The organism is Candidatus Methanomethylophilaceae archaeon, from assembly GCA_017524805.1.
Taxonomy (GTDB): domain Archaea; phylum Thermoplasmatota; class Thermoplasmata; order Methanomassiliicoccales; family Methanomethylophilaceae; genus Methanoprimaticola.
Map to the genome: position 1 here is coordinate 1 of JAFXUX010000004.1, position 56,818 is coordinate 56,818.

General features: G+C 57.0%; 56 protein-coding genes and 2 pseudogenes (1 of these 58 cut by a window edge). 10 read left to right on the forward strand and 48 right to left on the reverse strand.

All coding sequences use genetic code 11. The features are described from left to right. From IKP20_00425 to IKP20_00450, 6 genes are all read right to left on the reverse strand, one after another. On the reverse strand, nucleotides 1–807 hold an 807-nt coding region (locus tag IKP20_00425; GenBank protein ID MBR4503444.1), incomplete at its 3' end, for a hypothetical protein. A 265-nt stretch (nucleotides 808–1,072) separates the two neighbouring features. Next, the gene (locus IKP20_00430) at nucleotides 1,073–1,204 is read right to left on the reverse strand and encodes an HAD hydrolase-like protein (protein MBR4503445.1); all 132 of its coding nucleotides are present in this window, start codon (nucleotides 1,202–1,204) and stop codon (nucleotides 1,073–1,075) included. Beyond that, a complete protein-coding gene (locus IKP20_00435; protein MBR4503446.1) occupies nucleotides 1,205–1,840 on the reverse strand; it encodes an HAD-IIA family hydrolase in 636 nt (211 codons plus the stop codon). Continuing rightward, the gene (locus tag IKP20_00440) at nucleotides 1,837–2,367 is read right to left on the reverse strand and encodes a uracil-DNA glycosylase (protein MBR4503447.1); all 531 of its coding nucleotides are present in this window, start codon (nucleotides 2,365–2,367) and stop codon (nucleotides 1,837–1,839) included. Before IKP20_00440 ends, IKP20_00435 begins: the two co-directional genes overlap by 4 nt. Continuing rightward, nucleotides 2,364–2,897, reverse strand: coding sequence for an orotate phosphoribosyltransferase (locus tag IKP20_00445; protein MBR4503448.1), 534 nt, complete (start codon nucleotides 2,895–2,897; stop codon nucleotides 2,364–2,366). Before IKP20_00445 ends, IKP20_00440 begins: the two co-directional genes overlap by 4 nt. A gap of 5 nt (nucleotides 2,898–2,902) precedes the next feature. After that, nucleotides 2,903–3,475: a CDP-2,3-bis-(O-geranylgeranyl)-sn-glycerol synthase gene (locus IKP20_00450; GenBank protein ID MBR4503449.1), complete on the reverse strand. Its 573-nt coding sequence runs from the start codon at nucleotides 3,473–3,475 to the stop codon at nucleotides 2,903–2,905. Nucleotides 3,476–3,634: 159 nt separating this feature from the next. Here IKP20_00450 and IKP20_00455 point away from each other — a divergent pair, with 159 nt between their 5' ends. After that, nucleotides 3,635–4,099 (forward strand): nucleic acid-binding protein, encoded by a 465-nt coding sequence (locus IKP20_00455; GenBank protein MBR4503450.1) that lies wholly within the window; start codon nucleotides 3,635–3,637, stop codon nucleotides 4,097–4,099. 2 nt (nucleotides 4,100–4,101) lie between these two features. Here IKP20_00455 and IKP20_00460 read toward each other — a convergent pair whose 3' ends face one another. From IKP20_00460 to IKP20_00550, 19 genes and pseudogenes are all read right to left on the reverse strand, one after another. Further along, nucleotides 4,102–5,196: an NAD(P)/FAD-dependent oxidoreductase gene (locus IKP20_00460; GenBank protein ID MBR4503451.1), complete on the reverse strand. Its 1,095-nt coding sequence runs from the start codon at nucleotides 5,194–5,196 to the stop codon at nucleotides 4,102–4,104. A 5-nt stretch (nucleotides 5,197–5,201) separates the two neighbouring features. Then, a complete protein-coding gene (locus IKP20_00465) occupies nucleotides 5,202–6,167 on the reverse strand; it encodes a polyprenyl synthetase family protein (GenBank protein MBR4503452.1) in 966 nt (321 codons plus the stop codon). A 122-nt stretch (nucleotides 6,168–6,289) separates the two neighbouring features. Continuing rightward, entirely contained in the window at nucleotides 6,290–7,774 is a 1,485-nt protein-coding gene (locus IKP20_00470; GenBank protein MBR4503453.1) for an NADH-quinone oxidoreductase subunit N, read from the reverse strand. Continuing rightward, nucleotides 7,774–9,303, reverse strand: coding sequence for an NADH-quinone oxidoreductase subunit M (locus tag IKP20_00475; GenBank protein MBR4503454.1), 1,530 nt, complete (start codon nucleotides 9,301–9,303; stop codon nucleotides 7,774–7,776). Before IKP20_00475 ends, IKP20_00470 begins: the two co-directional genes overlap by 1 nt. Nucleotide 9,304: 1 nt before the next feature. Continuing rightward, nucleotides 9,305–11,344 carry an NADH-quinone oxidoreductase subunit L gene (locus IKP20_00480; GenBank protein ID MBR4503455.1) on the reverse strand — a complete coding sequence of 680 codons (2,040 nt, stop codon included), beginning with the start codon at nucleotides 11,342–11,344 and terminating at the stop codon, nucleotides 9,305–9,307. 2 nt (nucleotides 11,345–11,346) lie between these two features. Beyond that, a complete protein-coding gene (nuoK, locus tag IKP20_00485) occupies nucleotides 11,347–11,655 on the reverse strand; it encodes an NADH-quinone oxidoreductase subunit NuoK (GenBank protein ID MBR4503456.1) in 309 nt (102 codons plus the stop codon). Continuing rightward, the gene (locus IKP20_00490) at nucleotides 11,652–11,960 is read right to left on the reverse strand and encodes a hypothetical protein (GenBank protein MBR4503457.1); all 309 of its coding nucleotides are present in this window, start codon (nucleotides 11,958–11,960) and stop codon (nucleotides 11,652–11,654) included. Before IKP20_00490 ends, nuoK begins: the two co-directional genes overlap by 4 nt. Further along, nucleotides 11,953–12,285: an NADH-quinone oxidoreductase subunit J gene (locus IKP20_00495; protein MBR4503458.1), complete on the reverse strand. Its 333-nt coding sequence runs from the start codon at nucleotides 12,283–12,285 to the stop codon at nucleotides 11,953–11,955. Before IKP20_00495 ends, IKP20_00490 begins: the two co-directional genes overlap by 8 nt. 11 nt (nucleotides 12,286–12,296) lie before the next feature. After that, nucleotides 12,297–13,042, reverse strand: a pseudogene (locus tag IKP20_00500) (4Fe-4S dicluster domain-containing protein). Between the two features lie 41 nt (nucleotides 13,043–13,083). Continuing rightward, entirely contained in the window at nucleotides 13,084–14,322 is a 1,239-nt protein-coding gene (locus IKP20_00505) for an NADH-quinone oxidoreductase subunit H (GenBank protein MBR4503459.1), read from the reverse strand. 6 nt (nucleotides 14,323–14,328) lie between these two features. Further along, on the reverse strand, nucleotides 14,329–15,480 hold the full coding sequence (locus tag IKP20_00510) for an NADH-quinone oxidoreductase subunit D (GenBank protein ID MBR4503460.1): 1,152 nt from the start codon (nucleotides 15,478–15,480) through the stop codon (nucleotides 14,329–14,331). A gap of 2 nt (nucleotides 15,481–15,482) precedes the next feature. Continuing rightward, nucleotides 15,483–15,947, reverse strand: coding sequence for an NADH-quinone oxidoreductase subunit C (locus IKP20_00515; protein MBR4503461.1), 465 nt, complete (start codon nucleotides 15,945–15,947; stop codon nucleotides 15,483–15,485). 2 nt (nucleotides 15,948–15,949) lie between these two features. Beyond that, nucleotides 15,950–16,513 (reverse strand): NADH-quinone oxidoreductase subunit NuoB, encoded by a 564-nt coding sequence (gene nuoB, locus IKP20_00520; protein ID MBR4503462.1) that lies wholly within the window; start codon nucleotides 16,511–16,513, stop codon nucleotides 15,950–15,952. Continuing rightward, complete coding sequence (locus IKP20_00525; protein MBR4503463.1) at nucleotides 16,504–16,866, reverse strand: NADH-quinone oxidoreductase subunit A; 363 nt, start codon at nucleotides 16,864–16,866, stop codon at nucleotides 16,504–16,506. Before IKP20_00525 ends, nuoB begins: the two co-directional genes overlap by 10 nt. A gap of 167 nt (nucleotides 16,867–17,033) precedes the next feature. Continuing rightward, a complete protein-coding gene (locus IKP20_00530) occupies nucleotides 17,034–19,568 on the reverse strand; it encodes a TIGR04190 family B12-binding domain/radical SAM domain protein (GenBank protein MBR4503464.1) in 2,535 nt (844 codons plus the stop codon). 16 nt (nucleotides 19,569–19,584) lie between these two features. Next, nucleotides 19,585–20,367 (reverse strand): di-trans,poly-cis-decaprenylcistransferase, encoded by a 783-nt coding sequence (uppS, locus tag IKP20_00535; protein MBR4503465.1) that lies wholly within the window; start codon nucleotides 20,365–20,367, stop codon nucleotides 19,585–19,587. Nucleotides 20,368–20,371: 4 nt separating this feature from the next. Further along, the gene (locus IKP20_00540) at nucleotides 20,372–21,322 is read right to left on the reverse strand and encodes a DUF1743 domain-containing protein (protein MBR4503466.1); all 951 of its coding nucleotides are present in this window, start codon (nucleotides 21,320–21,322) and stop codon (nucleotides 20,372–20,374) included. Next, a complete protein-coding gene (locus tag IKP20_00545) occupies nucleotides 21,319–21,993 on the reverse strand; it encodes an RNA 2'-phosphotransferase (protein ID MBR4503467.1) in 675 nt (224 codons plus the stop codon). The genes IKP20_00540 and IKP20_00545 overlap by 4 nt, the downstream gene beginning before the upstream one ends. After that, nucleotides 21,990–22,880, reverse strand: coding sequence for a bifunctional 5,10-methylene-tetrahydrofolate dehydrogenase/5,10-methylene-tetrahydrofolate cyclohydrolase (locus tag IKP20_00550; protein ID MBR4503468.1), 891 nt, complete (start codon nucleotides 22,878–22,880; stop codon nucleotides 21,990–21,992). Before IKP20_00550 ends, IKP20_00545 begins: the two co-directional genes overlap by 4 nt. 124 nt (nucleotides 22,881–23,004) lie before the next feature. Here IKP20_00550 and IKP20_00555 point away from each other — a divergent pair, with 124 nt between their 5' ends. Next, nucleotides 23,005–24,765 carry a nicotinate phosphoribosyltransferase gene (locus IKP20_00555; GenBank protein ID MBR4503469.1) on the forward strand — a complete coding sequence of 587 codons (1,761 nt, stop codon included), beginning with the start codon at nucleotides 23,005–23,007 and terminating at the stop codon, nucleotides 24,763–24,765. Between the two features lie 33 nt (nucleotides 24,766–24,798). On the opposite strand, the pseudogene IKP20_00560 reads toward IKP20_00555, so the two are convergent. The 6 genes and pseudogenes from IKP20_00560 to IKP20_00585 all read right to left on the reverse strand — a co-directional run bounded on the left by IKP20_00560 (nucleotide 24,799) and on the right by IKP20_00585 (nucleotide 30,317). Then, nucleotides 24,799–25,242: pseudogene (locus IKP20_00560) on the reverse strand (polysaccharide deacetylase family protein). Continuing rightward, complete coding sequence (locus IKP20_00565; protein MBR4503470.1) at nucleotides 25,239–26,750, reverse strand: AMP phosphorylase; 1,512 nt, start codon at nucleotides 26,748–26,750, stop codon at nucleotides 25,239–25,241. Before IKP20_00565 ends, IKP20_00560 begins: the two are co-directional and overlap by 4 nt. Continuing rightward, entirely contained in the window at nucleotides 26,747–27,982 is a 1,236-nt protein-coding gene (locus tag IKP20_00570; GenBank protein MBR4503471.1) for a ribulose 1,5-bisphosphate carboxylase large subunit, read from the reverse strand. The genes IKP20_00565 and IKP20_00570 overlap by 4 nt, the downstream gene beginning before the upstream one ends. 5 nt (nucleotides 27,983–27,987) lie before the next feature. Further along, nucleotides 27,988–28,917 (reverse strand): ribose 1,5-bisphosphate isomerase, encoded by a 930-nt coding sequence (locus IKP20_00575; protein ID MBR4503472.1) that lies wholly within the window; start codon nucleotides 28,915–28,917, stop codon nucleotides 27,988–27,990. Between the two features lie 115 nt (nucleotides 28,918–29,032). Beyond that, on the reverse strand, nucleotides 29,033–29,653 hold the full coding sequence (locus tag IKP20_00580) for a hypothetical protein (protein ID MBR4503473.1): 621 nt from the start codon (nucleotides 29,651–29,653) through the stop codon (nucleotides 29,033–29,035). 163 nt (nucleotides 29,654–29,816) lie between these two features. Next, nucleotides 29,817–30,317 carry a hypothetical protein gene (locus IKP20_00585; GenBank protein ID MBR4503474.1) on the reverse strand — a complete coding sequence of 167 codons (501 nt, stop codon included), beginning with the start codon at nucleotides 30,315–30,317 and terminating at the stop codon, nucleotides 29,817–29,819. Between the two features lie 130 nt (nucleotides 30,318–30,447). On the opposite strand from IKP20_00585, the gene IKP20_00590 reads away from it, so the two are divergent. Further along, a complete protein-coding gene (locus IKP20_00590) occupies nucleotides 30,448–31,956 on the forward strand; it encodes a hypothetical protein (protein MBR4503475.1) in 1,509 nt (502 codons plus the stop codon). On the opposite strand, the gene IKP20_00595 is transcribed toward IKP20_00590, so the two are convergent. From IKP20_00595 to IKP20_00625, 7 genes are read right to left on the reverse strand one after another with little or no spacing between them, the layout of a single operon-like run. Continuing rightward, nucleotides 31,925–32,971 carry a class I SAM-dependent methyltransferase family protein gene (locus tag IKP20_00595; protein MBR4503476.1) on the reverse strand — a complete coding sequence of 349 codons (1,047 nt, stop codon included), beginning with the start codon at nucleotides 32,969–32,971 and terminating at the stop codon, nucleotides 31,925–31,927. The two genes, IKP20_00590 and IKP20_00595, sit on opposite strands and share 32 nt — an antisense overlap. After that, complete coding sequence (locus IKP20_00600; protein ID MBR4503477.1) at nucleotides 32,968–34,116, reverse strand: NAD(P)/FAD-dependent oxidoreductase; 1,149 nt, start codon at nucleotides 34,114–34,116, stop codon at nucleotides 32,968–32,970. Before IKP20_00600 ends, IKP20_00595 begins: the two co-directional genes overlap by 4 nt. Before the next feature lie 7 nt (nucleotides 34,117–34,123). Continuing rightward, nucleotides 34,124–34,771: a fructose-6-phosphate aldolase gene (gene fsa / locus IKP20_00605; protein MBR4503478.1), complete on the reverse strand. Its 648-nt coding sequence runs from the start codon at nucleotides 34,769–34,771 to the stop codon at nucleotides 34,124–34,126. Beyond that, on the reverse strand, nucleotides 34,768–35,715 hold the full coding sequence (locus IKP20_00610) for a transketolase family protein (GenBank protein ID MBR4503479.1): 948 nt from the start codon (nucleotides 35,713–35,715) through the stop codon (nucleotides 34,768–34,770). The genes fsa and IKP20_00610 overlap by 4 nt, the downstream gene beginning before the upstream one ends. Beyond that, entirely contained in the window at nucleotides 35,712–36,542 is an 831-nt protein-coding gene (locus IKP20_00615; GenBank protein MBR4503480.1) for a transketolase, read from the reverse strand. The genes IKP20_00610 and IKP20_00615 overlap by 4 nt, the downstream gene beginning before the upstream one ends. A 1-nt stretch (nucleotide 36,543) precedes the next feature. After that, nucleotides 36,544–37,323, reverse strand: a complete 780-nt coding sequence (locus tag IKP20_00620) for a DNA polymerase sliding clamp (GenBank protein ID MBR4503481.1) — start codon at nucleotides 37,321–37,323, stop codon at nucleotides 36,544–36,546. Nucleotides 37,324–37,335: 12 nt separating this feature from the next. Then, nucleotides 37,336–37,662 (reverse strand): transcription factor S, encoded by a 327-nt coding sequence (locus IKP20_00625; protein ID MBR4503482.1) that lies wholly within the window; start codon nucleotides 37,660–37,662, stop codon nucleotides 37,336–37,338. A gap of 450 nt (nucleotides 37,663–38,112) precedes the next feature. Between IKP20_00625 and IKP20_00630 the strand changes: the two genes are divergently transcribed. The 4 genes from IKP20_00630 (at nucleotide 38,113) to IKP20_00645 (ending at nucleotide 44,548) form a co-directional block, all read left to right on the forward strand. Continuing rightward, entirely contained in the window at nucleotides 38,113–41,991 is a 3,879-nt protein-coding gene (locus tag IKP20_00630) for a leucine-rich repeat protein (GenBank protein MBR4503483.1), read from the forward strand. A gap of 229 nt (nucleotides 41,992–42,220) precedes the next feature. Beyond that, nucleotides 42,221–43,456, forward strand: coding sequence for an MBL fold metallo-hydrolase (locus IKP20_00635; GenBank protein ID MBR4503484.1), 1,236 nt, complete (start codon nucleotides 42,221–42,223; stop codon nucleotides 43,454–43,456). Nucleotides 43,457–43,461: 5 nt separating this feature from the next. Then, entirely contained in the window at nucleotides 43,462–44,259 is a 798-nt protein-coding gene (locus tag IKP20_00640; protein ID MBR4503485.1) for a hypothetical protein, read from the forward strand. Nucleotides 44,260–44,335: 76 nt separating this feature from the next. Continuing rightward, entirely contained in the window at nucleotides 44,336–44,548 is a 213-nt protein-coding gene (locus tag IKP20_00645; GenBank protein MBR4503486.1) for a hypothetical protein, read from the forward strand. 372 nt (nucleotides 44,549–44,920) lie between these two features. Here the strand turns inward: IKP20_00645 and purH are convergent, their stop codons facing one another. Continuing rightward, nucleotides 44,921–46,531: a bifunctional phosphoribosylaminoimidazolecarboxamide formyltransferase/IMP cyclohydrolase gene (gene purH / locus IKP20_00650; protein MBR4503487.1), complete on the reverse strand. Its 1,611-nt coding sequence runs from the start codon at nucleotides 46,529–46,531 to the stop codon at nucleotides 44,921–44,923. A 293-nt stretch (nucleotides 46,532–46,824) separates the two neighbouring features. Here purH and IKP20_00655 point away from each other — a divergent pair, with 293 nt between their 5' ends. The 3 genes from IKP20_00655 to IKP20_00665 are packed head-to-tail and all read left to right on the forward strand — an operon-like array spanning nucleotide 46,825 to nucleotide 48,615. Further along, a complete protein-coding gene (locus tag IKP20_00655; GenBank protein MBR4503488.1) occupies nucleotides 46,825–47,427 on the forward strand; it encodes a methyltransferase in 603 nt (200 codons plus the stop codon). Between the two features lie 5 nt (nucleotides 47,428–47,432). Continuing rightward, nucleotides 47,433–47,993, forward strand: coding sequence for an exosome complex RNA-binding protein Csl4 (locus IKP20_00660; protein ID MBR4503489.1), 561 nt, complete (start codon nucleotides 47,433–47,435; stop codon nucleotides 47,991–47,993). A gap of 1 nt (nucleotide 47,994) precedes the next feature. Continuing rightward, nucleotides 47,995–48,615 carry a 7-cyano-7-deazaguanine synthase gene (locus IKP20_00665; protein MBR4503490.1) on the forward strand — a complete coding sequence of 207 codons (621 nt, stop codon included), beginning with the start codon at nucleotides 47,995–47,997 and terminating at the stop codon, nucleotides 48,613–48,615. Between the two features lie 18 nt (nucleotides 48,616–48,633). Here IKP20_00665 and IKP20_00670 read toward each other — a convergent pair whose 3' ends face one another. From IKP20_00670 to IKP20_00710, 9 genes are all read right to left on the reverse strand, one after another. Next, a complete protein-coding gene (locus IKP20_00670) occupies nucleotides 48,634–48,909 on the reverse strand; it encodes a hypothetical protein (protein ID MBR4503491.1) in 276 nt (91 codons plus the stop codon). Between the two features lie 9 nt (nucleotides 48,910–48,918). Next, nucleotides 48,919–50,829, reverse strand: coding sequence for an ATP-dependent DNA helicase (locus IKP20_00675; GenBank protein MBR4503492.1), 1,911 nt, complete (start codon nucleotides 50,827–50,829; stop codon nucleotides 48,919–48,921). Continuing rightward, complete coding sequence (locus IKP20_00680; protein ID MBR4503493.1) at nucleotides 50,826–51,224, reverse strand: hypothetical protein; 399 nt, start codon at nucleotides 51,222–51,224, stop codon at nucleotides 50,826–50,828. The genes IKP20_00675 and IKP20_00680 overlap by 4 nt, the downstream gene beginning before the upstream one ends. An 11-nt stretch (nucleotides 51,225–51,235) precedes the next feature. Next, on the reverse strand, nucleotides 51,236–52,813 hold the full coding sequence (locus IKP20_00685; GenBank protein MBR4503494.1) for a phosphoglycerate dehydrogenase: 1,578 nt from the start codon (nucleotides 52,811–52,813) through the stop codon (nucleotides 51,236–51,238). A gap of 2 nt (nucleotides 52,814–52,815) precedes the next feature. Then, nucleotides 52,816–53,880, reverse strand: a complete 1,065-nt coding sequence (locus IKP20_00690; protein MBR4503495.1) for an alanine--glyoxylate aminotransferase family protein — start codon at nucleotides 53,878–53,880, stop codon at nucleotides 52,816–52,818. 273 nt (nucleotides 53,881–54,153) lie between these two features. Beyond that, complete coding sequence (locus IKP20_00695) at nucleotides 54,154–55,308, reverse strand: pyridoxal phosphate-dependent aminotransferase (protein ID MBR4503496.1); 1,155 nt, start codon at nucleotides 55,306–55,308, stop codon at nucleotides 54,154–54,156. Nucleotides 55,309–55,424: 116 nt separating this feature from the next. Then, nucleotides 55,425–56,147, reverse strand: coding sequence for a hypothetical protein (locus tag IKP20_00700; GenBank protein ID MBR4503497.1), 723 nt, complete (start codon nucleotides 56,145–56,147; stop codon nucleotides 55,425–55,427). Further along, nucleotides 56,144–56,281 carry a hypothetical protein gene (locus tag IKP20_00705; GenBank protein ID MBR4503498.1) on the reverse strand — a complete coding sequence of 46 codons (138 nt, stop codon included), beginning with the start codon at nucleotides 56,279–56,281 and terminating at the stop codon, nucleotides 56,144–56,146. The genes IKP20_00700 and IKP20_00705 overlap by 4 nt, the downstream gene beginning before the upstream one ends. 100 nt (nucleotides 56,282–56,381) lie before the next feature. Next, nucleotides 56,382–56,818, reverse strand: partial view of a formate--phosphoribosylaminoimidazolecarboxamide ligase gene (locus IKP20_00710; GenBank protein MBR4503499.1) — the final stretch only. Its footprint extends 637 nt past the window's final position; the window shows 437 of its 1,074 coding nt (coding positions 638–1,074); its start codon lies off the right edge, out of view; its stop codon occupies nucleotides 56,382–56,384.

A 56,818-nucleotide genomic window follows, 5' to 3' on the forward strand; every position in this document is an offset into this window, starting at 1 on the left:
CATCATCTTGCAGAGGGTCCACTGCCAGAAGTTCCACATCTGGTAGTCGGAGCCTTCTGCGGGCGCCAAAGCATCCGCGAAGGACCTGAAACCCTCATAATTCGTGTTAGCCTGCGGAACCGCACCGCTCACGGAAACCATCTTCCCGTCGGAGACGGAAGCCTCGTAGACGCCGATGCCCAGGTACGGGAACACGGACTCGGAGCCCCCTGACGTCGCGGTGTGCGCGTACGCGACCATGCCGCCCACAATCGATCCGCCTGCGGAATAGCTCGGGGAGCTGGAAAGGTACAGATCATTGCCGTCAGCCTTCCAGTACACCGCCGGCACTATCAACATCACATTGTAGTCCCCTGTGAATTCGGTTCCCTTGATCGTTCTGGAAAGATTATATGGATCAAGGACGAAGGCCACGGTGCCGGCGGCCGTGTTCAGAAGTTTCTCCCCGTTATCCGCTTCCGGCCCGGCCTCTATATTGATTGCAGCATAAAAGGAGTTGAAGGGGCCCATTCCCGTATCCTTGTCAAAGTTCCAGAACGAGGATATACCCTCCGATCCAGTCAGCATCGCGGTCATCATGCTGAGCGCAGATCCATTCTCAGACACCTGCACTCTGGTAATCCGATTGTTTTCGTTGTCCGTGGTCAAGACGTACATGTAACTTTTTGGCTGAGGGATGTCGCCGCCCTTATCCGAAGGAACCTGGTCAGACGAGACCGAAGACCCTTCCGCGACGGCCACCCCTATGGCAAGAAGCACCAAAGCCGTCAGAATCGTCGCTATTGCCATGCAACTGCTTGCTTTCATCAAACACACCCCCAAATGCTGGATTACCGGAATCCATATTCTGGGAAAATGTACGTGATATGCGCTAATATCTGTATCGGACACAGAATACAGGGCCGAAAACCATACGATCTACGAGCCTATCTCGCATAGAGGCCGTCCGCTGAACCTAAATCAACCCGACATCGGAACCCTTAGCCTGGGCATCCGAACCGGCGGTTTGCGGCGCAGTTATATACTATAGAATCGCCATTCGCCCTTTGCGCGGAAGGAGTGCCGGGCCGCGTCAGATGATTTTCGGTATGTCCGCCACCGAATTCAGGACGTAAGTCGGTTTGATGCCGGAACCATCCAAATCTTCTCTGGATGTCTCCCCGGTGAGAACCAATATCGATGCTATTCCGGCGCAGTCTGCCATCTACATGTCTGTGTAAAGGCGGTCGCCGACCATCACGGTCCCTTCCGGATCTACGCCCATCTCGCGGGCAGCCATGCTCAGCATCAGACCGCTGGGCTTGCCGATGACTGTAGCTTTGACGCAGCACATCTGCTCGAACAGCCTTATGAAAGGGCCGATATCGACATCGTAGGAATCCTCCGTGGGGCAGAGATCGTCGGGATGTGTGGCGATGAGCTCCGCTCCGCACTTGAGGAACCTGTAACCGGCGTTGATCTTATCGTAGGTGATGGTGCGGTCGAATGCGAGGAGGACTATGTCGGGGTTTTCGAAATCAAGGATAAGCCCGGCTTCCTCCAGATCGGCGACAACCCCGGGAGATGCTATAGGATATACCTTCTTCCCCGGGCGCTCCGACAGCAGGAAACGGATGGTGGCGACTGTGGATGTGAGAACATTCTCCATCCCGACGTCGAACCCCATGGACAGAAGCTTGTCCAGATAATGTCTCCTGGGATATGCGGAATTGTTCGTGAGGAACACGAAAGGGATGCCCTTGGAGCGGAGGCAAGAGATGAAGGCGTCCGCCCCGTCTATCTTGTTCCCGCCTTTGTAGACGGTCCCGTCCATGTCTATCATGAACCCGGAGAATCTCATCTCAGCTCTCCCGCGACGATCTCCATCGTCCTCTCCAGCTCCCGGCGCAGCTCCCTGTTGTAGATTGTGGCCGCGGGATGGTATGCGGGCAGGAACCTTATGCGCCTGCCGCGGACTTCGATGCTGGACATGACGTTGACGACGGAACCCATCGGGCCTTCGTATCCCATCAGATCCCTGCAGGCCGATTTTCCAAGGCCGACCACAAGATTGGCGCCCTCCAGCTCGGATTCCAGGAACGGACGGCAGGCAGCCATCTCGTCCGGCATCGGATCCCTGTTGGACGGCGGCCTGCACTTGACCGTGTTGGTTATCAGAACGTCCGCGCGGCTGAATCCGGCCTTCTCCATCATCGAAGAAAGAACTTTCCCGGAGCGCCCCACGAAAGGCCTTCCTTCGCGGTCCTCGCTCTCCCCCGGGGCCTCCCCGACGAACACTATCCCGGAATCCGGGTTCCCGTCTGGGAGCACGATCTTGGTGCGCCCGGCGCATAGGCCGCACAGCGAACAATCCGGGTCGGGCCTCATCTGCTTCCGCCCACAAGCTCGGATGCCCTGACGAGAGGGTGGAAATCGACGCCGATGTCGGCCAGATTCTCTCTCCCGCCCCCCTCGCGGTCGATGACGGAGATCACGTCGGTCACTGAGGCTCCCGCCTCGCGAAGGGTCTGGATCGCTTTTACGCTGGAACCTGCGGTGGTGATCACGTCCTCGACCACCAGAACTTTGTCCCCGGCTTCCAGATCGCCCTCTATCAGCTTGCCGGTGCCGTGGTCCTTCTTCTCCTTCCTGATCATGACGTAAGGTATCCCGGTGGCCAGAGAAAGGGCCGCGGCCAATGGCACGGATCCGAGCACAACGCCGGCGATCCTGTCCGGGCGGATGTTGAGGTCCTGCATCTTGATCGCCATCAGCTGGGAGATCAGATAAAGCACCCTGGGATTGGTGCTGGCTTTCTTGATGTCGATATAATAGCTGCTCTTGGCTCCGGAGGCCAGGGTGAAATCCCCGAACTGGAGCGCGCCGCAGTCCTTCAGCGCTTGGGTGAGTTCGCTCATGAGTGTCACCAAGGTTCTTTTTTGAGGCCCATCCTGTAGCCGATTATGTTCACGATGCGGTGTATCGCAAACATCAGCGCGATTATGAAGATCAGCGCGGCGATGTGCCATCCTTCTATGTATGTGGAATAGACCCAATCGTAATTGAAAAGAGCGGTCAGAAGAAATGCTCCGATGACGAAGTCGTATTGGTCCAATATGGGCGCTTTCTGGCCTCTCTCCATCCCGAGCCTCCTTTTGATGAATGCTCCGCAGAGATCCCCGAGGACAGCCCCGAAGGCCAGGCAGGCAATGACTCTGATGTTGCCCCAGAATTCTCCGTATCCCCAGGTCCCGCTGGGATCCCAGAGGCAGGAGATTCCGATGATGATCAGACCCAACGCTATTCCAGAAAAGGCTCCGCCGAAGAATCCCCTCCATGACTTCCCGTCGCCGAAGATCCTTTTTCCTTTCCATGTCCTGCCGAAATCCATCTTGGTCCCGCCTCCGAACACCACGGCGGCCGAATTGGGGATCATAGCGGGCAGGAACAGCAGAAGGCCGACTATCATGATGGTCAAAAGCTCTGTCGCGTCCATCGGCTTACCGTCCGCACGTATGGCTTGAAGGCTTTAACGTTTTCCGAGGGAAACCTGCTGGACATCGGATACGAGGCCGGAATGCCCTATCAAAGGAAAAACCAGGGTGCTGCCTGGAGCCGGTCAAAAGTTATCTATGCGCCATGCATCCCAAAGAGCATGATAGTCTTGGACAGCTCCGCATTCTTCTCCATGGACGGGCTCCCGGAGGAGGCCCATGTGTGTCCCTCAGGGGTCATAAGAGAGCTGGAGAAATACGGAGACCCTCGCCTCGCCCTCTGGGGGGACATGGTGAACGTCATGGACTGCTCCAAGGAATCCCTCTCCAAGGTCTCGGAGGCGGCGAAGAAAACCGGGGATCTGGGGAGGCTGTCGCCGGTGGACCTGACCGTGCTGGCTCTGGCGCTGGACGTCGGCGGGACGGTATGGTCCGACGATTATTCGATACAGAACGTGGCGGCCGCCATGGGCATAGGATATCGCGCGGTGGGCATGGCCGGGATAAAGAAGAAGGCCAAATGGCACTACAGATGCGTCGGATGCGGGAAATGGTACGGCGAGAAGCTCCCGGACTGCCCGATCTGCGGATCGGAGATGAAGCCTTACAGGCACCGCGGCAGATGACCTCAAGGGAAGAGGCTCTTGCACCTGATCAGGTTGTTCAGACGCCTCTTGCCGAGAAGGGACATGCACAGAGCGGTGCTCCTCTCCGACCTGAACGCGAACATATCGGCCAGCTTCTTGTTGAAAGCGGCGGTCTTGAGGGGTTTGTACATGATCTCCCTCCACTGCGTCTCGTAATCCTGCAGAGGCTGCGACGATCTCACGTTCTCCGCGGCCACGTTGCCCGCTATGCGGCCGGCTATCATCGCCAGAGGTATCCCTCCGCCGTTAACCGAAATCACCTGACCGGCGGAATCTCCGACGAGCATGCCGTTCCCAGACACGGTAGCTGGGATGGGGCCCTCGCTGGGCACGAATTTGCCGCAGACCCTGCTGTGCTCTTGGAACCCGCGTTTGGCGGCGAACCTGTCGAAATAATCGGTGACCTTCTCCTGGGAGAACCTCGGGGAGCATCCGACGCCGACGTTGGCGCGGCCGTCCTTGGGTATTATCCAGCTGTAGGCTCCGGGAGCGATGTCCCCGAAATACATGACCAGATAGGGCTCGAAATCCCCTTTCACCTGGGCGGTGACCGCCGGATAGGGGTTGTGGTTGCAGCTTAAGCCTAGGCTCCTCGCCACGCGGGACCCGGGGCCGTCGGCTCCGATGATCACCTTGTATGCGATGTCGCCGTCGGAAGTCTTCGCCACGCCGTCCTCTATGCCCTCGAAACCGCAGCGCATAGCCAATTCCGCGCCCTCCTTGACCGCGCGGTCGGCGAGATGCTTATCGAATGCGTCCCTGTCTACGGTGTAACCGGGCATGTCCAAGGTCGTGACCTTGTCTTTGGGGTCTACGAGCTTTATCCCCAATGTCTCCCTGCATTTGAGCCTGGAAGGTATGTCGAAAAGCGAATCCTCGTCCTTCAGGGACGGGAACATGTTGACGATCTCCCCGTTGGAAGGCATGTACTCCCCGCATCTAACTGGAATGCCCACCCGGGAGCGCCTCTCTATCATCATGACTTTGGCGCCGCCCATCGCAGCGTATGCCGCGGCGGTGCTCCCAGCGGGGCCGGAGCCCACGACCAAAACATCCACCACAGTCTTCTCCGCCATCGGAATCACCTGTCGCGGCTGACCACATAGGTGGCAAGATCGATCAGAGACCTCTTATAGACGGAATCTTCAAGATGATCGAGGATCGACAGCGCGTTCTCCACCACCTTCTCAGCCTTCCTGAAGCATCTGTGCACGGAATCGGTCATAGAGATGAGGTCCAGAGCTCTGCTGACATGCTCGCGGGATATCTCGGGCTCTTCGAAGAGGGCTTTGATCTCGCCGCCATATTTGGGGTCCTGCATCGCATAGATCAGAGGCAGCGTCGGCTTGCCTTCCAGCAGATCGGTCCCGACGGCTTTGCCCATGTTTTTGGGGTCTCCGGTCACATCCAGGACGTCATCAACGATCTGGAACGCGAGTCCGACCTCGTAGGCGAACTCCCCGAGGGCGCTCACGGCGTCGTCATTCCCGCCGGCAACGAAAGCTCCGGACATGGCGCAGGCCTTGAAAAGCTTCGCAGTCTTCCCGGAGATTATCTCCATGTAATCCTCTTCGGTGACGTTCGACGCGTGCTCGTTGTCCTTCTGGATGAACTCCCCCGCGCCCATAGCGCCGGAAGCTTCCGCGATGTACTCCACGACCTGCGGCGGGACCCCGGAAAGAAGGCGGAATCCGACGGTGAACATGCAGTCGCCCGCGACTATTGCCTTGGTCAGAGAGTATTGTTTGTGCAGAGTCTTGCGCCCGCGCCTGATCTCGCCCTGATCGTTGATGTCGTCGTGGATCAGCGTGGCGCTGTGGATTATCTCGAAGGCGGAACCGATGCTGATCGAGACGTCCGGCTTCTCTCCGCCGCATGCCAGATAAGAAAGGATGCAGAAAGAGGGCCTCAGCCTTTTGCCTCCGGACATCACGACATAGCGGCACATCTCGGTGAGCTCGGCATTCTCGAAGCTGAGGTATTCCTCCATCAGCCTCTCGCAAGAAGCGAGTTCATTGTCTATGCACGAATGCCAAGGCTCTGCCATCGAATCCCACATCAACAGACACTACTTAACCATTGGCACTATTCAGGCCTTCCGCGCGGCCATATGCGCCCAACAAAAAGAAAACCCTCCCGAAGGAGGGCTAAAAGGTTTTGCTTCGGGCCTCAGCGGAGAAGCAGCGTCTGAGCCGCAGTCTCACAGAAGTCGAAGATGAGCTGGGGGTAGACACCGAGGACGATGACCGCGATTATGCAGATCAGGATGCCGACGGTGAATGCGGCAGGTACCTTGACCCTGTCGGAGCTGTCTCCCTTCTCCACGTACATGGCCTTGACGACCCTTGCGTAGTAGTACAGGGAGATGGCGGAGTTCAGGATGGCGATGAATGCCAGCCAGATCCACTGGGACTCGAGTCCTGCTGAAGTTCCCATCGTGGACGAGAACAGGAAGAACTTCGAGGTGAATCCTGCGAGAGGCGGGATTCCTGCCAGCGAGAACAGGAACAGCATCATAGCCGCGGCCATGAGGGGAGCCCTCTTGGAGAGTCCTCTGTAGTCGGAGATCTTCTCGCCGATTCCGGCGCAGATCAGCGCGCCGACGACGAGGAATGCTCCTCCCTTCATGAACACGTGGGTGAACATGTGGAACAGGCCTGCGCTGAGGGCGTACTCGGACATGACTGCCATCACGATCAGGATGTAACCTGCCTGGGCGATGGAAGAGTATGCGAGCATCCTCTTGATGTTGTTCTGGGCGATGGCCACGATGTTTCCTACGGTCATGGTGATGGCCGCGATTATCGCGAAGAAGTACTGGACCTCAGGCCCGGCGATCTCCGCGCACGCGGTTCCGGCCACGAACATGATCAGGAAGATCTGGAAGAAGACGCTCAGACCCATCTTCTTGGATCCCGTTGCCAGGAACAGGGAGACAGGGGTGGCGGCCCCTTCGTACACGTCGGGAGCCCACATGTGGAACGGCACGGCTGCGATCTTGAATCCGTATCCTGCGACCATCGAGATGAGAGCCACAGCGAATGCTAGGCTGATCCCGCCGATCTCGGTGGAGCTGGCGATCGCGGCGATGTTGGTCGTTCCGGTGAGCCCATAGAGCATGGAGATACCGTAAAGGGTCAGAGCAGTGGACATCCCACCGATGATGACGTACTTCACGGCGGCTTCGGCCGCTCTGGAGTCGTTCCTCTTCATGGACACTGCCGCGTATGAGGAGATGCTGGTGAGCTCGACTCCGACGAAGATCATCATCAGATCGGAGGACTCCGCGACGAACATCATACCCATCGTGGCGGCCATCAGCAGGGCGTAGTACGCACCGGTGTTGAACCTGGTGGTCTCGGTGCTGGCGTTGGAGACCAGCACCGCCAGGAACAGTACGATCTGGAACAGCAGGATCATCAGGCCAGAGTACGCGTTGTAACTGACCATTCCGAGGGTCTGCCCGACGTAACCGTCCGTCAGCATGAAGAGGTTCAGGAACAGCGAAATGACGACCATCACGAGGGAGAAGGCCCAGGTTACGGTGCGCTTCTTCCCGAGAAGGTTGATTCCGGGCACCAGAAGCACCGCGATCATCAGGATGATCATAGGCGCGACCGCTGTGAAATCTCCGAATATACCAGTGAAATCCATCAGATCATCCCTCCGAAGGTAGCGAGGTTCTCAGCAAGAGGCTGCGTGAAGGGCTCGATGAACTGAAGAGCTCCATCGGGCCACATACCGAAGATCGCGACCAGAGCGCAGAGCACTCCCATGGCGATGAATTCGGTTCTGTTGACGTCGTGGACATGGCTGAGATCGATCTTGGTGGTCTCAGGCCCGAACAGGGTCCTCTGCATGGCCCACAGGTAGTAACCCGCGGTGAGCATGAGAGACAGCATGCAGAACAGGAGGAGCCAGAGCATGTCGTTCGCGACGATGAACTCGTAGAACGCGAAGATGACGGGGAACTCTCCCCAGAATCCGACCAGACCGGGAAGCCCGAGGGACGCCATGAATGAGAACATCATGAAAGTCGCGAACTTGGGCATCCTGCCGGCGATTCCTCCGAGGAGGGGTATCTCTCTGGTTCCGATCTTGTGTCCGGCCATTCCGCACACCATGAACAGGATTCCGGTGATGAGACCGTGGGCGAACATCTGGAACACCGCGAAGGTGATTCCCGCGTCGCTCAGGCATCCGATGCCGAGCATGACCATTCCCATGTGGCTGATGGACGAGAATGCGACCATCTTCTTGAGGTCCTTCTGCGCGATGCAAGCGTATGCCCCATACACTATGGAGACCAGACCGATCGCTATGATGACCCACTGCCAGTAATTCGCTCCCAGCGGGAACGCCTCGAGGCAGACGCGGATGATACCGTAGGAACCCATCTTCAGCATGACTCCGGCCAGGAGGACGGAACCGCCGGTAGGCGCCTCGGTGTGCGCGTCGGGCAGCCATGTGTGGAACGGAACGGCAGGCATCTTGACCGCGAACCCGAAGAACAGGAGCGCGAACACGAGAGCCTGGAACCCTTCGTTGGTGTAGGGCATCAGCGAGTTGATTGCGTCGAAGGAGAAGTCGATAGCTCCTCCGGCCATCTCCGCGGCCTTGAATCCCATCGCGAATATTCCGATGAGCATGACCAGCGATGCCACGTGGGTGTAGATGAAGAACTTGATCGCTGCGTAGTGCCTGCGGGGTCCTCCGTACCAGGAGATCATGAAGTACATGGGTATGAGGGTAATCTCCCACATGACGTAGAACAGGAAGTAGTCCGACGCCGTGTAGACTCCCATGAGCCCGACTTCCATCGCCAGGAGCAGGGTGTGGAAGTAATTGGGCCTGTCGCCCTCGACTTCCTCCTCCTCCGAGGAGAAGATGACCACGAGCAGCACCAGCAGAGCGGTGAGGAAGACCATCAGTATGCTGAGGCCGTCTATCGCCAGCGAGAAGCTGATCGAGATGAAGTTGGTCGAAATCCATGTGTAACTCTCGGCGAGAGAGCCGAAATCGTTGCTGAGGGTCATCAGGTAGACCGCGAGGATGAGATCCACGGCCGAGAATGCGCCCGCAATGAACTTGGCGTATCTCTGTCTAGATCCGCCCATGATAAGGGTCAGAATGGCCCCGATCAGCGGGATGACGATGAGCAGAGTGAGTATAGGGAAATCCATCTCAGATGCCTCCCATTATCTTTGCGATCACAAGAAGCAGCACGGAAAGCAAGGCGATTCCGAGGAGGACCACGGAAGTGTAGTCGTGGACGTTTCCGGTCTCGATCTTGCTGACGGCTTCTCCGCCTCCGACGACCGCTCCGGATAGACCGTTGACGGTGCCGTCGATGACGTTCCTGTCGACGTAATCCACTCCGCGGGCGATGCCGTATCCGAGCTTCCAGGACAGCTGGTTGTAGAGATCGGGGAATCCCCATCTCTTGGTGAGCACCTTGTACAGGATGGACTCGCCGTTGCTGTTGAAAGCTCCGGGGTTGACGGATTTCTTCGCGTACATGATGTAAGCTATGGCTATTCCGACGAGAGCCAGAACGATGGTGAGGTAGGTGTACGGGTTGGTGAAGAGCTCCTCGAAGTACTCGAAGCCCTCGGTATGCCCTCCTCCGACCTGGAATACGCCGTTGCTGAGCTGAGTGAACGAAAGCATTCCGTCGAGCCCGAACATTATGAAGAATCCGCTGAAGATAGCGAACACGGACAGAATGATCAGAGGCACAGTCATGGTTCCGGGGGATTCGCCGTGGCCGTGCTCCGCGGCATGGAGGGTGTTGGTTCCCTTCTCGCCCGCGAAGGTCATGAACCACATGCGGAACATGTAGAACGCGGTCATGAACGCGGTGACTATGGCGAGGACCCACATGATCATGAACAGAACGTTGTGGTCTCCCGCTTCGAAAGCTGCCTCGATGACGAGATCCTTGGACCAGAATCCGCTGAAGAGCGGGAATCCTGCGATGGACAGCGAACCGAGCAGCATGGTGATGGATGTGATGGGCATCTGTTTGCGGAGCCCTCCCATCAGGCGCATATCCTCGGTACCGACCGCATGGATGACGGATCCCGAGCACATGAAGAGAAGCGCCTTGAAGAAAGCGTGGTTCATCATGTGGAAGCATCCGGCGACGAATCCGGCGGTTCCGGCCGCCATGAGAGCGGCGTTCCCTTGGTCCATTCCGATAGCGAAGAGGTATCCTCCGGCTCCGAGGGACAGGATCATGTATCCGAGCTGGGACAGGGTGGAGTAAGCGAGGACTCTCTTGATGTTCATGTTGTTCAGCGCCATGGTGGCGGTGAAGAACGCGGTGAATCCTCCGATGATTCCGACGAACAGCATGACGTCGGGGTTCTGGATGAACAGCGGGAATCCCCTTGCGACGAGGTATACTCCGGCCTTAACCATGGTTGCGGCGTGAATCAAAGACGAGACGGTGGTAGGACCTGCCATCGCGTCAGGGAGCCAGTCGTGCAGAGGGAACTGGGCGCTCTTACCGATGACTCCTCCGAAACAGAGGAGCATGCCGAGCGTCAGGGTGTCAGAGTTGACGGCCTCGATGTTCTTGGGGTCGAACAGGACGGTGTAGTCGAGGCTTCCGAATGCGGAGAGCAGGACGAACAGACCGCCCATGAGGCACACGTCACCGAAACGGGTGACGATGAACGCTTTCTTGGCCGCAGATGCGGCGTTGGCGGATGCGGCGTCTCCCTCTGGGTGCCTGAAGGACCAGAATCCGATGAGGAGATAGGAGCACAGACCCATGACCTCCCAGAAGATGAACATCTCGAGGAAGTTGCTGGATACGATGAGCCCGAGCATTCCGCTGAGGAACATGGATACTTCTGCGTAATACCTCTTCTTCCTTCCTCCCTGGTCTCCCATGTATCCGAGCGAATAGATGAAGATCAGAGTGGAGATGAACGAGGAGAACAGCATCATCATGCAGGTGAGGCCGTCCACGTAGTATCCGAGGTTGAGCTGGAGCCCGCCGATGCTGAACCATTTCATAGAGTCCACTACGGGGGCGGGGTAGTTCGTGCCTGTGAGGTACTCGAAGGACACTCCCAAGGCGAGGATGAACGAGAGGAGGGCTCCCGCTATAGCGATGTAACCTCCTTTCTCAGGGGTCTTCTGTCCGATTGCTCCGATGAGAACGAAGCAGAACATCGGGATGAAGGGGATGAGCCATGTGTATTCTATTATCATGCTTACCACCTCATCGATGTGAGCTCGGCTTCATCGAGCTCGGTAGTCTTCCTGAGCTTGTATGCGTTGAGCAGGATGGCGATTCCGACCGCGACTTCGGCGGCTGCGACGGAGATGGACATGACCACGAAAGTCTGGCCCATCACATCGGTGTTGTACGCGCCGAAGGCCACGAAGTTCATGTTTGCCGCGTTGAGCATGAGCTCCACGCACATGAGCACGATGATCGCGTTGCTTTTGGTCATGACGCCGTATGCGCCGATGACGAACAGGATGGCGGCGAGTACGAGGAAGAACTCGAAAGGTATCATTCGCCCTCGACCTCCTCTCTCGAAATGCAGACTCCCGCTATCATAGCCCCGAACATGAGGATCGCGAGCGGGATCAGTATGAGGCCGTACTCCTCGAAGACGGAATAGGCAAGGCTGTTCGTCTTGAGCACGTTGTGGTCCTCATCGGCCCAGATGCTGTCCTCGTCGTCCGTGGGGAACGTCGGGATCTCGTGCGGGGCGTCGTTGGAGTTGTGGGCATCCCAGTCGACGGAATAGATTCCGGCCGCAAGGACTGCCAGCAGAAACACTGCGACGACTGTGCCGACCCAGGTCCTCTTACTCATCCGAATCACCCTCATTGTTCATCATAATCTTCCTTCTAGTGAGCATGATGCTGAACGCGAACAGGATGGTGATGGCTCCGACGTAGACGAGAAGCTGGATTACTCCTATGAATTCCGCCTCGAGGAAGAAGTACACCATTCCCACACAGAAGAACACCAGCGCCAGGTAGAAAGCGCTGTGAACGACTTCCTTCTTCGTGACGACAGCTATGGCCGCCATGATCGCGATAGCCGCGAGTATGAGGAACGCGCACAGGTCCAGGTTGTCCAGGCAGTAATACATGAAGTCCCTGAGACCCCACCAGATGTCGCTCAGCAGATCGATGAATGCGACCATCAGAGCACCTCTTTCATTGCAAGCGCACTCTTGGGACAGTCGTCCACGCAGTTGCTGCAGCATATGCACTTGCTTGTGTCGATATTGGGACGCACGATGGGCCTGCCTTTGTCGTTGACGCCTTTCTCGACCATCTCGATGGCTCCGACTGGGCATACTTTGGCGCACTTCTTGCATCCTATGCATTTGCTATCGGTCAGCTCAGGCCTGTCTATATCGGCGAACTTATGCCTCCTCTCGGGGTTTCCGCTCTCGATATCGGAGGGCAGGGTGAGCTCCAGCTTGATCTCCATGTTGGGGGTCGTCCCCTCATAGTTGAGCCTTCTGGGACCGTAAATCAGATCGTATCTCGAGAACTCGGCGAGCTCATACTCGGGCGTTATGGTCATGGCATCGACCGGGCAGTATTCCGCGCAGTATCCGCAGAAAGCGCACCTTCCGATGTTGACCTGGGGCCTCATGACGGGCTTTCCGTCGTCGTCGGGGACTTCGATCAGTTTGATGGCGGTGTGGGGCACATGCGCGCGCACATTCCGCATGCGACGCACTGGTTGAATCTCAGCCCAGGGCGTCCGCGGTAGTTCTCAGGGAGCCATTCTTTCTCGTAAGGATACAGAACGGTGACCGGCTTATGGGCGGCGGTCTTGCTGAACACCCTGAGACTGGTCCAAAGCGGCCTGGTGATCCACAGCCTCTTCGCCAGATTCTTAGTCTTGAAGGGCACAGCCTGCTGGCCGTTCTCCATCTTGACGTATTTGTTGAGGAATTTCAGCTTGGACTCATCCATCACATAACACCTCCGAGCTTGAGAAGCAGGACGATGGCGAAGTTGATGACCGCGAGGGGCATGAAGACCTTCCATCCGATGTTAAGGATCTGATCGGGCCTGGTACGGGCCAGGGAGTTCCTCACGACGATCATGAAGAAGAACACGAGATAGGCCTTCAGGAGGAACACGATCTCAGGCATGGGGAGCCACGCGAGGATGTATCCGATTCCGGTGGAGCCCTCGATGGTGAACTGGGAGAAGTCCCCGATCCAAGGCAGGGTCCATCCGCCGAGGAACAGAATGACGACCATACCGCAGGAGACGGTACCTCTGAGGTAGTCTCCGAGCATGATAAGACCCCATTTCATACCGGCGTACTCGGTCTGCCATCCTTCCACAAGTTCGGCCTCCGCTTCCGCGATGTCGAACGGTGCACGCTCCGCTTCCGCGATGGCGCAGAAGAAGAACACGATAGCGCCGAGGATCTCCGGTATGAGATACCATACCGACGAGTTCTGAGCGTAGACGATATCTCCGATGTTGAAGCTTCCGGCGAGGAGCACGGAGCTTGCGATGATGATCAGCATCGGAACTTCGTACGAAATCATGAGTTCGGCGGCTCTCATACCACCGATCAGCGAGTATTTGTTGTTCTGAGACCACCCAGACACAAGGATGAAGAACGGGGCCAAGGCGAAGAACGCCATGATAATGAGCAGCCCCGAATCGTAGTTGACGACGTACCATCTGTAGGAGAGAGGCACCATGCAAGCGACGAGCGCGGACAGTCCCATGATGAGCGAGACAGTCCACATGTAGGTCATCTTGTCCACTTTCTTGGGGGTGGTGTTCTCCTTCATGAAGGTCTTCAGACCATCGGCGACGCACTGAAGGAATCCCTTCAGACCCACCATGGTTCCCCTTCTATCCATCATCCTTCCCCAAATCTTACGCTCTTCCCACAGCACTATCAGAACGCTGACGAATGCTACCATGAAGATGAGAAGCATGAAGAGAAGGAGTGCGAACAGAACGGTGGTGGGCTCATCGATGAGCCAAGTGGAGATCGGGTTTCCGGGCCAGATGAAATTGATCAGCCAAGCGAGCGTGCCGCCTATGATCTCCCACAGTTTGTAACCCAGATCGTATGCCAGGTTATAGGAATCGAACGGGCAGTAGGGATTCAGCATTGGGTTGGGATAGATCCAATCAGGATTTCCGCAGATGAATTCCGACAGCCCCGTATATTCAACCATTTTGAATCACCTGTCTGTCTCTCCGAGGCACATGTCGATCTGAGCGAGGACCGCGGGAATGTCTGCGACCCTCACGCCGGTTGCCTGAAGCTTTGCGGACGATACGTTGACAAAGATCGGGCTGCGGACTTTGAGCCTGTACGGATGGTCGGTCCCATCGGAGACCAGATACATCATGGACTCTCCGCGGGGATCTTCGAGCTTGCAGAATGCCGTTCCGGCCGGAACCCTGGTGGGGGTCTTTATCCTGTACGGGGCGCTCTTTCCGAGGGCCTCGATCTTCCTGACGGCCTGCCTTATGATCTCGCAGGACTGGAACATCTCCTCGATGCGCACCAGATACCTGGAATAGCTGTCCCCCTCTTTGAGAACGGGGACTTCGAAGTCGACTTTGTCGTAGTTGTCGTAGGGATCGTCGCGGCGGGCGTCGAAATCGACTCCGCATCCCCTCATCGCGGGTCCGGTCAGACCGATGTTGGCCGCCTGCTCGCGGGTGATGTAGCCGATCCCTTTCATCCTGGATACCATCGACGAGGAATCGTCTATGAGGTAGATGATGTCCCAGATGGCTTTCTCGAATCTTTCGACGGTCTTTATGATATCCCTGTCGAAAAGCTCGGTGGTGTCGTTCCTGACGCCGCCGATACGGGGATAGTTCGTGGTCATCCTCGCCCCGCAGAGCTTGATGTTGAGGTCCAGGAAGAATTCCCTCTCCCTCATGCACCAGAGGAACACGGTGAGGTTACCGAGGTCGGTTCCGACCGCGGCGAGCCACATCAGATGGGAGTTGATGCGGTTGCATTCGTCCGCGACTATCCTGATGTACTTGGCTTTCTCAGGTATGTCGACCCCGAGGGCTTTCTCGACGGTCATGCAGTAAAGGTGGGAGTAGGTCATGGATGCCGCGTAGCAGAGACGGTCGGCCATGGGGACGATCTTGGGATACGTCCTGTTCTCGGTCTCTTTCTCCCAGCCGCGGTGGAGGTATCCGATGATGGGCTCGGCGTCGACGACGATCTCTCCGTCGATCTGAACCTTCAGAGTCCAAAGACCGTGGGAGAACGGGTGCTGAGGACCCATGATGACCCACATCTTGTCGGTTTCCATCCTTTTTATGTTGTCTTCGGCCTCCAATACAGGCACAATAGAATCTGCCATGCTCACTCGGACCCCCTGAGTTTGTAGGACTTCCTGAAGGGGAAGAACTCGTATGTCTTGGGCGTTAAGAGCCTCTCAAGCTTGGGGTGGTTGTCGAACACAATGCCGAAAAGCTCCCAAGTCTCCCTCTCATGCCAATTCGCGCCTTCCCATATGGGGGTGACCGAATCGATGTGGAGGTCGTCGGCGGGTATGTCGGCGGTCAGCTCGATGCATGTCCCGGTGAAATAATTGGTCAGGATGTACACGACGGACATGTGGTCGACATAATCTATGCCCATAACTACCGAGCACTGCTCGAAAGTCAGAATGTCGTGGGCATATTTGCAGACCTCGAAGATGTGCTCCCTCGGAACCTTCGCGTGGACCCTTCTTACGGCGGTCTTGGTGACCTCCACGTAGGGGAAATTCCTGGCGAAAGCATCGGAGATCTCTTCGACGGAGGGTTTCTGGATGACTTCGTCCATTCTCAGTCCTCCATGAAGGCGCCTCTTCTGAAGTAACTCTCGATCTTCTTCTGAAGCAGCATGAAGCCGTCGATCATCGCGTCGGGACGGATTGGGCATCCGGGGATGTAGACATCCACGGGAACGATCTGGTCGAGACCCTGGACTGTGTTGTAGGAATCGTACCAAGGACCGCCGGATATGGCGCATTCGCCCATAGCCACGACCCATTTGGGGTTGGGGATCTGCTCGTAAAGACGCCTGAGATCGGGCCTTATTTTTTTGGAGATCCATCCGTTGACGAGAAGGATATCGGTCTGCCTGGGTGAGGAACGGTAAATCATACCGAGACGCTCCGCATCGTACCTGGGCGCGGAAGCCGCGGCCATCTCCAGCGCGCAGCATGCGAGACCCCAGTGCAGAGGGTGCATGGAGTTCTTCATCGCCCATGACCAAATGGGACCCGTCAGCTCGTCGATGGTCCTTTTCGTCCCTGAGCTGAGGAGGTTATTGATCATGGCGTCCGACCATGACATAAACTCGTCAGCACTCATTGCTACAGCATGAGGGTAAAGGCTCATATCCATACTGTTTCCTCCTTTTTCAGAGCGTAAGCCACTCCTAAAATGAGTATGGCGAAGAACACGAGCATCATGATCTGGGACGTCATGGAGAGGCCTCCAAAGGCGATTGCCCATATCATGAGGAATGTCGCAACCAGATCGAAAACCACGAATATCAGCGCGAATGCATAATATTGGAACCTGAACTGGACGTGCGCTTCACCAATTGGCTCAGACCCGCACTCATAGGTGGATTCCATCCATTGAGTGGGATGAGTTGGGCGTATGAACCTTGATGCCCACCATGCCAAGGGGGCGAAACCGAGAGCGATGACGCTCACAATCGCCAATGGCATGTAGTACACAATTAGTGACATTGTCTCTTGGCGATGAATTGTTAGTACATAAAGGTTCCACAGAACTAAATATATAAAAATGAAGGACAGCGAAATTAGGGTATGTTTAAATACAAGCGGAAACAAAAAAACGCCAATCTGATAGTGAATTAGCACAATAGTGTCACTTCCCCTTTCCCATCCCATATTTATCTTTTGACGCCGAATACCGCCACATGACAATAGGATTCATTGGCGCAGGAAAAATGGCAGAAGCCCTCATCGGCGGCCTGATCTCGAAGAACATATTCGGGAGAGACGAGATCGTCGCTTGCGCCCCCTCGGAAGGGACCCGCATCCGCATGTGGGAGACCTACGGCATAAGCATGTACGAGACCGCGGCCGAGATGTCTGAGAAAGCGGACATAATAGTTTTGGCCGTCAAACCGAAGCATGTAGCCGAGGTTTTCGATGAAAAACTTACCATCGACGGCAAAATCCTGATAAGCATAGTCGCCGGGCTCTCGATGGAGCGCCTGAAAGGATACGCGCCGAGGTCGAAAGTGGTCAGAGTGATGCCCAACCACTGCTGCATGGTGCTGGAAGGGGCCATGGGATATTCCTGCGATGCGTCCCTTTCCCCCGAAGAGAAGGGATCCGTCTCGGAAATGCTGTCCGCCGTGGGTCTCGCCGCGGAAGTCCCGGAATCGGAGATGGACGCGATCACCGCAATAGCTGGGAGCTCTCCGGCTTTCATGTACATGATCATCGACGCCATGGCGGACGCGGGGGTTCTGAACGGCCTCACCAGAGCGGATTCGATAAGATTGGCTGCCCAATCGATGCTCGGGGCGGCGAAAATGGTCTTGGAGACGGGAAAACACCCCGATCAGCTTAAGGATGAGGTTTGCTCGCCTGCCGGGACCACCATCGAAGGCGTCAGGACCCTGGAGGATCTGGGGCTTCGCTCGGCCATGATATCCGCGATAGACAGCACCGCCGCGAAATCGCGCGAAATGGGCAGATGACGATCGGCGCTTGAAAACCGATTTCATAATCGAGATCCCGATGCGGGGGGCGTTGCTCCATATGGAGCCCGTCTCCCAATCGAGATCCTTCTTGTTGTTGATGGTGGAGTTCATCATGCGGACCCCCTCGTCTTTGGTCTCCCAAAGGCGGGCTTCCCGCTCCTTCTCGTCGGGAATCTGCAATATCCCGTCGACTTTGTGCATCAGCTCCCTGGCGAACTCGGTCCTTTCGCGCCTCTGCTTGAGCTCCCCGTCGCCGATGCGGCCCGCATTGCGCTCGGCTTCCGCCAGGATGTTGGCCGCGTCATAGGATATCTCGGCGACATCGTCCCTTGTCATCCAATTTGTCTCATACGACAGGACATGCTTCCAGGACGGGCTGTCCAGAAGCTTTCTGTGGTCTTCCAGCGTGCGGGCGCGGATTCTGTACCCCCATTTCTCCGGTTCCTCGAAAGCGCGGCTGCCTGGATCTACGAAAGGCGCGAATGGCGCGTTATAAATGAAAAGCTTGTCCTCCCTGTTGACCAATCCCCAAAGGCGCTCCGCGGCCCTGGCGCTGTCCAAAGCGGATTCCCTGTCCTGGAAAGGGAGCCCGTTCATGTAGAACAGGTCGAATCTGCTGCAGCCGTTCCTGAAAGACGCCGCGACGGTCTTCTCTATGGCCTCGTTGGTGTATCCCTTGCCCAGAGCGAACCTGACCTTCTCATCGTGGGAATCCGGGGAGAACTCTATGGACCATCCGCCTTCGAAAGCCCCGTCCAGCTTCCTGAAATACTCCGGCGTGGCGCCCCCGAAAAGCTCCACCACCACATGGTTCTTTATCTTTCTGGAGCGGCACTCCTCGAGGAAACGGTCGGCATAATCCATGCCTTTCTGCCTGAGGTCCCCGACGATGAACACCGGGGTGTCGAAGTAAGACTGGATCATCTCCATGTCGTCCGCGAGCCTTTCCGGGCTCCTGAACGCCGGGGCCTTCCTGCAGACTACCTTTCCGTTGGCGAAATGGGAGCCTCCGCACTCGGCGCAATTGATGGAGCACCCCCTGACCGTGAACACGGAAGTCAGAGGGACCTTGTCCCACCCGTACCAGGGCAGAGCGCCTTTGACGTCCATGTTGCGCATGGTGCACTTGATCATCGTCCCATAATCGAAAATGACCTCGTCCAAAGAATCCAAGGAATATGATATCCCGTTGGAATGGATCTTCCCGTCTTTGTCCTTCCAGGTGAGGTTCGGGATGCCGGACAGGTCCTCGGCGCCTTTGGACAGCGCCTCCATGAGCATCACGGTGGGAATCTCGGTGGTGTCCCCCCTCATGATCAGGTCTATCTCGGGGCGGCGGATGAGCTCCTCGTGGAAATACGATGACGTGAACCCCCCGAACTCCACCTTGGAATTTGGGTGGTATTTCTTCACTATCTTCGCCAGCTCAATGGCGCCGTGGGCATGGGGCATCCAGTGCAGATCGATGGCGAATACGGCCGCGTCGAGGGATTTTATCTTCTTCTCGGCGTCGAACCTGTCGCTGGCGAGCATCTGGACGGCGATGTTGCATATGCGGGTCCTGAATCCGGCCGCCTCCAGATGGGAGGAGATGGTCATGAATCCCACCGGATACATCTCGAATACCGGCGAAGATGGGATCACATCGCTCACAGGCCCGTAGAATATCGGTTTCCTGCGGAAATCGTAGACGCTGGGAGCATGGAGAAAGATTATGTCGCAACGCATCTCAGCTCCCATAGCGCCTCTGACGCTGCTGATATGTCCTTATGGCCCTCAGGAGATCGATGTACCTGAATCCGGGCCAGTAGACATCGGTGAAATAGAGCTCAGAATAAGCCATCTGCCACAGAAGGAAATTCGAAACGCGGATCTCTCCGGACGTCCTGAGCACGAGATCTGGGTCCGGAAGCCCCGACGTGGAAACGCTGCCGCTGATGAGGGTTTCGTCGATGTCATCGATTTTGAGCTCCCCGTCCAGAACCCTCTGGGCTATGCAGCGCATCGCGGAGACTATGTCCTGGCGGCCCCCGTATGCGATGGCTAGGTTCAGATGATAATCGGAATAATTCTCCGTCTTCTGATACGCGTAATCGATGGCTTCCCTGACGTAATCCGGGAGAAGATCGACGTCCCCTATGACGCGGACGGCCACCTTGTATTTGTGGACGCGGGGGTCGTCGGCGAACTCCTTGAGGGAGGCAGTAAGGATCTTCATCAGATAGTCGACCTCGGAATCGCTGCGGCTGAAGTTCTCCATCGAGAATGCGTATGCCGTGAGGTACTTCACCTTCAGCTCTATGCACCAGTCGAGGACCTCCCTGAGCTTCTCCTTGCCTTTCTCGTGGCCCTTGTTGGTATCGTCCGTCTTCAGGATTTCCCTGGCATATCTGCGGTTGCCATCCATTATGATGGCGATATGCTGGGGTATCTCGTGGGATTTGACTTCCTTCTCTATGCGAGACTGATACGTCGAATAGGCGATATCCGAAATCGGATGGGGCATCTCCATGAGATCACTCGAAATCCTCGGGAAGGCCGGCTGCGGGCTCCCCGATATCGAAGCATCCGATGGCGGCGACGGCTCCGATCACGCCTTTCATTCCGGTGATGCTGATGATCTGCACCCCGTTCTCCTCGGCCGCGCGGATGGCATCCTCCTGGGTGTAAAGCACGGATTTGCAGCTCCATCCGAATTCCCTGAGTTTCTCCGGGATTTTGAGCCCTTTGTATACGGTTATGACGGTATCGTCGGAGTAGGTCTCCTTCCTGATGAATTCGGTGGCGAACTCGATGAGCTCCGGGATGTCCTTCTCCTTGATGGCGAAAGAGACGGCGGTTGAGCAGCAATTGGTGGTCTTGTTGGGCGCCTTCGGGTTCAGCTGGATGATCTTATGCTCCAGGAATATCCCGACCGGGCACTGCACGCCCAGCCTCATGGACGATACCCAGGAAGCCCCCTTCTCTTTGGTGTCGGTGTCGTCGACCCCTATGATCACGCGGACGTACTTCTCGGTGATAATGTCCACGTGCGCGCGGTGCGCCCCGCCCATCTTGAAATCGTCGGGATACTCGGTGCGTATGACGCCCGGGGCCTGAGGAAGACAGGCTCCGATTCCGACGGAAGCGCCGGCGATCCCGTACCATGTGGTGCGGACCTCGTCGCCCTCTACTCTGAGGGATTTTATGCCTTGGCCTCCGGTGTCGGCGGCTGCCGGGCCGAAATTGATGTCTTTCTCCCCTATTTCCGCATCCATGACTATCGTGTTAGTGTCCAGCTTGATGCTTCTGACGACGCCTTTGGTGCGCCTTCTGTTGACGGCATCCCACTCGGCGGGACCTTTCGAAGTGCAATGCTCGATGATCTGAGCGACTCCGTTCTTCTCGTCGACGAGCGTGTACAGCCCTTTGCAGAACATCGGGCCGTATTTATTGTTGACCTCATCGGGCCTCAAAACATATGTCATTCCGAATCCTCCGGGTCGAAGCCCTCTGAATCTTCATAATCTTCCGGATCGGCCAGAGAGATGGCTTCCGGCGGGACGTGCTTGCACAGGAACACGGTGCGGGCGGCCTTTCCGATGCCGTAGCCCATGTCCATGCATTTGTCGGCGTCGATCTCCAGGATCACCGGCTCATCCACGCGGACCGCGCCGGCCCTGAACGCATCCCTGTAGGTGAGGGACAGATGCACCATAGCCCTGTCCGACGGATAGATGCCTGATTCCTTCAGGAACTCGGCCTCCTCGGGCGTGGCCGGATAATACAGGGACTCCGGGATGTTCTCGCAATCGAGTTTGATGTCCAGCGGGACCGTGTGGCCGTATGTGGCCTTTATCTTGCCGCCGGATATGAGATATCTGCCTTTGGGATCGGTCTCTGCGAGTGCTTCGATGTGCCTCGTCCTGAGCCAATCCATGCGCCCGCCGCGGGCTTTTATCAGATTGAGGACTTCGCGGATGGACACGAACCCCTGGGAATCCATGTCGGGGTCGTTCTTCTTATGCCTGAGGATACCGGCCATGGACCTTCCAAGCTTCTCCACCTCGTAATCCGACATCAGGAACTTGCCTTCGCTCCCGCAGCGAGGGCACATCTCACCGCGGAAATAGCCGTGCTCCTCGCATTCCCTTATCATTTCTTCCCCTCCGCATAGAGCTCGGCCGCTCTGACGGCGTTTGCCATGAGCATGCATATGGTCATCGGCCCCACGCCTCCCGGGACAGGGGTTATGGCAGAGGCCTTTTCCTTGACGGAATCGAAATCCACGTCGCCTACCAGCCTCGTTCCGCTGGGGCGGGTCGGGTCTTCGACTCTGTTGGTCCCCACGTCTATGACCACGGCGCCTTCCTTCACCATATCTGCGGTGATATAGCGGGGCTTTCCGATGGCCACGATGAGTATGTCCGCCAATCTGGTGATCTCCGCCAGATTCTTAGTCTGCGAATGGACGACGGTGACCGTAGAATCAGCGCCCGAACCTTTCTGAACCATCATGGCGGCCATGGGCTTGCCTACGATGTTGCTGCGGCCGACCACGACCACATGCTTCCCTTTGGTCTCTATGCCGGATCTGATCAGCATCTGCTGGACCCCGGCGGGCGTCGCGGGAAGGAACGAAGGCTCGCCGATAAGCATGCGCCCGACGTTCTCCGGGTGGAAGCAATCCACATCCTTCGAGGGGAGTATGGCGTTTATGACCTCCTTCTCGTCGAGATGGCCCGGCAGAGGAAGCTGTACGAGGAACCCGTGCACGGAAGAATCCGCGTTGAGCTCCGCGATCTTTTCCATGAGCTGGTCCTGGGTGGTTTCTGCTGGCATCACCACGGTCAGCGAGTGCATGCCGAGGGATACGCACATCTCCCCCTTCTTGCGTACGTAGACCTGCGAAGCTGGATCGTCGCCGACGAGGACGACCGCAAGGCCGGGGGTGATCCCCTTGGATTTGAGAACTCCGATTCTCTGTCTGAGCTCCGCGTAGATCTCCTCGGAAACGTCTTTCCCCAGAATTAGTCTGGAAGTCATATGTTCACCTTTGATGCGATAATGGGTTCCCTTTCTTTATACTAACTATCTAACGCACCGGCTGACGGCTCCGACAGCCCCCACAATTAATAGCAGAACGGCGATGGAAGGGCGAGGACAGAGCATGACCCAATGCGACAAGCGCAATCTCAGCATGGTGATGGACCTATATGAGATGACGATGGCGAACGGATATTTCATCGAGGGAGACAGCGACAAGAAAGCGGTTTTCGATGTTTTCTACCGCAAAAACCCTGACAACGGTGGATTCGCCGTATTCGCAGGCTTGGAGCAGGCCGTGGAGATGATAGCTGGCCTCCATTTCGACGATTCGGACATCGATTATTTCAGATCGCTAGGAATATTCGGCGAGGAATTCCTGGAAATGCTCTCCGGATTCCGCTTCCGCGGCGACGTTTACGCTTTCCCCGAGGGGTCTGTCGTATATCCGAACGAGCCTTTGGTCACGGTCGTCGCCCCCATCATCGACGCCCAGCTCATCGAAACGGCGCTTCTGGCGCAGATAAACCACCAATCGCTGATAGCCACCAAGACTTCCAGGATCGTCCGCGCCGCCAAAGGCAGATCGGTATCGGATTTCGGGGCCCGCAGAGCCCACAACATGGACGCGGCGGTGTACGGAGCCCGCGCGGCTTACATAGGAGGGGCGACCGGCACGGCCACGGTCTTGGCCGGAAAGGAATTCGGGGTGCCCGTGAGCGGGACCATGGCGCACAGCTGGGTCATGTACTACGGGGACGAATTCGAAGCGTTCAGAAAATACGCGGAAACGTATCCAGACAACGCGCTGCTTCTTGTGGACACATACGACGCGCTCCATTCGGGCGTCCCGAACGCCATACGCTGCGCGAAAGAAGTCTTGGAGCCCATGGGAAAGAGGCTCAAGGGGATACGCTTCGACTCCGGGGACCTCGCATATCTCTCCAAAAAGGCCAGAGCCATGCTGGACGCGGCCGGCCTGAATGACTGCAAAATCGTGGTGTCCAACAGCCTCGACGAATACACCATAGGGTCCATACTGGATCAGGGCGGGATGATCGACGGGTTCGGCGTCGGCGAGCGCCTGATAACGGCGAAAAGCGACCCCGTTTTCGGCGGAGTGTACAAAATTGCAGCCGTGGAAGAGAATGGGTCTTTCTCGCCCAGAATAAAGATCTCGGAAAGCGTCGAGAAAATAACGAATCCGGGGTGGAAAGACGTTTACAGGGTATATTCCGAGGATGGGCACGCTGTCGCGGACCTGCTGACTATCCACGGCGAAGAGGCTGACATCTCGGAAGGATACGGTTTCGTAGACCCGAAGCGCCCCTGGAAGAGCATGAGATTCGGAAAGGTCACGGCCAAAAAGATGCACGAGAAAGTCATCGAGAACGGAAGGATCGTCTGCAAATCCAGAGGAATGATGGAGATGAGGGATTATCTTGCGGACCAGCTCAAAAACGAGATCTGGCCGGAGGAGCAGAGGTTCTCCAACCCTCACGAGCACTTCCTCGACATGTCCCCCGGCTATTACAGGATGAAAATGGACCTTCTGGACCCTTCGAAGCGGCTCCGATCGGCGCACCAAGACCTCGGGCGAGAAGCCCAGATCCAGAATGCCCTCGAGAACGGCCCTTACGTCGAGCGCGTTCTTCCGCTCGGTCTCCGTATCCATCAGGCCGCCTTCCCTGCGCTCGCACATGTGCCAGGAATGGTCGGCCAGCATCATGTAGCCGCCGGCGCTCTCGGCCATGCGGACATAATCCTCCGGCGGGCGTTTGCCCTCGTGCATCGGCCACAGATACGCCGCGATCACCTTCCCGGAGGCATCGCACGATTTCGGGACAGGATACTCGGCTATCCCGCCCTCCTTGATGTACGGTGAGCACGCCCCGTAAGCGTATTCGGACGAATCCGCAGAGATTCCGAGACTTTTCAGAACGGGCAGGACGCATTCAGGCATGGACATATAAGGCGCCCTGAAGCAAGATGGGCGGGATATGCGGTCCGACACGGCCTGGAAGCCTTTCTCCAAGATGCTTTCCACTTCCGCGTCGGATATGCTCAGCCCGACGCTGCTCCCGGTCAGATCCTCATGGTCGTACCCATGGAATCCGACGCAATGCCCGGACAGGCAGGAACAGTCTGTAGTCTCGGCGGTGCGGCCCTCGACGAAGAACGTGGCCTTCATGCCGATGCCGTCGAGGATGTCCAGAATAGATCTAAGACCTCTCTCGGAAGAGGAAAAGCGGGGCGCCTGGCCGGATCCCCTGTCAATTGACCCGGCTTCCAGGCGCCCTGGTACCGGGAGATTGGCGTCCCGGTCCAGGTCTATCGTGAAGAACAGCTTCTTCCCGCTCATCTCGCAGTCAGAGGCGATACCCTCTTGATGAGCATCCCCTCGATGTCCATGGGCTGGTATTTGATCGCCGTCTCCTTCGCGCGCTTGAGCTTGGCCTCGTTGTCGGCGTATATCGTGAGGAGAACCTCGCCTTCCTCCACCCTCTGGCCCTTCTTCTTGGAGAAGATTATGCCGGCGCCTTTGTCCGACGGGGAGCCGGCTGCCTTGGCGATGGCCACGACATCCTTGTTGCTGATCGAATGCACATATCCCGATTTGGGCGAGCGGAGCTCATAGCTGAACTTGCCCGGCTTGAGATCGTCGGATTTCAGCTCTGGGTTGCCTCCCTGGGCCACCACGATCTCCATGAATTTGCGGTATGCCTCGCCCGAAGCGAGAATCTCCTTCGCCTTCGCGGAGCCGTTGGGAATCCCGGCGACTTCGAGGATGATTCCGGCGCAATCGCAGGCTTTCTCAATCACCGCGCAGGGATGGGTGTTCCCTTCCAGGATGCTTATGCATTCCCTGGCCTCCAGGTTCGGCCCGACCGCGTATCCGACAGGCTGGTCTGCGTACGTTATGGCGCATTCCACATGGATTCCGATCCTTTCGCCCAGCTCCATCAGGTCCTTCGCATACTGCTTGGCCACCTCCAAAGTCGGCACCTTGGTCCCGGCTCCGGTGGGTATGTCGACCACCAGATGCGTGGCGCCCATGGCGAGCTTCTTGCTCATGATCGAGGCGAGCATCTGCGCCCTGGGGTTGATCCCGAGCGGGTGCTCCACCTTTATCACCATATCATCGACAGGGGCGAGGTTCATGGATCCGCCCCAGGAGAAGACCCCTCCGATTTCCTGTGTTATCTCCTTCAGGGATTCGGCGTCTATCTCCACGTCGCAGAACGTCTCCACGAAATCGGATGTGCCGCAGGCGCTGCTTATGGCGCGGGACGAGGTCTTGGGTATCATTATGCCGGCGGCAGCCACGATGGAGACGACGATTGGCGTGATCTTGTTGCCTGGAACCCCTCCGAGGCTGTGGAAATCGAACACGGGGGTGCTGTCGAACTTTATCATGTCGCCGGTCTCCGCCATAGCCACGGTGAAATCGGCGATCTCTCCGATGTCCATGCCGTTGATGTACAGGGAAGTCAGCCACGCCGAGATTTCGATCTTGGAAAGCCTGTTCTCCAGTATGTCTTCCACTATGGCTCTGATTTCCTCTCTGGTGAGCGCCTCCCCGTCCATCTTCTTCCTTATGGAACGGACGGAATCCGGCTTGGCCGCGTAGGTGACATTGATCACATCCCCCTCTTTGAGGCCGCATTTGGAGAGGAGCGAATTGGACATCGCCACGACGCCCCTATCTATCAGCGTATCTGTATGGGATACCAGCACTATCGTCGGCCTGGGGCCGGGAATGTTCACGCGGTCCCCTTCCTGCACGCCGATCTCGGCGCAATCGGCTTCATGAATCAGAACGATCTGCTCGGACGAGTCCACATCGTATCCTTTTATGGTCAGCTTCATTTCGATCCCCACTTCGCAAGCGCTTTGGCGAGTTCCTCATGGCTCCTGGCATACTCCTCGGCGGATATTCCGAGGAAAGCGGCGTCCACCGCCTGGCTCATGGCTCTGGCGCCTCCGATGACGCCGTCGGGGTGCCCTGCGACGCCTCCTCCCGCCTGTATCTGGACGTTCATCCCGGCGCGGTCGGTTATGTCGGAGACTATTCCAGGGTGGACGCCTCCGGAGCAGACGGGCATGACGGCCTTGTATGGCACATCATCCCCCAGACAGGCCGCGAGATTGCCGTCGTCATGGGCTCCCGCGGACATCTTCCCAGCCCCGAGGGTGCCTATGTGCAGCGCGTCGCCACCGCACATGCGAACCAGTTTGGTTATCGGCAGCATGGCAATCCCATGGAAGGGATCTTTGGTGAAAGCCCCATGCATCGTCCTGTGCACATGGATAGGCACCTTGATGGACGGATCCTCGGCCAATGCCTGCACGGCGCCGAACCCGCAGGTGATCACGTCGACCATTATCTGCTTGGCGCCCCATTCCTGGACCTGCTCAGCCAATTCGACTATTTTGTCGCCGCGGGTGCTGACGTTTATCGCGTGGAGCATAAGATGGCCCTCTTCTTTGAGGGTGTCCAAAGCCTCGGCGACCGCCACGGTCCTCTCGTCGATGGGGCAGAAAGGCTGGTCGACCAGGGTTTCATCGTCCTTGGAGTTGGTGAGACCTCCGGAACCCGCCTCGTAGACGTATTCGGCGGTCTTCTCCGGCGAAAGCCCGATCTTCGGTTTGACGATGGTCCCGACCAAGGGCTTCTCCGGGCGGCCGAGGATCTCCCTGAGCCCATCGGCGCCGAATTTCGGGCCTTTGAACTGGGACGCGATGCTCTTCGGGAAGGAGACGTCCTCCAGCCTGACCCCTTTGAGGGCTCCCAGGCCGAACAGATTCCCGGCGATGACGCTCAGAATCTGCGGAACAGAGCCGACTTCGATGCTGAAATCTTCGGCAGGATATTCGACGGTGATCATATCGCCCTCGATCCTGGTCACCCTGGCGCCGAGGGAATCGAATATGCCCCTGTCCAGCGTGGATATCCCGGTCCAAGTGCCGGTGGACTGCTCGGCCGCGATGGCTTCGGCGGCCTTCTCCATGGTCAGATCTGTCGTCACGCGGTATTTGCATACCACATATTCGCTGGGATCCTCAGGCTCCCCGAGATGAAGATAAGAATAGCTTTCCATTTGCGTCACTCCTTTGAGAAAACCGATTCGCCGAGCTGCCTTACCATGACGTCATAGACCGCGCCGGGAGAGATCATCCCCACCTCGCTGATTATGGCGTCGATATACTTTCCAGGCGTGCTGTCGAACACGGGATTGAACACTTTTACCTGATCCGGGACTTCCCCCGGCTTCACGACCTCGGAGATATCCCTCTCCTCGATCACCACCATGTCCCCGAATATGGTCATGGGCGAGAATTTGTAGGTCTCGGCGCAGACATAGAAAGGAACCCTCCTCTCCTCGGCGGCGAGAGCCAGCTGCGAAGTCCCGATCTTGTTGATCAGAACTCCGTCGGATGTGATCGTGTCGGCTCCGACGAAGACCTTGTCGATCCTCTTCATCACGCTGCGGACGGCGCTGTCTATCACGAGCGTGACATCTATGCCGGAATCGGCCAAGTCCGTGACGGTGAGGATGCCCTGCCTCCACGGGCGCGATTCGGTCGCGTACACCTTTATGTCCTTGCCTTGGCGATGGGCCTCTTTGATTGCCCCCAAAGCCGCGCTGCTGTTGCAATGCGTCAGGATCGTGTCTCCATCGCGTATCCTTTTGGCGCCGATGGAGGCGATCGTCTGGACGGCTTTGGACGACGATTCGACGAACCTCTTCGAATTGGAGGACACCAAAGCGCGAGCCTCCTCGATGGATGCGACCTCGTTCACCCCTTTCACAGCCGATTGGACCCCGTTCCATAGGGATACCGCCGTGGGCCTGGATGAGATGACCTTGTCTGCGGCCGCTTTCAGATCGGCAAGGAAAACCTCCAAACTCTCTCCGCGATAGGAATCCGCGAACTCCCCCATCGCCGCCGCGCCCGCGCGAGCTATCTTTCCCGCGCCGCGGATGGTCATGTCGGCGATGCGCCGAGACGTGTCCTCGATGATGTCTGCCACGGGACGAGAATCATTATCCTCGATTAAATAACAAACGGGAACAGCCGCAAAACATCAGGCTGAAAGAAGGTAAGGGGTTTGGTAAAAGGTTTGGTATGTCAACTTGATCGACAACTCACATGTTCATGCCTTCCTTCACATCTTTGTTGAAGAGGAGGCAGACCATGAAGATGCAGATGATGAGGTTGGCGATGGTGATGACGAGGTTGGCCAGGTAGGTGAGACTGAAGCTGCCGAAGACGGCAATGATCTGTCCGATGAGGCCAATAAAGTTGAATATCGCGCCGAGGGCGAACAGAATGAGGAGGATGATCCAGATGACTCTGTCAAGGTTGTCCTTCTTTCCGTCGTTGATCCTAGTGGAGATACCGATGATGATCAGACCGATGATCACAGCGATGGCGAGCGAAACCAGAGTGGTTCCGATCTTGCCGCCTGCATCATCGTAGGTGTTCCAGATGGAGAACACGGCGTTGATAATAACTCCAAGTCCCGCAAGCTTGACATACTGTGCGAGGATGTCGAGTTTGTTCGTAATCTGAGAGTTCCTGATCTTCCACCCGAAGGCGAAGTACAGGATCGCAACGATGATCGGCCCAATGGCTGCGACAGCCGTAGGCCCATCGATGCCGCCGGACACAGCACCAACGAGAGCGACGATACCCAGTATGAACTGGATAGCACCGATCACGATGAGTGCCGTGCCGAGAGTTTTGTTGTCGTCAAAGAATGACATAGCTTATGTTACAACAAAGAGGTTTATAATTCTAACGGTCACTTTACCCCAACAATCCATTTATTATGGAATTAAATGATTGATTTAGTCGTTCATTTAGCATATATATGCATCATGATACCAAATAGCATTGTGCGAAATACTTTATTATTCCTGATAATAATTATTGGATGCATATTCCCAATATCTCGTAAGCTATGCGACGAGCCTCATCCATCCCAAAAACAAGGTAAACCGCAGCCAAAACAGCTTCGAAAGAATCTGCGCGCATGCTCTCTTCCACTATGGCATCGCCATGTTTGGTCCTGTGGCCTCCGCCGACCCTTATGACGCCATCGATGCCCAATCCTTTGGACAGAACCTTCTCCGAGATGCTGTGATTGGAGACGATGCTCTGCTTGAAATCCGTCATAGCGCCCTCATTGAGATCGGAATCCCTGTAAACCGCCTCGCATGCGATGAATTCCAGAACCGCATCGCCGAGGAATTCCAAACGCTCATACGATTCGGCGACCTCAGAAACATCCGCGGCCTCGTTGGAATAGCTGTCATGCGTGAGAGCGGCGCAAAACAGATCCACGCTGCCCCTACTGAGTCCCCTGTAGCAGAATGGGGGTTTGGCGAGGAATTCGCGGACTCTCATCTCGAAATCCGATTCTGGCATCGGATTGCGTGATGCGGTGATGGGTCATATTCTCTGCGACAGATTGGCGGATAAAATATGCGTCTCCCCATTTATCATTTAGAAAACTCACGAAAGATTATTATTAGGGCGTTGCCCAATAGACCTCCCCATGGCAGAGAAAAAGCGCTTGAGGATGAGAGGCGTCAAACACACCTCCAAAAGGTTGGAAGACGATCTTCTGGACCGCTCCAGAACTCTGGCGGAGAACCCCGGCATAATCAGGCCCGCCTGCGCAGGGAACTGCAGGAAATGCGCTTTCGACAAGACATTCAAAAGCATATCCGGCCTGAGGAACATCATCGACAACCCCGATGCTCTGATCAAAGAGGCCTCCAAATTCGGCGGGGACGACATAGTTCGCGCCTATGCGGGCACCGTGTCCCTTTCGGCGGCCGGAAGCATCCCGCTCTTGGCGACAGCCAAACTCCCGGGCGGGGACACAGTATCTTACGCCGTCAGAGGGACGGTGAAAGCGGACAAACTCATAGGGTGCCAATATTACACTGACCCTAAGCTCAGAATGTTCCTGTACAACGATTTCATCAAGAAAAACAAGCTCCATCTCTATTCCTTCGGAGACGACGTCGTATGCTCCGACGCGCCCAGCATGCCCGAAGACTATCTCAGCGACACATTCTGGGAAACGCCTTACGAATTCCCCAAAGACGGGATTTCGTGCGGGCATGACGCGTCCGCAGTGCTGGAGATAGAGATAAAATCCCTCGGGGAGACCATTCGCATCTGCGAAGGCTGCGCAAAGAACGTCTCGACCCTCACTTACTTGGTATCTAGAATGTCCGCGGCAGATCCGCTGGATGACTTCGCCGTCCGCATAAAGCACAAGTATCATAAGCCCGGGGAAAAGGACTACGAACCGATCGAAGGCGACGCCCTCAAGAAATACATGCTCGGCCTGACGACCGATTCCGCTCTTATAGAATCTATAAAAAGATTAAAAGTAGGGGATCTGAAAGGGAGCGGCACGGCCACCTACGTCATCGGGACGGAGAACTACGGCGATTCCCTTGAGAAATTCGTATCCCAGCTTACTGGTGACGAGTGCGAGATCGAAGCTCTGAAGAAGTTCCTGACGGACAACCCCAGAGGACTCGTCCTCAAAAACCCGAAGGCATCGGAAGCCCTCAACGCCATATGGGAAAGCGATTGGAAGGCAATCGTTACGGCGTATACCGATGCCAAAACTGCGGAATTCCTTGGGGATGCCTCCAAAAACCAGCCGCTCCCGACTCTCTTGGCGGCCCGCAGCAGATTCCAGACGGCCGACGTGAGCGCGGCGCTGCCGGAATTCAAGAGGCCGGGGCCGTTCACCTCCGCCGCAGACAAACTCGCGAAGGCATACAAGGCCGGCGGGCAGAAGATGCTTGAAGAGGCGGCCAAGACCAAAGGCATGAAGAACGGGAAGATACGCGCTGTAGAGGCTTCGTTCCTGATAGCGTGCGGCGTGACCGACCTGCCGTCCAAGCTCACCCCCTCGGAGAGAAGTCTGGCCGATTATCTGGCGCCGTTCGCCAGATCGCTGATGGATGCGGATGCAAGCAAATATGCGGACGCGATGAACACGTTCCTCATCGCATGCAGCTCCGGTGAGAAGGTCTGACCCTAACATCGGCGACATAATGGGATACGGACGGGGCGAAAGATTTCACCTCGCGGATCGACAGGATTTCGTACCCGTCCTCCCCGCATTTCCCATCGAAAATCTGCTTTATGCGGCCTTCATATTCATGCACGTAGAACGTGTCGTGATAATGCAGGATTCCGCCTGGCTTTATCATCCCCAAAGCGGCATCCAAGAATTCTGACGTCGTCTGGACGTATCCCATCAATATGCGGTCGGCGAACGCTTTCCCGGGAAGGTCCCTGTTGTCGCCCAAAATCGGGATTACGACACCAGACAGCCCGTTGTCCCTTACGTTGCGGACCAAAAATCCATACGATTCCGGGTTCTTTTCGCATGCGAACACGCGTCTGGCACCTGAGAATTTAGCCAGAGGGAGCGTGAAATAACCTATTCCCGCGAACATGTCCACCACCGTCTCGCCGAGGCAGTCCAGATTCCTCATGCGCATGCGCTCGTTGGTGTTTCCGGAGGCGAACATGACCTTGGTCACGTCGAAACCATAGCGGATCCCGTTCTCCAGGCGGACGGATTCGGTGTCCGTGCCGTATAAAATCTCCATGCTCGGCCGCCTGAACTCGCCGGATACCCCGCTCACATCGGCGCAGACCGTCTTCGCGCCGAGGATTTCGGCATATGCCTGGCCGATGATCTTCCCATAAGGCCTGCACTCGGGGCGCATGCGGACTATGACTATGTCCCCGACATATTCCCACTTCTCTGGCAGCATGCCTTCCAGTTCTGGATACGAGGACAGCCTCTCGCGTATGCGCTCCTGAGGGGGCCTCCTGTCCAAAGTGTGGGCCTCGCCCTCGACCAGCTCCATCGAAGCCGCCGGCTCATCGCCGAGACGCTCCGGAAGTATCGGCACATAGCGGTAATCTTCGTCTTTGGAAATCTTGGCGTGGATGTCGACGAAACCCTCGTCCATCAGGCGGCGGATGATGGGGCCGGCCTCCTCCGACCTTATCTTGGCGAAAACCACTCTCTTCATATCAGGCACCTTGCCGCCAACGAGATCAGCCCGGGTATCGCGGAGGGTTTGCGGAGCATCCCATGGATGACATCGGCAGGATGGTCCAGATCTATGGCGTCGAGGGCCGAGCGCACATCATCCCTTGAGCAGTACTCCCCAGCAAGGTCGAGCTTTGGATCGTCCAAGCGCGCATACTTTTTGCGGAGGAAATAGGCCCGTTTCAGCTCCTTCCCGAAATCGCCCATCCACATCCTCTCGTAACGGGAAAGGTTCTTCCCAGACAGATCATCGGATTCCAGCGCAGACGCAAGCACCTCCGACAGCATGGGCGCGGCTCTGAACGCCGGATAAAGACCGCCGCCGGATACGGGTTTCACATGGCAGGCGGCGTCCCCTATGAGAAGGCACCTTTCCCCGTAGGTAGTGCGGCGCCCTCCGAGAGGGATCTTCCCGCAGTACATGGATCTGACTTTGTCGCCCGGATAATGCTCGGAAAGAAGCCTCTTCAGATATGGCCAGGGAGGGCCCGCGGCCCATGATGCGCAAAGCCCGACGCGGACGAAATCCCCGCACGGAATCTCCCACGAGAAAAATCCAGGTGCGACCTGGTTCCCGATGCGTATGCGGAAGGTGTCGACTAGATCGGAATCAGAGAAAACGTCGGCTTGGATCCCGCGGATGTACTCTTTCGGGCCGTTGTCCCCCAAAGACATGGCGACCGCCGAAGAATGCCCGTCGGCCCCGACCAAGGACCTGCATCCGGATTCGCCGGAAGCTGAGCGGACTTCGATGCCTCCGGACGACACGGAATGCGACAGATAGCGGTTGCCGTAGGAGAAATCGGCCCCTGCGTCCATAGCGGCGGCGGCCATCTTGGCGTCCAGATCGGCGCGGTCTATCACTATCGCCTTCGCGCTCTTGGAACGCACCTCGACGCTTCTGCCGCCGGGAAAAACAACTTCGGCGCCGTACAGAGTGTTGAAAACGTCCGGATCAGACCCGGACATGCGGGCGACCTCCTCGGTGATCAGGCCGGCGCATTGGGTCGGGACCCCGGAGGACCCGTGATCCTCCAGGACCCTGACTGAAAAGCCTCTCGATGCAAGCAGGCGGGCGGATGCGCTTCCGGCCGGACCGGCGCCCACTATGACGGCATCGAGCATGGGATCCTCAGTTCTTCTTGGATTTCTCGTAGTCCTCGATGAATTTCGCGATTCCTTCGTCGGTCTTGGGGTGCTTGACCATCTTCTTGAGGGTGTCGTAAGGGATGGTGGCGATATCGCATCCGACGAGGGCGGCGTCGAGAACGTGCTGCGGGCCGCGGATGGAAGCGGCGATGACCTCGGTGGTTATGCCGTAGTTCTGGAAGACCTGCATGATCTGGGAGACGAGATCGGATCCGTAGATTCCGATGTCGTCCAGGCGGCCGACGAAAGGCGAGACGAACGCGGCCCCGGCCTTGGCGGCGAGAAGGGCCTGCTGGGCGGAGAAGATGAGGGTGACGTTCACCTTGATGCCCTCGGAAGAGAGGACTTTGGTAGCCTTCAGGGTCTCGACGCACATCGGGAGCTTTATGTTGATGTTGGGGTGGATCTTCGCGACTTCGCGGCCCTCGGCGATCATCTCGGGGGCGGTCATCGACATGATCTCTGCGGAAACGGGGCCGTCGACGATTTCGGCGATCTCTCTGACGCGGGTCCTGACGTCGACGCCTTCCTTGGCGATCAGGCTCGGGTTGGTGGTGACTCCGTCCAGGATCCCCCAGCTGTTGATCTCCTTTATCATGTCCAGATTAGCAGTGTCTATGAAAATCTTCATGCTTTCACCTTTCTTGAAACCGATTTCCTGGCCGCCGCCGCGATGTCCGATGCGGTGAGGCCGTATTTGACGAGAAGGTCCGCCGGAGCCCCCGATTCGCCGAAGGTATCCTTGGTCCCGACCATCTCCAGAGGCACGCATGCCGAAGAGCAGAGGCATTCCGCGACCGCGGATCCGAGCCCGCCGATCACGCTGTGCTCCTCTGCGGTGACGCAGCATCCGGTCTTCTTCGCGGAAGCTATGACGGCATCTTTGTCCAGCGGCTTTATGGTGGCCATGTTGATGACCTCCGCTTCGATCCCCTCTTTGGCGAGGATTTCCGCGGCTTCCAAGCAGGATGAGACCATCTGGCCGCACCCTATGAGCGTGACATCGGATCCTTCCCTCAGGACCTTGGCTTTGCCGATCTGGAAGGCTTCTCCCTCCTTGGTTATGGTGGGGAACTCCGCGCGGCCCATCCTCATGTACACGGGGCCGTCGTAATCGGCGATGGCCATGGTGGCGGCATACGCTTCGTAGGCATCCGCAGGGGAGATCACGACCATGTTCGGGAGGGCGCGCATGATAGCCATGTCCTCCAGAGCCTGATGGGATGCACCGTCCTCTCCCACGCTTATCCCGCAGTGGGTGGCGACGATCTTCACGTTGAGCTTGGGATAGGCGACGGCAAGCCTGATCTGCTCCCAGCATCTGCCGGAGGCGAAAACCCCGAACGTGGATGCGAAAGCGGTCTTCCCGGAGGCCGCCAGCCCTGCCGCGATGCCGATCATGTTCTGCTCCGCGATCCCCACTTCCACGAACCTTTCCGGGGCGGCCTTCCTGAAATCGGAGGTCTTGGTGGATCCGGCCAGATCCGCGTCGAGGACGACGATGTCATCCCTCTTGGATGCGAGTTCCGCCAGAGCTTTGCCGTAATAATTGCGCTGGGCGAGGTTCTTGGTCATTGGATCGCCTCTCTGAGCTCTGCGACGGCTTTGGCGTATTCCTCGGCGTTGCAGGCCCTGCCGTGGAACCCGGCGTTGTTCTCCATGAACGAAACGCCCTTCCCTTTGACTGTGTTCATGATTATTACCGTGGGCTTCTTCCTGGATGAAGACGCCTTGTCCACAGCCTCGATTATCTCGCGTATGTTGTGGCCGTCGATGATCGACACGTTCCAGCCGAATGCCCGCCACTTCTCCGGGAGGGGATCCAGACCTACCGCGTCCTCGGTGTTCCCGGTGATCTGAAGGCGGTTCCTGTCCACGAACGCTATGAGCCTGTTCAATCCGTATTGGCTGGCGAACATCGCCGCCTCCCAGTTCTGGCCGCTCTGGAGCTCTCCGTCCCCGAGCAGGCAGAAGGTCCTGTAGTCCTTCCCGTCCATCTTCCCCGCCAAAGCGATCCCGCAGGACATGCTGAGCCCTTGGCCGAGGGATCCGGTGGACATCTCCACTCCGGGCACCTTCCCGCGGACGGGATGCCCCTGAAGCTTGGAGCCGATCTTCCTGAGAGTTATGAGGTCTTCCACGGGGAAATACCCGGATTCGGCCAGAGCCGCGTAAAGGATGGGAGCGACATGGCCTTTGGATAGCACGAATCTGTCCCTGCCGTCCCAAGACGGATTCTTGGGATCGTGATTCAGAACGCGGAAATATAGCGCAGACATCAGATCCGCGGATGACAGCGATCCCCCAGGATGCCCAGAGGATGCCGCGTATGTCATCTCTATGACATGCAGCCTGAGCTTGTTGGCGATTGTCTCGAGTTCCGATACGCTGCGTTCAACCATTTCACTCACTCTCTATCCTCGGCGCCAGAAGATAATTCACAGATACATGCTGGCCTGCGATGCCGAATAGAAGCTTTACCGGATAGTCGTTGTCCAACTCTATGTTGATGACTGTCCCATTGGGGATTGCCTTGACTATGTTCGAGAAATAATCGAGCGGGAACATGCTGCAGACCTCGTCGTCGGCGTCCAGGCTCGCGAGGTTGGGTTTGTCGACGCGAAGGGTGACGGAATCGGTGTCTCCCTCGCATGAGAGCTCGAACCTTTCGGAATTGGCCCTCATCGTTATGTGGTCTGATATCGCGTCGGCCGCGCTGATCCCTTTCTTGAGCTCGTCGATGGATATCCCTATTGAAGACTTCAGATGCAGATCGGGGACTTTGGGGTCGTTGAGGCTTGAGGTGTCGAGGATCGTCATGGCCCTCGTGATGTTTCCGACCCTGAATATGAGCCTCCCTTTGTCTGCGTCCTGCTCCATCCTGATGATATCCACGCCGGATGCGAGCTTGAGCACGCCCTTGATCTTGTCGAGGTCCAATCCTATCTCGCATTCCTCGGCGGCATATGATTCGAAAGCGCCGCTGTCTACGTTGATCTCTATCATGGCGACGTGGGCTGCATCCACCGCCTTCAGAGTCATGCCCTCGGGGGTTATGGTGAACTTCACCTCATCCACGATGGCAGAAATGATGTTGACGAGACCTTTGAGCGTCTCGGATTTTATCTCCGCGCAGAAATGGGGCGCATCCCCGCCTCCGCCGTACTGTACAGTCCCGGCCATATCCCAATCCCCTCAGTACTCTCTCCAACTGTGATTGCACTTGCAGCAGCGGTAGATCATGGTCTCAGGCTCATCCGCCGCGCGCGTCTGCCTGATCATGTAGTATGCTTCCGTATATTTGCACTGGGGGCACAGCACATGCGTCTTGGGAAGAGTTATGGTGTCTTCCTCGGAGATGACGGTTATCTCCTTGTCTCTTGACGATGTGGTTATGATCTCGGATTTCCCGGAAACGTCCTTCGTAGCGCCGCAACCATTGCATGTATAAACCCCATCTTTCGGGGACATCATCGATCCGCATACTGGGCAAAACAATTTAACAGCCTCTTTTTTCCTCATTGACTGTCCGTATATAGTTATATCGAGAATAACTCTGAAACTGATTTTCCGACGGTTATTGCATCCGCGATTAGATGCCTCTGCTGAGCCTTTTTCTCCGTTATTTTCCGGACGATGGCGCTTTTGGATGGATTCTGCCCGGAAAAACGCGGATGGACGGGCTTATCACATTCATTTAGGAGTCCAGAAATGTTTGGTGCCCGACGTATGCGTTCCCGCAGGCGAGGCCTGAGGATGATGCGGAAAAGCCGTCGCTATATCGGGGACAATCCCTTATAGGACGCCGCACGTTTTGATATACGATTAATTCTTGCCGATTAGCAATTCGTATAAATCTGCATACTGCATAGCAAGGCCGAAGAGGGGAGCGTACCTCCGCGGACCGGTAACAGAACAACATGCGCATCGCGCCGGACGCGCGGACGGCATTACTAAACGGGAGATGAATAAATGAGATGGAAAACGGCATTGATCGCGATGTTCGCTTTGGCTCTCGTCGCATCAGCGGCTTTGATTGTATCATCGGAAGATGCTGATACATATGGCGAGACCCAAAGCCAGGAGACGGCATTGGGAGCGTCGATTCCGGCGGTAACGGGGGACGTCAAAACCGGCCAGACCGTGAACGTGAACATCGCTGCGGCAGAAGAAGAAAAGACGTACAGATTCGTGGCTGACAGAGACGGCGTATTCGCTTTCCAATCGCACGGCAACGAAGATACTTACGGATACCTCTATGACTCTCAAGGAAATCGTTTGCAATACAACGATGATGGCGGCGACGGCAGAAACTTCAAACTCCAATTCTATGCTGATGAAGGCGAAACATACTACGTCACAGCAAAATATTACGAAACCACAACCGGCAGCTTCACTGCGGAGATGACTCTGGTATACGAAACGGACTCGAAGCTGACTGCCGTGAACATCAACAAACCTGGATCATATCTGCTGTTCGACAGCGGAAAGACAGGCTATGCGGACAATGACGCCGACATATACATAGAATCCAATGGACACGCGAAGATCGGAAAATTCGTCATGGGATTCGCGCCGGAGAATGCCGTCCTCACCATCTATTCCTACGATGTCGATGAGCAATCCGGCGAAAGAGACGTCATCCGGCTCAAGGACGTCACAGACGGCACTGCGGTGGACTTCCAGCAGCAATACCTCCACGGATCCGACGGCGAATGGAGCACGTCTACGGTGGCAATAGACGGCCAATATCTGAAGAAGGGCCATACCTACTATGTTTACAACTATGAAACTGTGAGCGGATGGATAATCTGGATCAGAAACGTCTCGATCCAGTTCTCCGGAGACTCATACAACTTGGAATTGGACGCGGCAACTTCCGGATCCAACGTCGACCTCACCCTTTCCGGGAAGCTCAGCCGCGGGACGTACAACGTGGAGTACGGGATATACAGAGCTGCGGATCTGGTGCACGTATCCACGATCAACAGCACGTTCACCACAGATTCTAGCGGAAACTTCACTGCCTCCTCGTCGAGCTCCATGTACGGATACTCCACCGGCATGTACAGAGTCGATGCCCTGATAAGATCGGGGACTTCCCTGATAACCACCGCCAGCTGCACATTCAGCATGGACGGATATGCCGTCAACTACAATTCGAACGGAGGATCCAACAACGTCCCGGCAGGATCGACCTACGCGCCCGGCGATAAGGTCACCGTGCTGTTCGACAAAGTCCCGTCAAAAACCGGATACGCATTCGTCGGATGGTCAGACAGCAAGAGCGCCACGACAGCGAAATACACTACCAACGGGACCAAGACGTTCACTATAAACAATAACACGACGCTCTATGCCGTCTGGCAGAAGCTGGACTTCGATGCGGGCACCGAGTTCACCGTTGGAAACCTCAAATACACCGTGACATCCGTGAATCCCGATCAGGCCTCGGTGACAGGATTCGTATCGGGCATAACATCCGCCTCGATTCCCGCCTCGGTCACCTACAAGAGCCATAGCCTGGCCGTCGTTTCTGTGGGAGAGAAGGCGTTCTACGGATGCACCACCCTCAAAACGCTCAGCATAGCCGCCCCGACGATAGGCCAGAAGGCATTCGCCAACTGCTCTGCCCTGGCCACGGTCAAGCTCACCTCTGTGACCAATATCGGAGCTTATGCGTTCTACAGCTGCGACGCCTTCACCTCGGTCACATTCGCCAAGAACCTGGCGTCCGTCGGGACCGCGGCGTTCAACAAGATACAATTCTTCGACAATGGAAAGGCCGTGTCCACAGCAAAGAACCTCGCCGGAAAGACCTTCACCGGCTCCGGAGGGAAGCTGTACTATGGGTCCGCCATATCGGTGGGAACCGAGTTCACTGTAAGCAGCGTGAAATACACCGTCACTTCCGTCAGCCCGGCCAAGGCCAACGCCACCGGGTTCGTATCCGGGATCAAGACCGCGTCGATACCTGCTTCCGTCACATACAATGGCCAATCGTTCGCGGTGGAATCCGTGGGCGAGAAAGCGTTCTACGGATGCACCACCCTCAATACGCTCAGCATAGCCGCCCCGACGATAGGCCAGAAGGCATTCGCCAACTGCTCTGCCCTGGCCACGGTCAAGCTCACCTCTGTGACCAATATCGGAGCTTATGCGTTCTACAGCTGCGACGCCTTCACCTCGGTCACGTTCGCAAAGGGCCTGGCGTCCGTCGGGACCGCGGCGTTCAACAAGATCCAGTTCTATGACAGCGGCAAACAGATAACCGCCGCTGCCAAGAATCTTGCTGGGAAGAACTTCACCGGCTCCGGAGGGAAGCTGTACTATGGGTCCGCCATATCGGTGGGAACCGAGTTCACTGTAAGCAGCGTGAAATACACCGTCACTTCCGTCAGCCCTGCCAAAGCGAACGCAACCGGGTTCGTATCCGGGATCAAGACCGCTTCGATACCTGCTTCCGTCACATACAATGGCCAATCGTTCGCGGTGGAATCCGTTGGCGAAAAGGCATTCTACGGATGCCCGACACTAACTTCCGCCTCAATATCCGCGCCTACGGTGATGCAGAAGGCATTCGCCAACTGTGCGGCCTTAGCCACGGTGAAGCTCACATCCGTGACCAATATCGGCGCATACGCATTCTTCAGCTGCGATGCGCTCACCTCGGTCACGTTCGCAAAGGGCCTGGCATCCATAGGAACTGCCGCGTTCAACAAGATCCAGTTCTATGACTACGGAAAGGCCGTGTCCGCTGCCAAAGACCTCGCCGGAAAGACTTTCACCGGCTCCGGAGGCAAGCTCTTCAACGGCCCAGCAATCCTTCTGGGAACCGAATTCACCTCCTCCAGCATCAAATACAAAGTCGAATCCCTGAACCCTGCCACGGTTAATGCCGTCGGATACGTCTCAGGCATCAAGAACCCGGTCATACCTGCGACCGTCGCCTTCAGCGGCGCGACATTCACGGTGAGTTCCGTGGCTGAGAAGGCTTTCGCCAACTGCTCCACCATTATCACCGTGAAGATAAGCGCCCCGACCGTCGGTATGAAGGCTTTCGCCAACTGCACGGCACTGAAGTCGATAACGTTCTCTTCCTGCCAGAGCATAGGCGCCTACGCTTTCTACGGGGACGACGCGATAACGTCCATAGTGTTCTCCAAGAATCTGAATTCTGTGGGTTCGTCCGCCTTCGGCAAATTGCAGTTCTACCAGGACGGCAAAGCAATAACCGCGACCGCATCCAATCTTGCCGGCAAGACATTCATCATGTCAGGCGGCAATATGTGCGCTAAGGCGCCCGTAGGCACCAGCGTCACCATAGGCTCCCTCACATATACAGTGACATCCGTGACTCCATACGAAGTTTCCGTGACGGGCTACAAAACAGGCCTGAAGAGCCTCACCGTTCCGGCGTCGGTATCTGTTTGGAAGCTTTCCGCCGGCGTCACCTCGATTGGCGACCAGACCTTCCTCAACTGCAAGACGCTTTCGACAGCCGATCTGGGGGAAGTCAAGTCCATAGGTTACAAAGCCTTCGCCGGTTGCGCTGCGCTCAGAGCGGTCTGGATGTTCTCGGCCGAAAACATAGGCTCCTACGCATTCTACGGATGCAGCAAGATCACGGTCCTGGAGATCCCGAGCGCCAAGACCATCGGCTCCTATGCCTTCGGCGGATGCACGGGCCTTTCCTTCGCATCTTTCTCGGCCGATCTGACGGACGTGGGCTCCAATGCCTTCAACGGCATCAAATTCATGAAGGGGACGGCCGCGCTGTCAGCGACCGCCAAAAACCTCGGCGGAAAGATGTTCGCCGGCACCTCCGCCGTCCTGAAGCTCGTATCCTGAGAAAAACCGGGGGTTGCGGCCCCCATTCCCATTTTTTTGCCCTTCTGACCCCGACCTAGACCGTCGGAAGCAAGAACAGCAACATAAAAATATATGCTTCCGATAGAGTGCCATCCTTATAATGTAGGGCGGCAGGCCCTGCGTCATCATCACTGTCAAGGGGACGCCATGAGGCTTCCCTTCACAAAGCCCTCCCCAAGCGGAGGCATACGAAAAGGAGATCACTGACATGGACATGAAATTCAGATTCCTCGGCGGAGCCGATATGGTAGGCCGCATGGGGATGACAATGGAAGCCAAAGGGAGCTCATTCCTGGTGGAATACGGGCTGAGCCCCACCAAACCGCCGGAGTTCCCGCTTCCGGCGCCGAAAGTAGACTACGTTTTCCTCACCCACGCGCACCTCGACCACAGCGGGATGCTCCCGCAGGTGTGCGGAACCTATGACTGCAAGCTGTTCACCGCGCCCCTCAGCGCCGAGATCGGGGAGCTCATGATGAAAGACACCCTGAAAATCGCCAAAGCAGAGGGCTACGTGCAGCCGTATACCGATATCGACATCAAAAAAACGATGGATGCCGTCGTCCCGATGAGATTCGGGGACACCATAACGCTCAACAACATCGACATCTCGATGATCGACGCGGGGCACATACCCGGAGCCGCGATGTTCGAGTTCGAGAAGGACGTCAAGACACTTTACACCGGAGACATCCACACCGAGGCCCAGAAGCTCGTCAAAGGCGCCAAACCCGCGGACTGCACCAACCTTTTCATAGAGGGGACCTACGGAGGCCGCAACCACCCGCCGAGGAAAGAGACCGAAAGGAACTTCCTCGACAAGATCAGGGAGGTCATCGAGCGCGGAGGGAAAGTTCTCATCCCTTGCTTCGCGGTCGGAAGGACCCAGGAGATAATGGTCCTGCTCAAGAACCTCGGCTACGACATGTGGGTCGACGGCATGGGCAGGAAAGTCACCAACCTGTTCCTAAGATACGACGAGTATCTCAGGGAGCCCGGTGTCCTCAGATCCGCCAGGAAGCGCTTCAACGAGGTCACCAACGGATACACCAGGAACGAGGCGAAGAAGGGCGAGATCATAGTCACCACGGGCGGGATGCTGGATGGGGGGCCGATCCTCGGGTACCTCAAGGCCATCAAGGACGATCCCAAGAGCGCCATATTGCTCGTCGGATACCAGGCGGAGGACACCAACGGCAGGATGCTTCTCGAGCAGGGCTGCGTGAACATCGACGACGAGATCTGCAAGATCGAATGCGAAGTCCAGAAATACGATTTCTCTGCGCACGCCGACCACAGCCAGATCGTCAGCTTCATAGAAAGATGCGACCCCGACAACGTCATCATAATGCATTCGGACAACAGGGACCTCTTCCTCCCGGACCTGTCAGATTACAACGTCATACTTCCGGAGACCGGAAAAGAGTTCCATCTGGAGGTCTGAGGCCGATGGATCCCTCCGCGTTCCTGAAAGCCGACGTGGGAAGGTTCGATCTGACCTCTAGGCTTGACATACCCGATTCCCGCAGCATGGCCCACATAATCTGCTGCGAGGACGCCGTAGTCGCCGGGATCGACGAAGCATCGGATGTGTTCTCGTACTTGGAGGGAGACGCGGAGCCTTTGGCGAAAGAAGGAGATAGGATCCGCGCTGGATCCCGCGTCATGTCTGTGTCCGGACCCGTAGCCAAAATCCTTGCCGGAGAAAGGACCGCCCTGGGATTCCTGTCCATCATGAGCGGGATAGCCACATGCGCATCGGACGCGGTCAGAGCCGTTGATGGGAAGATCAGAGTCGCGGCGATCCCTTCGATCCCCGGATTCTCCGGGTTCGAGATGAAAGCTGTGGCCATCGGAGGGGGAGACCCTCACGCATCCGGCCTGGACTCCATCGTTTTCCTCAGAAGGGAGCACATATCCGTCTGCGGAAGCGTCAGAAACGCTATGGAGCGCGTCTCGAAGGCTTCTGTCGCGGTCAAGAAGGCAATAGAAGTCGTAAACGCCCAGGAAGCTGCGGATGCGGCGGAAGGAGGGGCCGACATAATCAGAGCCCTGGACCTCGGCCCGGAAGGCGTGGCGGATGTCTTTGACGCCGCCAAGAAGGTCTCAGACCGCATCATAGTCGAAGCCTGCGGCGGAATAACCGCGGAGAACATCGCCGATTACGTGGGCAAAGCGGACGTCGCGATATTGGATCGCGCCCAGCGCCCGCAAGGCCCCGTCGTTTTCAAACTCTGCTTTTCCTGATCTGGGCGGGGGAACCTTCCCCTCCCATCATTTGACCCGACAAAAGTCTATATCCGCGGCCCACGATTTGCGTGGCATGCCTATCAACCCCGAAGATTATACGTGCGAATTCTGCGGGAAAACCTGCAAGAACATCATCTATGCCGCGTTCGTCTGCGATGACCCCGAGTGCATCGAGAAAGCCAGGATCGCGCGCGGAGGCCCCGGGGGACACATGAAGAGAAAGGCCGAAGGCAAGCCGATCATCCCGGAGGATCTGGAAGCCGTGATGGACGACAGAACGAGCTGATCCCGCCATCTGTCGACATCGATATCTTTTCCGAAGCGGAGAACGGCTTTCAATGCAACAGACAGCCGATAGTTATTCCAATACACCGTCATCTCGCACGGAAGATGCGGGTCAATCATCCCGGAAATGAACTCGCCTTCCATGCGCTGATGTGGCCATCGTTTTGATTATTGAAATCTGAGTGGTTTGCAACTCGCATCGCGACACCCGCACTGCTCAAAATTCAATGACTTTTCCGATGGTAAAATGCAGTCCGCCCGAAATCGACGGCATATCTTACCTGAAACCGCAAAATGTCTGCGGAAAGAGCCCTAAACTCCGGCCATGCGTTCTGAGCGAAAAATGGGCGGGAATTGGCCCCGCCCTTGGTTTTCAGTGCCTGAACACGCGGCAGCCGGTGAAGACCATCGCCATGCCGTGCTCGTTGGCGGCGTCGATGACTTCCTGGTCCCTGATGCTTCCGCCAGGCTGGATGATGGCAGTGACGCCTGCCGAAGCTGCTTCATCGACGCCGTCCCTGAAAGGGAAGAATGCGTCAGAAGCCATGACACACCCTTTGGTGGGTTCGTTGGCCTTCATCGTCGCTATCTTTGCGGAGTCCACGCGGCTCATCTGGCCTGCGCCTATACCGACAGCGCGCTCTTCCCTGACGTAAACGACGGCGTTGGAGGTGACGTGCTTGGCAAGCTTCCAGGCGAACATCAGCGCGGCTATCTCGGTCTCGGTCGGGGCGCGGTTGGTGACGACTTTGAGGTTCTTCGGATCGATGGCAACATCCTCGTCCGTCTGCACGAGCATCCCGCCCTGGACCTTCTTCATCTTGTATTCCCTGTGCTTGGCGGAGGGGCAGATGGGAGAATTCGTCCTGAGGAGGCGGATGTTCTTCTTGGCCTCCATGATCTCGGCCGCCCCGGGCTCGTAATCGGGGCAGATGACGGCTTCGACGAAATGCTGGGAGATCTCCTGGGCGGTGGCGACGTCGCAGTTCCTGTTGAGGCATATGACGCACCCGAAAGCGGACAGGGGATCCACATTGTAAGCGGTCATGAAGGCGTCGTAGATGTTCCCGGCGGAAGCCAGTCCGCATGGGTTGGTATGCTTCATGACGACCGCGGTTGGCTTCTCGAAATCCATGCAGATGTCGAGCGCCTTATCCAGATCCAGTATGTTGTTGTAAGAGAGCTGCTTCCCGTGGAGCTGCTCCGCCTTGGCGACGGTTGTTCCGGGGGTGAACGGATCTTTGTAGAACGCCGCGGACTGGTTGGGATTCTCGCCGTACCTGAGGTCTTCCACTTTCTCCAACGGGATGGGGAAAGATTCCGGGAACCCTTGGCAGAAGCGGGGGTACATGCGGGATGCTATCATCGCGTCGTAATTGGCGGTGACGACGAAAGCCTCGGCCATCAGCCTCCCGAGGAGGTCCTCCGAGAGCTCGCCGGATTCTTTGAGCTGGCCGAGTATATCCCCATATTGAGACGGAGAAGTCACGACGGCCACGGACTGCCAGTTCTTGGCGGCCGCGCGGATCATGCTGGGCCCGCCGATGTCGATGTTCTCGACGATGTCCTCGAAAGAGACGTTCTCCTTGAGGACGGTCTGCTTGAAAGGATAGAGGTTGATGACAACCATGTCGATCGGCTCGATTCCTTTCTCCTTTATCGCCTGCATGTGCTCGGGGATGTCCCTGCGAGCGAGGATTCCGGCGTGGACTTTGGGATGCAGGGTTTTTACGCGCCCATCGAGCATCTCAGGAAATCCGGTGAGGTCCGATACCTCCGTGACCGCGATCCCATTCTCTTTCAGAAGCCTGTACGTTCCACCCGTTGATATTATGTCTACTCCGAGAGAGGAAAGGGACTTTGCGAAATCCACGATCCCATCCTTGTCAGAGACACTTATTATCGCTCTGCGAACTTTGGACAATAGTATACCCCCTCTTTCGAGGCTGCCATACTCATGTATGCACCGTAAGAATCGCTTCATCGTTAAAGGGACTTTCGCAATCGCTGGAAGCTATGCACAAAAAAGTCGGGCACGGCTAAAGGGGACCGCGCCCGGAAGCGGTTTGGGATCGAATACCGCCGCTGGCATCTGCTACCCAGCGACTTTATTCTGGAGCCCCTATTAGCTTTACATGATATTTAATGTTGTCTAACATGTTTCAGGCTCAAGTTGGATGAACCAGTTTATCGTCCCGCAAGCTTCTGGACACCTATTTAAGGGCGCACACGAATCCGAACGATGGAAATCTGAGGCCGATTCGCCTGCGGGGAGGGATGCGCACAATGAAGAAGAAGGATCTGGAGATCAGCCTGCAGAAAGTGGAGGGATTCGAATCCCCGGGCCCCTCTTTGGAGCAGTACATGACGCCCGCGACGATCGCCGCCGACATCATCTTCGACGCTTACCGCAGCGGAGACATCGCCGGGATGAAGGTGGTAGACCTCGGATGCGGCACGGGAATGCTTTCGATTGGGGCTTCCCTCATGGGCGCAGGCATGACGATAGGATTCGACAGATCGGAGAAGGCCCTGGAAACCGCGCGCAGGAATGCCGCATCCATGGGCGCGGACGTCGATTTCATCCTCAGCGATGTGGAAGAAGTGAAAGAGATGGCGGATACTGTGGTCATGAATCCCCCGTTCGGCTGCCAGAACAGGAATGCCGACCGCCCCTTTCTGGATAAGGCCATGGAACTGGCGGAATGCGTGTATTCCATCCATATGCTGGAGACCCTTGGATTCGTGAAGGAATACTGCGGGAAGAAGGGGCGCACGGTACGGTCTTATAAAATCTATAAGTACGAAATCCCTCATGTGTTTTCATTCCATACAAAGACGAAGAAGACGATTGACGTCGCTGTCGTCAATATAAGGTGAACATGATGGCAGATTCAGAAATGGTTTTTCCGGGTGATGAGGTCGCTGTTGAGGAGGAATACCTCGCATCCGATGGCACGTTCGCGGAGAATGGCATAGTTTATGCGTCCCAGATAGGTTTCCTCGAATTGGACGACAAAGATTGCGTCGCCAGGGTGATCACGCCCAACCCGCCCAACATCCTCGCTGAGGGAGACATAGTATACGCGATAGTGGCGGACATCAGGAACACCATGGCTACGGCCGATGTGGTGGCCAAAGACGGGACCGAAAGAGGGCTCGGATGCGAGACCTACGCTACCATCCACGTCTCCAAGATCTCCCCCAAATACACCGATGACGTCTCCAAAGAGCTCAGGAAAGGCGACTATATCAGAGCCAAAGTCACCGGCGTGAAGCCTTCGCTCCAGCTCACTACCAAAGACGACCATCTCGGCGTGATCAGATCCCTTTGCTATAAATGCAAGACCGAATTGGAGAGGAAAGGCGACGGCCTCTACTGCCCCGAATGCAGATATTCCACCTCCAGAAAGCTCGCCGACGACTACGGCGACGTGGTTCTCTGACATGAAAGCGGTGTCCCTTCTTTCCGGCGGGATAGACTCGCCCGTGGCATCCTACCTCATGGCGAAGGCCGGAGCGGAAGTCGTTCTGCTGCACATGGACAACAGCCCATACTGCGATGACAGAGCCCTGAAAAACGTCAAGGCCATAGCGGAGCAGCTCAGGAAATACACAGGAAAGGAATTCCCGCTGTATTCCGCCCCCCACGGGCCCTCCCAGACGGCCATACACGACTTCTGCGACAGCAATTACCAATGCGTCATGTGCAAGCGCGCCATGCAATTCACCGCCGGCAGATTCGCCGAGAGAATAGGCGCCAACGCGATAATAATGGGCGATTCCCTCGGCCAGGTGGCCTCCCAGACTCTGAAGAACATCCGCGCGGAGTTCAGCGGGATGAGAATCCCCATCGTAAGGCCCCTTATAGGCCTGGACAAAAATGAGATAATATCGATAGCCCGCGAGATCGGGACCTTCGACATCTCGATCTCCCCTTCGACGGGATGCACGATAGTGCCACATAGAGTAACGGTGGCCGCCGATCCGAAAAGGATAGAGTCCTTCGGCATAGACCTCGAAAAGCTGGCCGAAGAAGCTGCGGGCCAAGCCGTCCCCATCATCTGAGACGGCCTGGACCCGGAATCAGGCGCTTATGTTGCGTCTGGGATAGAATGCGGGGCAGGCGTCGATATCCTCGTCTTCATAGAGCATATCGATGGTGACACGGTCGATGTACATCGCCTGAACCCTGGAGATGTAAAGAGTATTGTCGCCGACTGGGATCTTGATGTCGGAATCTTTTGGCGCCTTGACGCTGATGGGGACGAGCGCGGGCCCCATGCACGCGGTGCAGACGCGGTAGTCGCAGCCTTCTTTTTTGATCAATTCGATGACGGCGTCGTCCACAGCGATTTCCATGCGGGTGGGTTATGATTTGTAGTTTATAGCGTTAACGTATGGTTCCCCGGGCCGCCCCGAAAAAAAAACAGCCACGTCGCCGGGCACATCGTCGGAGAGCTTGGCGCCGATGCCATTCAGAGAGACGACCCTGCGGTCAAGGATCACCGCCGCGCCGCGGTCCGCCTCCGACCTGATCAGCCTCCCTATGGCCTGCCTCATCTTTCTGGAAGCGGGAGCCGCGGACGCGAAAAGGCGCCCATCCCCGAAGCGCAGGTCGTAATAACGCTTCAGCGCGCGGAGCTTCGCCGTCGGCCTGGGGTAAGGGACCCCGACTATGACCGCCAATTCCATCGCCCTTCCCGGGAAATCTATGCCCTCCGATATCCTCCCGCCGAGGACGCAGTACAGCACACCGCGATCTGATGCGCGGAAAGCCTCCACCACGGACATCAGCTCCTCCTGCGGCGCTCCTTGGCGCTCGTAATAAGCCTCCCTGCCGATGCGCTCCGCCAATCCGTCGCCGATCATGCGCTCCATCACCCCGTAGGATTGGAAGAACACGGCCGCATTGACGTTGGCGGCTGTTACGGTCTCGTATATCAGATCCATTGTCCTGCGATAGTTCTCCTCGCGGAAACGGTCCTCATACCCCATGGAGACCTCGTCCGAATACAGCGTGAGAAGGTTCTCCGGAGGGAACAGACTTCCCAGCGACATCTTCAGCGGAGCGAAAAGGCCCATCTCCTCGATGTATGCATCCAACGGCTCCAAAGTCCCTGACATGTGTATGGATGAGCGGCATTCGTTGAGCGGCCAGGCCGCAGGGGACGGGTCCATGCAGTATGATTGGAACATAGGGTTGCCGGGATCGGCGATCAGCTTCACTCCCATCCCGCCGTCGTCCTCCATCCAGGACTGCAGAAATGCCGCCAAAGACCTCATGTAAGAGCGCGGTAGGCGCTTGGCCTGCTTCCTTCTCTCGGCTATGCTCTCCCCTATGGCAAACATCGCAGAGATGGCTCTGAAAATGGATGCCGACGGCGCCCCGAGGATTTCCATAAGCTCCTCTTCCAGAAAATACGGGGGAAGGATGCCGTCATCATCCACCATATATTCTCTGCATGCGTCGGAAAGCGCCTTGCCTATCGCGGAAATGATGTCTTTGGCGCGGATGTCCCCATGGAGATACGGATTCCCGTTGGCTTCCGCCTCCTTCTCCGCTCTCGCCAAAGTTGATGCCGACATGGATATGGTCTGGGCATCCCTCAGATAGCCCGGCAGATTGTGGGTCTCGTCGGCTATCATCACAGTCTCGCTCAATGGCGTCCCCATCCAGGTCTCCAAGGCCATCAGAGCCCCCGGGACGAACACGAAGGGGTATGGCGCGACTATCACGTCGGCCATCGGGAGCAGGAGCTTACGGAGCTCATATGGGCATACCCCGGCAGATTCGCACATGGCCGAGAATTCCTCAGGATCCGGGGAAGACTCCCTCAGTATCGCCGCCCAGCGGCCCAGATTTTCATCCAGGGTTTTGGAATAATATGGGCAGTGGCGTTCCCCGCCGCTATCCGCTTTCTTGTATTCGGAGCACAGCCTGGACAGTTCCTCAGGGGTTCCGCTTTCGAGCTCGGGGTCTCCGCGCATCATCGGGCAGGACCTCCAAGACCTTCCGCGCAGAGGGACGCAAAGAACACCGTTCCCGATGGCCGCGGCTTCCTTGGCTATCTGGAGCTGCTGGGATTTGGTGCGGGTCAGATAGATGACCTTGATACCTTTCTCTAAAGCAAAAGGCAATGCCCCGCAGAGGGAAGCTATGGTCTTGCCGGTTCCCGTGCCCGCCTCTATGACGGCGGACCTCCCTTCGCGGACCGCTGAATCGATGAAATGCACGAGTTCCGCCTGGCCGGGGCGGAACCCGTACGGAAAAAGGCTCATGCATCCGGTTTGCCGAGGGTTTTGAGGGCGTCCCATGCCTCAGGAGGAAGCTGGTCGTAGACGTTGGCTTCCTCGCTCTGCCCATCGTCGGACCTGTCTTCGCCGCGGATGAGCTTGTCGATGGCGTCCCTGTTGAACAGCCAGTAGTGTATCCTCCATTCCCTGCCGTCGTAGAGAGTGGTCTCCTCCCTTTCGGTGCTGAGGATCCGGGCGTCCTCCAGCATGTAGAAAGCGCCGCGATCCTGGGATTCGAGGACGTTGTCTATTATCCTGTCCGAGTAGCCGAAGAAATTGAGGACGCGGTGGGCCAGATCGTAGGCCTCCTCCTCGTCCATCCCGCGGCCGCCATCTATCCCGTTGCTGATGGCTTTCGTAAGGTCGTCGACGGTCAGTATTCCCAATTGGATCACTCCGTGAAGCGAACATACCTGACGTCATCGGTTCCGACTTCCTTGGCGATGGCGGATGCCAGGCCGGGGGTGACGTCGTGGTCGACGGTGAGGAACATAAGCGCCTTCTTGCCGGACCTTCCGACGGACATCTGGCCGATGTTGACCCCGGCTTTGCCGAGGTTGTTGCCGACGATCCCGATCACTCCGGGCGCGTCATCGTATCCGACGAACATCATCCTGCCGTAGAAGGGGATGTCGAAGGAGAACTCGTCGAATCCGACGAGCCTGTTCTGGCCGCCGATGACGGTACCCCTGATGATGCGCTCTTTGCCCTCGGAGACGAACTTCATCTCGATGACCGACGCATAATCGGTGGAGACGGGGTTGCTGCTCTCGACGACGTCGATGCCCTTGGATTTGGCTATCGGGAGGGCGTTGATCGTGTTGGCGGAGCCGATGACGTTCCTCAGGTATCCGATTACGGCGGAGACCGTGAGGAGCCTGGTGGGCTTGTCGGCCAGAGCGCCGCAGTATTTGACCTCGAGCTTGTTCAGGGGGTGGTTGCCGACGGTCTGCTGGACCAGGCTTCCCATCCTGTCCGCGAGGACGACGAAAGGCTCGGTGTCGGCGTCCAGCTTCCCGCGGGGCGCGTTGATGGCGTTGGAGATTATGTCGTCCTTGAGGTACATGACGGCGTGCTCGGCGATCTCCACCGCGACCCTCTCCTGGGCTTCGACGGTGGATGCCCCGAGGTGGGGGGTGGTGACGAGGTTGTCCAGCTCCAGAAGCTTCTTCTCCTGGTCGTTCAGAGGCTCATTGCACCAGACGTCGAAGGCGGCTCCGGCGATGATCTTCTCTTTGAGCGCGATGTAAAGGTCATCCTCGTTGACGATGCCTCCGCGGGCCACGTTGGCCATCCTCGCGTTGGGCTTCATCATCTTGAACTGCTCCAGGGAGATCATGTTCCTGGTCTCGGGGAGCAGCGGGGTGTGGATGGTCATGAAATCGGCGGTGGTGATGACTTCCTCGAGGGTGGTGAGCCTGACGCCGATGGCGTCCGCGACCTCCTTGGGGAGGAACGGGTCATATCCGATCATGGTCATGTTGAACGCTTTCATGCGTTTGGCGACCTCTCCGCCGACGCGGCCGACGCCGATGATTCCCAGGACCTTGCCGTTGAGCTCGACCCCGGTGTACTTGGATCTCTTCCACTCGCCTTTGTGCATGGACTCGTGGGCGAAGGGGATGTTCCTGGCCAGCGTAAGAAGCATGGCGCAGGTGTGCTCCGCGGCGGACAGGATGTTCGCGGAAGGAGTGTTCATGACGAGTATCCCCTTCTCGGTCGCCGCAGGGACATCTATGTTGTCCACTCCGACGCCGGCGCGCCCGATCATGCGGAGATTCTTGGCCGCGTCGATGACTTTCGCGGTCACCTTGGTGCCGGATCTGATGATCAAGCACTCGTAATCCCCGATTACGGAGCACAGCTCGTCCTCGGAAAGGCCGGTTTTGACGTCCACCGGATAGCCGGAATTCTTCAGGATCTCAAGCCCCTCATCGGAGAGGGGGTCTGAAACAAGGATCTTCACCATTCTCATTCCTCCAATATCTCATCCATTGCGGAAAGCAGTTTTTTGATGCCGTCGGGGGTGGCGTCTCCCATATGGCCTATTCTGAAGGTCTTCTCCTTCACTTCGCCATAGCCGTTGGAGATCTCGTATCCCTTGGCTTTGAGCTTCGAATTGAGCGCATCATAGTCCACGGGCCCGCGGTTTAGGACCCCTATGGAATTGGACTGGTACCCAGGCTCGGGGAACACTCCGGCGAGCTTCTTGTCGGCCCAGTTCCTGACGAGGTCGGCCATCTCCTGGTGCCTTCTGTACCTCGCGGGCATTCCCTCCTTCAGGGCCTTGTCCAGCTGGTAATCCAGGCCGTACATCAGAGAGACGGGCGGCGTGGTCAGAGCGTAGCTGACGTCGCTCTGCTTCTTGATTTTGAGCAGATCGGTGTAGAAACCCCTGTTCTCGACGGTCTTGGCCTTCTCCAGCATCCTTTCGGAGCAGAGCATGATGGCGAGCCCCGGAGGAAGTGCAAGGGCCTTCTGGGTCCCGAAAACGAGCGCGTCAGGATCCATATCCTTGATTCTGAGGTCCATCGCGAATGCGGAAGTGACGGCGTCCACCATGATTAGCGCGTCCGGGTTCTGGATCCTGGCCTCTTTGGCGAGGGCGACGGAATCGCTGAACACGCCGGTCGAGGACTCGTTGCTGACCCAGTGGACAAGCTCGGTATCCTTCCCTACCTTGCCGGCGATGTGCTCGGGCTTCATGGCCTTTCCCCATGGGACCTGGACTTTCTCCACAGCCTTCCCGTTCAGCTCGCCCAGCTCTATCGACCTGTTCCCGAAGGATCCGTTGGTGATCCCCAGAGTCTTCTTGGACGCTCCGTTCCTAACGGCCGCCTCCAGCATGATGGTGGCGGATCCTCCCACGAGGAAGACGTCCATGTCCGTCCCTAAGGCCTTCCTGATCTTCTCTACGATCCCAGCATGGAGCTCCTTGTACTCCTTGCATCTGTGGGTGATCATGGGTTTGGTCATCGATTGGAGCGTATCAGCCTCGACATTGACGGGACCGACTGTGAATAGAGTTCTGCTCAAGGTTATCCCTCTGGGCCCGCTAGGGGCATATACAGAAGTTGGGAATCTCCGCATCGCTAATAAATTTCGCGTAAGAAATAATAGTAAGAAAGAGCGAAATTCCGTCTGAACGGCCGAAACCCCTCGGCAATATGCCATCTGAGCAAAGGAAAACGCGTGAGTCAGACAGTCTTCGCGATCAGAGGATTCTGAATGATTCTCCTCGGAATCATCGAAAAAAACGGGCTCCTGAGCGACGGCCGGCATCGCCCAAGAGCGTCGGTTTCCGTGGGGTCAAAGGGTCGACATGACTTTCTTGATCCTGCCCATGCCGTCGCGGATCTGCTCCTCGGAGGCCGCATAGGAGATTCTGAAGAAACCTTCCCCTCCGGGGCCGAAGGCGGTTCCGGGCGTGACGGCCACATGGCCTTCCTTGAGCAGGATCTCCGCCAATTTCGCGGACGGTATGTCCCTGTTGTATTTCGGGAAGACATAGAAGGCTCCCTTCGGGACGTTGCACTGGAACCCGGGAATCTCATGCAGAAGGTCCATGACCAGGTCGCGGCGCCTCCTGAATTCCTTCACCATGCTGATTTTGGAGTCCTGCGGGCCGTTTATTGCCTCGACCGCCGCCTTCTGGACGAAAGACACGGCACAGGATATGGAATGCGACTGGAGCTTGTTGATGGCTTTGATGTCTTCGGCGGGAGCGACCGCCCATCCGAGCCTCCATCCGGTCATCGCATACGATTTCGAGAGCCCAGATACGAGGATGGTATTGTCAAACATCCCGGGGAACGACGCTATGGAAGTGTGCTTCCCCTCGTAGACTATGCTCGAATAGATCTCGTCCGAAAGGACCTTGATGCCATGGGCCATCGCGATGTCCGCTATCTGCCTCAGGGAATCGCTTGGCATGACGCATCCGGTGGGATTGGACGGGGTGTTGATGACGATCATCTTCGTCTTGGGGGTGATTGCCGCCTCCACCGCCGCCGGGTCCATGACGAAGCCGTCCTCGAAGCGCGTGGGAACGTATACGGGAACGCCCCCGGCCAAACGCACGCATGCCTCGTACGAAACCCACGACGGGTCCGACAGGATCACCTCGTCGCCGGGATCGATGTAAGCCAGAGCGACCATGAAAATGGCCTGCTTGCATGGGGTCACGAGGACGTTGGACGCGTCGCAGGGCACTCCGCACTCTTCCCTGGTGGAATCCGCTATCGCTTTCCTGAGCTCCGGGATCCCCATGGAGGGGGTGTAATGGGTGAATCCCTCGCGCAAGGATTCGCAGCATGAGTCGATTATGTTCGATGGGGTGACGAAATCAGGCTCACCCATTGAGAACGATACGACATCCACGCCTTCCGATTTCATCTGGCTGACCAGATTTGATATTGCTATCGTGCCCGATGCTGGTATTTCCTGAATCCTTTTGGAGACCATCTCATCCCTTCTGCGGTGCGGTACGAATCCTGCGCATATTATAAAGATTCTGGGGAATCGCACCGGAAAGGGGTGGAGCACTGAATGGCAGAGCTGATCCGAGCCGAAACGAATAGTCAGATGGCACGGGCCCTTCGGCTGAGACGGAGAATGTCCTCGAGAGACATCCCGGTGGCTTCGGCCACGTCCTCGGGAGCCATGCCCATGGAGATGAGCTTCCCGGCGACTTCCTCGTTCTGAAGCCTTCTGCCTTCGGCCATGCCTTCAAGACGGCCTTTCTTCTCGTAGGCCATGCAGTTCATCCTCAGGTTCTCTTCCTCATCGAACAGCTGCTCGTAGACCCCCAATACCTCATACCTCCTCGACCAAACGAACTCCCCTATCGCGCCGCATCCCCTGCAGGCTTCGAACGCTTTCAGCACCCTGTCCCTGTCGCGGTCGGCGCTTCCCGCCAGCATCCCATCGATTATGCGGCAGACATCTATATAATCCCTAAGAAGGCCGTCTCCGTCCAGACTTACTTCTGTGGATGGCGAATCATCGAATATACCCTCCATTATCCCGCCCATCCTCATGACGCGGGACCCGCCTCTGCCGGCATATACGGCATATGCCTCCCATCTGGGGAAATCCCCGCTGCGTACATCATATAGCGTCATCCCGTTCTCGGACAGATAGCTCTGGAACGTCGCGGCGAGATAGAACAGCGTCCTGAGGCGGATGGGTTCCATGGAATAACTCTGGGCTTCCGCCAAGCATATCAGCCTGTTACCCACGGAGAAACCCAGATCGTTGGCGTACCCCTTCGCGATTACGCGCCTCAGAGTGCGTATTCTCACGTCTCCTTCCGAAGATTCGGTATCCTCCGGGTGAAGCTCCTGATACAGCCTGAAACGTTGGAGCGGTCCTCGAAGAATTTCACGAACACCGAATCCTTCGCGCTGCGCCTTACGTCGTTCCATCTCCCGTCCATGCCGTAGAATCCGGCATCGGAGGCCTTGAAATGGCATGGGTGCGCGCACGCAGCAGCCGCTAGAATGGTTTGGGGGAGGGGTCCGCCCTCCCGGCATCGATCAGGACATCAGCTCTTTGAGCGTGCCATCCTTCACGGCGTCCCTTATCTGCATGGCGATCCTCCCTCCGGTGCTCAATCCGGGGTAGATCAGATCCGCGTAGGGGGAGCCTGAGATGAACGGGTTGGTCCCGGCCACGATCCTCGTCGATATCTCGAAGACCTTGAACTGGAGCTTGTCGTTGACGACGGTCTCGAGGCAGAACGGCCCCCACATGCCGCCGAACAGCTCGTAGGATCTGTTGACGACTTTCTCCGCCATGTCGAACGCCTTTGGCAGAAGGGACTCCCTGATGACCACCGGAGTGTTTCCCGTGACCACGAAAGACGGGTTGAGGCCGTGCCTCTTGGACTCCTCGATGGACCCCATCTTGTACATCTCATCGATGTTGCTCTCATCCCTGCGGTCCATGGACAGAAGCTCGAGAGAACCTCCCT

Excerpts from the sequence above, each read along its gene's own strand:
- IKP20_00430 (MBR4503445.1), bottom strand. The coding sequence starts at position 1,204 with ATGGCAGACTGCGCCGGAATAGCATCGATATTGGTTCTCACCGGGGAG.
- IKP20_00435 (MBR4503446.1), bottom strand. The coding sequence starts at position 1,840 with ATGAGATTCTCCGGGTTCATGATAGACATGGACGGGACCGTCTACAAA.
- IKP20_00440 (MBR4503447.1), bottom strand. The coding sequence starts at position 2,367 with ATGAGGCCCGACCCGGATTGTTCGCTGTGCGGCCTATGCGCCGGGCGC.
- IKP20_00445 (MBR4503448.1), bottom strand. The coding sequence starts at position 2,897 with ATGAGCGAACTCACCCAAGCGCTGAAGGACTGCGGCGCGCTCCAGTTC.
- IKP20_00450 (MBR4503449.1), bottom strand. The coding sequence starts at position 3,475 with ATGGACGCGACAGAGCTTTTGACCATCATGATAGTCGGCCTTCTGCTG.
- IKP20_00455 (MBR4503450.1), top strand. The coding sequence starts at position 3,635 with ATGATAGTCTTGGACAGCTCCGCATTCTTCTCCATGGACGGGCTCCCG.
- IKP20_00460 (MBR4503451.1), bottom strand. The coding sequence starts at position 5,196 with ATGGCGGAGAAGACTGTGGTGGATGTTTTGGTCGTGGGCTCCGGCCCC.
- IKP20_00465 (MBR4503452.1), bottom strand. The coding sequence starts at position 6,167 with ATGGCAGAGCCTTGGCATTCGTGCATAGACAATGAACTCGCTTCTTGC.
- IKP20_00470 (MBR4503453.1), bottom strand. The coding sequence starts at position 7,774 with ATGGATTTCACTGGTATATTCGGAGATTTCACAGCGGTCGCGCCTATG.
- IKP20_00475 (MBR4503454.1), bottom strand. The coding sequence starts at position 9,303 with ATGGATTTCCCTATACTCACTCTGCTCATCGTCATCCCGCTGATCGGG.
- IKP20_00480 (MBR4503455.1), bottom strand. The coding sequence starts at position 11,344 with ATGATAATAGAATACACATGGCTCATCCCCTTCATCCCGATGTTCTGC.
- nuoK (MBR4503456.1), bottom strand. The coding sequence starts at position 11,655 with ATGATACCTTTCGAGTTCTTCCTCGTACTCGCCGCCATCCTGTTCGTC.
- IKP20_00490 (MBR4503457.1), bottom strand. The coding sequence starts at position 11,960 with ATGAGTAAGAGGACCTGGGTCGGCACAGTCGTCGCAGTGTTTCTGCTG.
- IKP20_00505 (MBR4503459.1), bottom strand. The coding sequence starts at position 14,322 with ATGGTTGAATATACGGGGCTGTCGGAATTCATCTGCGGAAATCCTGAT.
- IKP20_00510 (MBR4503460.1), bottom strand. The coding sequence starts at position 15,480 with ATGGCAGATTCTATTGTGCCTGTATTGGAGGCCGAAGACAACATAAAA.
- IKP20_00515 (MBR4503461.1), bottom strand. The coding sequence starts at position 15,947 with ATGGACGAAGTCATCCAGAAACCCTCCGTCGAAGAGATCTCCGATGCT.
- nuoB (MBR4503462.1), bottom strand. The coding sequence starts at position 16,513 with ATGGATATGAGCCTTTACCCTCATGCTGTAGCAATGAGTGCTGACGAG.
- IKP20_00525 (MBR4503463.1), bottom strand. The coding sequence starts at position 16,866 with ATGTCACTAATTGTGTACTACATGCCATTGGCGATTGTGAGCGTCATC.
- uppS (MBR4503465.1), bottom strand. The coding sequence starts at position 20,367 with ATGGAGATGCCCCATCCGATTTCGGATATCGCCTATTCGACGTATCAG.
- IKP20_00540 (MBR4503466.1), bottom strand. The coding sequence starts at position 21,322 with ATGACATATGTTTTGAGGCCCGATGAGGTCAACAATAAATACGGCCCG.
- IKP20_00545 (MBR4503467.1), bottom strand. The coding sequence starts at position 21,993 with ATGATAAGGGAATGCGAGGAGCACGGCTATTTCCGCGGTGAGATGTGC.
- IKP20_00550 (MBR4503468.1), bottom strand. The coding sequence starts at position 22,880 with ATGACTTCCAGACTAATTCTGGGGAAAGACGTTTCCGAGGAGATCTAC.
- IKP20_00555 (MBR4503469.1), top strand. The coding sequence starts at position 23,005 with ATGACCCAATGCGACAAGCGCAATCTCAGCATGGTGATGGACCTATAT.
- IKP20_00565 (MBR4503470.1), bottom strand. The coding sequence starts at position 26,750 with ATGAAGCTGACCATAAAAGGATACGATGTGGACTCGTCCGAGCAGATC.
- IKP20_00570 (MBR4503471.1), bottom strand. The coding sequence starts at position 27,982 with ATGGAAAGCTATTCTTATCTTCATCTCGGGGAGCCTGAGGATCCCAGC.
- IKP20_00580 (MBR4503473.1), bottom strand. The coding sequence starts at position 29,653 with ATGTCATTCTTTGACGACAACAAAACTCTCGGCACGGCACTCATCGTG.
- IKP20_00585 (MBR4503474.1), bottom strand. The coding sequence starts at position 30,317 with ATGCCAGAATCGGATTTCGAGATGAGAGTCCGCGAATTCCTCGCCAAA.
- IKP20_00590 (MBR4503475.1), top strand. The coding sequence starts at position 30,448 with ATGGCAGAGAAAAAGCGCTTGAGGATGAGAGGCGTCAAACACACCTCC.
- IKP20_00595 (MBR4503476.1), bottom strand. The coding sequence starts at position 32,971 with ATGAAGAGAGTGGTTTTCGCCAAGATAAGGTCGGAGGAGGCCGGCCCC.
- IKP20_00600 (MBR4503477.1), bottom strand. The coding sequence starts at position 34,116 with ATGCTCGATGCCGTCATAGTGGGCGCCGGTCCGGCCGGAAGCGCATCC.
- fsa (MBR4503478.1), bottom strand. The coding sequence starts at position 34,771 with ATGAAGATTTTCATAGACACTGCTAATCTGGACATGATAAAGGAGATC.
- IKP20_00610 (MBR4503479.1), bottom strand. The coding sequence starts at position 35,715 with ATGACCAAGAACCTCGCCCAGCGCAATTATTACGGCAAAGCTCTGGCG.
- IKP20_00615 (MBR4503480.1), bottom strand. The coding sequence starts at position 36,542 with ATGGTTGAACGCAGCGTATCGGAACTCGAGACAATCGCCAACAAGCTC.
- IKP20_00620 (MBR4503481.1), bottom strand. The coding sequence starts at position 37,323 with ATGGCCGGGACTGTACAGTACGGCGGAGGCGGGGATGCGCCCCATTTC.
- IKP20_00625 (MBR4503482.1), bottom strand. The coding sequence starts at position 37,662 with ATGAGGAAAAAAGAGGCTGTTAAATTGTTTTGCCCAGTATGCGGATCG.
- IKP20_00630 (MBR4503483.1), top strand. The coding sequence starts at position 38,113 with ATGAGATGGAAAACGGCATTGATCGCGATGTTCGCTTTGGCTCTCGTC.
- IKP20_00635 (MBR4503484.1), top strand. The coding sequence starts at position 42,221 with ATGGACATGAAATTCAGATTCCTCGGCGGAGCCGATATGGTAGGCCGC.
- IKP20_00640 (MBR4503485.1), top strand. The coding sequence starts at position 43,462 with ATGGATCCCTCCGCGTTCCTGAAAGCCGACGTGGGAAGGTTCGATCTG.
- IKP20_00645 (MBR4503486.1), top strand. The coding sequence starts at position 44,336 with ATGCCTATCAACCCCGAAGATTATACGTGCGAATTCTGCGGGAAAACC.
- purH (MBR4503487.1), bottom strand. The coding sequence starts at position 46,531 with ATGAAGCGATTCTTACGGTGCATACATGAGTATGGCAGCCTCGAAAGA.
- IKP20_00655 (MBR4503488.1), top strand. The coding sequence starts at position 46,825 with ATGCGCACAATGAAGAAGAAGGATCTGGAGATCAGCCTGCAGAAAGTG.
- IKP20_00660 (MBR4503489.1), top strand. The coding sequence starts at position 47,433 with ATGGCAGATTCAGAAATGGTTTTTCCGGGTGATGAGGTCGCTGTTGAG.
- IKP20_00665 (MBR4503490.1), top strand. The coding sequence starts at position 47,995 with ATGAAAGCGGTGTCCCTTCTTTCCGGCGGGATAGACTCGCCCGTGGCA.
- IKP20_00670 (MBR4503491.1), bottom strand. The coding sequence starts at position 48,909 with ATGGAAATCGCTGTGGACGACGCCGTCATCGAATTGATCAAAAAAGAA.
- IKP20_00675 (MBR4503492.1), bottom strand. The coding sequence starts at position 50,829 with ATGAGCCTTTTTCCGTACGGGTTCCGCCCCGGCCAGGCGGAACTCGTG.
- IKP20_00685 (MBR4503494.1), bottom strand. The coding sequence starts at position 52,813 with ATGGTGAAGATCCTTGTTTCAGACCCCCTCTCCGATGAGGGGCTTGAG.
- IKP20_00695 (MBR4503496.1), bottom strand. The coding sequence starts at position 55,308 with ATGGTCTCCAAAAGGATTCAGGAAATACCAGCATCGGGCACGATAGCA.
- IKP20_00705 (MBR4503498.1), bottom strand. The coding sequence starts at position 56,281 with ATGGACGGGAGATGGAACGACGTAAGGCGCAGCGCGAAGGATTCGGTG.